Raw genomic sequence first — 57,671 nt, forward strand, 5'->3', positions numbered from 1 at the left:
CTCCCACCCAACGGAACCCGCATCTTCGACACCCGCCGCGTAGACCCGAACGACCCCGACTCGGCCCTCCTGAGTGACACCGACGGCAGCACAGCCGTACCGCGGACAGCGGATACGGCAACCGACCACGCGCCAACCCCCGACGCCAGAACCTCGAGTACGACTCCAACGACCACCACCAATCGGACCGCACTGAACCACAGCGCACCGACCACAGCGCACTCCACCATCGCGAATCGGCCCGCTCCAAATGACGGCGCGCCAACCACACCCGATTCCAGCACACCTGCCGAACCGGCTCCCGACCACTCGAGCGCCGCCGCTTCATCGCGATCGGCCTCGGCGACGAATCAGGCTCCGGGCAAACCCCTCTCGCAAGACAACATGGCGACCGACACTCCGCCGCACCCGATTACAGGTAGCGCATCTGGTCCCGGTACGGCTGCCGCCCCGCAGACCGGCGCCAATGCCGCGAATCGAACCGCACGCGCGTCAACCACCCGGGACACCGACACTGGCACATGGAGTAAGAATTCGACGACTACCGCCAATCTGACCGCATCCAACGAGAGCGCGCCGCCCACCGCTGATTCCGGTGCTGCGATTCCAACCGCCCCAAGTGATGATGTGCCGCCCACCGGGGATCACACCGCACCTGCCGGCCCGAAATCCGCCGACTCGAGGCCCGCCGCCCGACCGCGAAGTGCCTCGGTGCAAGCCGTGAACCAAACGCTCGGCGAACTCCACGCATGGGACAACGCAACAACTGATACTTCACCGCACCCGATATCGGGCAGGGCATCTGGTCCCGGTGCGGCAGACGACCCGCACACCGCACTCAACGATGCCGCACCGCCCATAGCCGATTCCAGTTCACATGCCGGGGCGGATCCCCACAACTCGATCGCCACCGCTCGACCGCGAATGGCCTTGGCGCCGAAGGTGAATCAGACGTCCGTTGATACGGCCGCCGACCCGGAGGCCAGCGCCGACACCGCGAATCGAACCGCACTCGACGACGGCGCGTCGACTTCGGCGGACTCCGGCGCGGCCGACGACTCGAGCCCCGCCGCCCGATCGCCGATGACCTTGGCGCAGGCGGTGAATCAAACGCTCGGTGAACTGCTCGCGCGGGATAGCGATGTGCTGGTCTTCGGGGAGGATGTCGGGCGTAAGGGTGGGGTGTACGGCGTGACCAAGGGGCTGCAGCGGCGGTTCGGGGCGCGGCGGGTGTTCGATACGCTGCTGGATGAGCAGAGTGTGCTGGGGACCGCGCTGGGAGCGGGACTGGCCGGATTCGTGCCGGTCCCGGAGATTCAGTACCTGGCCTATGTGCACAATGCGCTGGATCAGATCCGGGGTGAGGCGGCCAGCCTCCAGTTCTTCTCCGGCGGCCGATATCGCAATCCGATGGTCGTGCGCATCGCCTCGTATGCCTACCAGCGGGGGTTCGGTGGACACTTTCACAACGACAATTCCGTTGCGGCCCTGCGGGATATCCCCGGCCTGGTGATCGCCTCCCCCGCCAGGGCAGACGACGCCGCGGCCATGCTGCGCACTTGCGTATCCGCCGCCCGGGTCGACGGCCGCGTCTGCGTCTACCTCGAGCCGATCGCCCTCTACCACACCCGAGACCTCTACGAATCCGGCGACGATGCCTGGCTCGCGGAGCCCTCGACCGAGCCCGTCGACATCGGCCGGGCCCGAATCCACGGCTCGGGAACCGATCTGCTCATCGTCACCTTCGGCAACGGCGTCCCGATGAGCCTGCGCGCGGCACACCGACTGTCCGAGAAGGGAATCCACACACGCGTGCTCGACCTCCGCTGGCTCGCACCGCTTCCCGTCGAGGACCTGCTCACCCACGCCCGCACCACCGGCCGCGTCCTGATCGCCGACGAGACCCGCCGCACCGGAGGTGTCTCCGAATCACTCTGCGCCACCCTCGTAGACGCCGGTTTCACCGGCCCCCTCGCCCGCGTCACCAGCGAAGACACCTTCGTACCCCTGGGCCCCGCAACCGCTGCGGTCCTGTTGGACGAGACCAGCATCGAAACCGCCGCGACCAAACTCATCGCGGGGTGAGGTCGCCGGACCGGCCTATCGCTGCATTCTTCGGCCTCAAAAGTCCGGTTTCCGACGAATCGACCGCAAGAATGCAGCGGGAGGCCGGTTCTCGCACCCACACCTCATCCTGGCATGGGTGCGCCTCGGCGGGCCGACGGGAGCGGCTGCGTGACGGCGGGTAGTGGCCGTACCTGCGGCTGAAGTTGCCGGGATGGCGGCTGGGAGCGGAATGCCATGACGCCCAACAGGATCAGCAGGATCGCGGCGGCGGCACCGGCGAACATCCGAAGAAATCTCGGCCATGACAAGCGATGCCGATCCATCGGGAAGTCCGGATCGGTGGCCGGTTCGGTGTGCATGTCGGCGCGCCCGCTATCCGTGTTACGGATCGGTTGCAGCGTCAACAAACCGCTTGCCCCGCGAACGAATCCCGGGCAGCTCACCGCAGGGTCACTGTGGTCGGCAGAGTCGCGAAGCCGCGGTTGTTCGAGGCGTGGATGCGGCGCATGCCGGCAGAGTCCAGCTCGAAGTCCGCGACGCGGGAAACGATTTCCTGCAACGCGATGCGCAGTTCCAGCAGGCCGAGGTTGGCACCCAGGCAGTGATGGCGGCCGCTGCCGAAGACCAGGGAGTCGCCGGTGTCACGGTCCAGATCGAACACGTCCGGGCGCTCGAAGACCTCCGGGTCGCGGTTGGCCGAGCCCGTGACGAGCAGGATGCGTGCGGCGGCCGGGATCCGCACCCCGTGCAGTTCGACCGGTTCGGTGGTGGTGCGCAGCAGCGTCTGACCGACCGGATCCCAGCGCATCGCCTCGTCGAGCCAGTCCTCGATCCGCGCGCCGTCGGTGGTCAGTACCTCCCGGCGCTGGTCGGGATGCTGCCACGCGCTGTGCCAGGCGTTCCCCAGCGTCAGCATCGTGGTCTCGATACCCGCACCGATCAGCAGGATCAGCACCCCGACGATCTCCTCCGGTGTGAGCCTGTCGTCGCCGTCGGCGGCGTCCAGCAGCCCGGACAGCAGATCGTCGGTGCGCCGCTGCGCGCGCTCGATCGTCAGATCGGTGTAGTAGCCGACCAGCGCCCCGACCGCCTGCATGGCCTCCGGCCGCAGATCGGTCGACTCGTCCTCGGTGTACATGATCTCCATGCCCAGCTTGCGGACCATATCGCGGTCGGCCTCGGGCACCCCGACCAACTCCGAGATCACCTCGGTCGGGAAGGGGCCGGCGAATTCGGACATCAAGTCGAAGGAACCGCGTTCGAGCAGCGGTTCCAGCAATCCGCGCGCGATCTCACGCAGCCGCGATTCGAGCGATTGCACCCGATGCTGGGTGAACGCGCGCGCCACCAGCCCGCGCAGGCGGGTGTGCTTGGGCGGATCCATCGCGACGAAGGAGAAGAACTGCTCGGCCTGCGGCCCCCAGAACGCCGGTTCCATCCGCATCCCGTTCGCGCTGGAAAACCGGTCGGAATCGCGCAAAGCGGTCAGCACGTCGCCATGCCGCGACAGCGCCCAGAAGTCGTCGGCCTCGTTCCGGAACACCGGCGCCTGCGTACGCAGCCGCTCATAATGCGGGTACGGGTCGTCGTGAACATCGAAATCGTATGGGCTGTACTGCAACTGCATGGGTGACCCTTCCACGCCGGTGCGGCCGCCGCGCCGGGACTATCCCGCCGAAAAGGGTGTGAGCCGGCCGCTACCGATTCACATTCCGAGCTGACATGATCAGATTAGTCGACAGGAAGAAGGACGTCGTGGACTCCGAATTCGCACCGGCAGGTATCGATGTCAATACCCCTCACCCGGCCCGCCGCTACGACTACTGGCTGGGTGGAGAGAACAATTTCGAGGCAGACCGGGAATCGGCCGAGGCCGTCGCCGAGGCGTTTCCCACCGTCCGTTTCGCCGCCCTGGAAAACCGCCGGTTCCTGCGGCGAGCGGTGTCCTACCTCACCGAAGAGGCCGGAGTCCGGCAGTTCCTCGATATCGGCGCCGGCCTACCCACCGCGGGCAATGTGCACGAGGTCGCGCAGGGCATCGCCCCCGAGTCACGCATCGTCTACGTCGACAACGACCCGATCGTGCTGATCCACGCCCGCACGCTGCTGAACAGCGCCTCCGAGGGCGCCACCGCATATCTCGACGCCGACCTCCACGACGCCGACAGCATCCTGTCCCATCCCGACCTGCACGCCACGCTGGACCTCGACAAGCCGGTCGCGTTGATGCTGGTGGCGGTCATGCATTTCATCACCGACGAGCACAAACCCTATGAGTTGGTCCGGCGCCTGCTGGAGCCGCTCGCCCCGGGCAGCTACCTGGTCATGACCCACGCCACCGACGACCACCTCACTCAGGAGGACCTGGCCGAAACCCGAGAGGCCAACCAGCGCAGTGGAATTCCCTTTCAACTCCGCTCCACGACCGAATTCACCAACTTCTTCACCGATCTGGAACTCGTCCCGCCCGGCATCAGCTCGGTGATGACCTGGCGGCCGGAGACCTGGCGCGCCCACCCCCGCCCCGAGGCGGTGTCGATGCTCGCAGGAGTCGCGCGGATCGATTGAGCCCAGCCGGATCCCCTGGTTGCCCCACACCGACGCTGGTTGCCCCACACCGACGGACGTTGGGTAGCGCTCCCACCGCATCGACAGCCTCGTCGCCACACCCGACTTCCTCTGCACTGTCGGGTGTCTACCGCGTGCTCGATCATGCCCGCGAAAACTTCTACCTACACACCGGATCCGATTACATAGCGTCCACGCATCACCCGGTGATACTGACCGATCACCACATCGACGCCGAACACAATGTCGCGCGGGCACCCAGTCGTACGCCGGATATTCCAATGCCCGACAGTCCGCAGACGTATCAGGCGTGCGGCGAGCCTCTGGTACAGGTATCGATCCGGCGGTGGCGTCGAGCTGTCCAGCCGGGCAACCAAGATACTCGACCGATCGATGACATTGATGTCGGCCTTCTTGACCACTGCGATCGTGCCGCGGTAGTCGAGACCGAAGAGTTCGGCGGTATCGTGCGACTGCTTGCGAATAAGGCATTCGAGCAGGTGCTTTCGGCCACGCGCCGATCGCGGGCCCAATGGGTCGGCAGAACGGTGGACAGCCCGTGGACTCCGCCCGAATGGGTACCCGAAGCGATGAAGTGTTGTGGTAACACATCGGCCCGGCCGCGCACGCAGCGCGACCGGGCCGAAAAGTGTTGTACCGCAGCCAGTTACGGCAAAGGGCCGCCTGCTGCGATGGCCGACAACGTGGCGAATTCGTCACCCTTGAGCGACGCGCCACCCACCAGAGCGCCGTCGATGTCCGTCTGGGAGACCAGCTCGCCGACGTTCTTGGCGTTCACCGAGCCGCCGTACAGCACACGGACGCCCGCCGCGACCTGCGGGTTGGCCAGTGCGGCCAGCTCGCCGCGGATCGCGCCGCACACCTCCTGCGCGTCGGCGGGGGTGGCCACGCGGCCGGTGCCGATGGCCCACACCGGCTCGTAGGCGATGACGATCTTCGAGATCTCCTGCGCCGACAGGCCTTTCAGCGAACCACGCAGCTGCTCGAGGCAGTAGGGCACGTGCTCGCCGACCTCGCGAACGCCCAGGCCCTCGCCGATGCACACGATCGGGGTGATCCCGTGCTTCAACGCCTGCTTGGCCTTGGCGAGCACGATCGCGTCGTCCTCGTTGTGGTACTGCCGCCGCTCAGAGTGCCCGACCACCACGAACGAGCAATTCAGTTTCGCCAGCATCGGGGCACTGATCTCGCCGGTGTAGGCGCCCGACTCGTGCACCGAAACGTCCTGCGCCCCATAGGTGACCAGCAGCCTGTCGCCCTCGACCAGGGTCTGCACACTGCGCAGATCCACGAACGGCGGGATCACCGCGACGTCGACCTTGTCGAAGTACTTGTCCGGCAACGCGAATGCGATCTTCTGCACTAGAGCGATGGCCTCGAGGTGATTGAGGTTCATCTTCCAGTTGCCCGCGATGAGCGGTTTACGTGCCACGGATCAGTCCTCCAGTACCGCGATGCCGGGAAGTTCCTTGCCCTCCAGATACTCCAGCGACGCACCGCCGCCGGTGGAGATGTGCGAGAAACCGTCCTCGGGCAGGCCCAGGCTACGCACCGCCGCGGCCGAGTCACCGCCACCGACCACCGTGAACGCACCCTTCTCGGTGGCCTTCACGATCGCCTCGGCGACGCCGCGGGTCCCGTCGGCGAAGTTCTCGAACTCGAACACGCCCATCGGGCCGTTCCAGAACACCGTCCTGGCCTCGGTCAGCAGCGCCGAGAACCGCCGCACCGACTTCGGGCCGATGTCCAGCCCCATCCAGCCGTCGGGAATCTCGGTGGCGGGCACGGTCTTCGAATCCGCGTCGGCCGCGAACTTGTCGGCCGCGACGATATCCACCGGCAGATGGATGACATCGTAGAACCGGTCCAGCAGATCCTTGCAGGTATCGATCATCTCTTCCTGCAACAGCGAGGTGCCCACCGAAATCCCTTGCGCCGCAAGGAAGGTGAAGCACATGCCGCCGCCGATGACCAGCGTGTCGACCTTCGGGGCCAAGGCCTCGATGACCGCCAGCTTGTCCGAGACCTTCGAACCGCCGAGCACGACCGCGTACGGCCGCTCGGTCTCGGTGGTCAGCTTGCGGAGCACCTGCACCTCGGCCGCGACCAGGGTGCCCGCGTAGTGCGGCAGCAGCTGGGCCACGTCGTACACGGAGGCCTGCTTGCGGTGCACCACACCGAAGCCGTCGGAGACGAATGCGCCGTCATCGCCGACCAGTTCGACCAGCGCACGGGCCAGCTTGCCGCGTTCGGCATCGTCCTTGCTGGTCTCGCGGGGGTCGAAGCGGATGTTCTCCAGCAGCAGCACGTCACCGTCGGTGAGGCCCTCGGAGCGGGCCAGGGCGTCCTGCCCGACCACGTCGCCGGCGAGCTGGACGTTGCGCCCCAGCTCTTCGGCCAGCTTCGCCGCGACCGGGGCCAGCGACAGCTTCGGGTCCGGTTCGCCCTTCGGACGGCCCAGATGCGCGGTGAGCACCACCTTCGCGCCGGCCTCGACCAGCGCTTTGATGGTGGGCACCGACGCGATGATGCGGCCCTGGTCGGTGATGACCCCGTTGTCCAAGGGGACGTTCAGGTCGGAGCGCACCAGGACGCCCCGACCCTCGACACCCTCGTTCAGGAGGTCCTGAAGTGTCTTTACCGCCATGTTGTTCAGAGGGACTTGCCGACGAGGCCGATGAGATCGGCGAGACGGTTGGAGTAGCCCCACTCGTTGTCGTACCAGGAGTACACCTTGACCTGGTCGTCGATCACCTTGGTCAGCGGCGCGTCGAAGATCGACGAGTGCGGGTCGGTGACGATGTCGCTGGACACGATCGGGTCGACGTTGTACTTCAGGATGCCCTTGAGCGGGCCCTCGGCGGCGGCCTTGAACGCGGCGTTGATCTCCTCGATCGTGGCCTTCTTCGCCAGGTCCGCGGTCAGGTCGGTGATCGAGCCCGTGGGGACCGGAACGCGCAGCGAGTAGCCGTCGAGCTTGCCGTTCAGCTCGGGCAGCACCAGGCCGATGGCCTTGGCCGCACCGGTGCTGGTGGGCACGATGTTCAGCGCGGCGGCACGGGCGCGGCGCAGGTCCTTGTGCGGGCCGTCCTGCAGGTTCTGATCCTGGGTGTACGCGTGGATGGTGGTCATCAGGCCCTTGACGATGCCGAACTCGTCATTGAGGACCTTGGCCAGCGGGCCCAGGCAGTTCGTGGTGCACGAGGCGTTGGAGATGATGTTCTGGCTGCCGTCGTACTTCTCGTGGTTGACGCCCATCACGATGGTGATGTCGGGGTCGGTGGCGGGCGCGGAGATGATCACCTTCTTGGCCCCGGAGGACAGGTGCCCCTTGGCCTTGGCGGCGCTGGTGAAGATACCCGTCGACTCGACGACCACGTCGACGCCCAGGTCGCCCCACGGCAGGGCAGAGGGGCCCTCCTTGATCGCCAGCGCCTTGATCCGCTGATCGCCGACCACGATCGTGTCGTCGCCGTCGAGCGAGACATCCTGCGGCAGGCGGCCGAGGATCGAGTCGTACTTGAGCAGCGTCGCCAGCGAGGCGTTGTCGGTCAGGTCGTTGACGGCCACGACCTCGATGTCCGTGGTGCCGAGCGCCTTCTGCGCCTCGACCGCCCTGAAGAAGTTACGTCCGATACGACCGAAGCCGTTGATGCCTACCCGGACAGTCACGTTATCGCTCCTCAGTTTTCAAGCGGATTCGTTCCGTTGCGGTTCCACCCTAATGCCCAGCGTTTACCTCACAGACAGGCCCCTGCCGCTATGCGAATGCGGCGTGTCACCCATCCTTGCCCGGCGTGTCGGACGCATTCGGCCCCGAACTTCAGCGGCCTGCCCGGCCAGAAGTTCGGATCCGACAGCGGATGACTACCGAGCTGAGGACAAAGTACCCGAAGCGGCCCGATCCGACGAGACGGAAGCCGCCGCGACACAGGAGGTTTCATGTCGCGACGGCAACCGGTCGGTCGCTTATTGCTCGCGGCTGCTTCCTCCGCGAATATCGAGTGCCCGAATGAGGAGATCCTTCACCTCGGCGAAGTTCTCCTCCGTAGAACGCCGGAAGTCCTGCAGCTCCCGCAGACTCCCATCGATCCGATCGAACCGCACACGACTATCTTTCTGATGCTCAGCGAGCCGCAAGCCTAAAGAGTTGGTCAACTCCCTCTGGAGGTCCGCTGCCTTCTCGACCCCGTCGAACCGCTGATCCATCGCATCGAGCCGCCGGTCGATCCCGTCGAACCGCCGGTCGATCCCGTCGAACCGCGCACGATTCTCTGTCTGGTTCTCAGCGACCCTCAACCCGAGAGAATTGGTCAATTCGCGCTGGAGATCAGCCTTTCTCTCGAGCCGATCCAGCCGCTCATCGGTCTTCATCTCGAACTCCCCCAATCGTATGTTCATCATGTCGGGCCGATCGGTCGCTCAGTCCTCGTCACCGCCCGCGTCGCGGCTGCCTGGATCCAGCAGACCCCTGAGCTCCGCGAAGTTTCCTTCTGTGGAGTGCTCGAAGACCCGCAAATCACGCAGATTCTTATCGATCCAGGTGAACCTGTCCCGGCTGTCGTCCTGGTGCTCCGCGAATCGCTGACCGAGCGAGTTGGTCAGCTCCCGTTGAATGTTTGCCTTCGTCTGGAGCTGATCACAACTCGCCAAGACCTGACCGAACTTCTTCTCGGCCCTCAGATCCAACCGATCCACCTTGGAATCGAGCTTGTCGAACCGATCCTCGGTCCTCAGTTCGAGCCGATCGAACCGCTTGTCGATCTCATTGAACCGATCGTCGAACCGATCCAGCCGGGCTTCCATCCGAGCCGACCGTTCATCCATCTCGTTCAGCCGACCATCCACCTGGTCGAATCGCTGATCCACCAGATCGAACCGACGGTCCATCAGCTCGAACCGACCATTCACCAGCTCGGTCATCGTTTCGAACCGACTGTCCATCTGGTCGGTCATAATTTCGAACCGCCGGCCCATCAGCTCGAACCGGCCGTTCATCTGATCAACGATCTGGACCAGGGTGGCGTTGATCGTGGTCAGCGCCGACTTGATGTCGGTGCGGTCCTCTTCCAACGCCGTCACCCGGCCTTCCAGTACTGCCATTGTTGTCACAGTGCGTCCCTCCCTGCTTCGTTGTCACTTACAACGACGAAGCTAGCGCACCGCAACCATCGACACGCACGAAATTTCGCCCGATTCGAGAAATTTCCCGGCACTGTCCATCGGGGAAAATCTCTGCGCGACAGTCTAATTCAGGCATCTTCCAAAAGTTCGGCGGTAACAGCGGACTCCGTGTCGGGTACGCCGATCTCCTTGGCGCGACGATCGGCCATCGACAGCAAACGCCGGATGCGGCCCGCGACAGCGTCCTTGGTCATCGGCGGATCGGCCAGCTGGCCCAGTTCCTCCAGCGAGGCCTGCCGGTGTTCCACGCGCAGCTTGCCCGCGGCGGCCAAGTGATCCGGGACGTCCTCGCCCAGGATCTCCAGCGCCCGCTCCACCCGGGCGGCCGCGGCGACCGCGGCGCGCGCCGAACGCCGCAGATTCGCGTCGTCGAAATTGGCCAGCCGGTTGGCCGTCGCCCTGACCTCGCGGCGCATCCGTCGCTCTTCCCAGGTCAACCGGGTGTCCTGCGCGCCCATCCTGGTCAGCAGCGCGCCGATGGCCTCGCCGTCGCGCACCACCACACGGTCGGTGCCGCGCACTTCACGGGCCTTGGCCGAGATGCCCAGCCGCCGGGCCGCGCCCACCAGAGCCAGCGCCGCCTCCGGACCGGGGCAGCTCACCTCGAGCGCCGAGGAGCGACCGGGCTCGGTGAGCGAGCCGTGCGCCAGGAAGGCCCCGCGCCACGCCGCCTCGGCGTCGGCGATACTGCCGCCGACCACCTGGGCGGGCAGGCCGCGTACCGGACGCCCCCGCACGTCGAGCAGGCCGGTCTGGCGCGCCAGCGCCTCGCCCTCCTTCGACACCCGCACCACGTATCGGGAGGTCTTGCGCAACCCTCCGGCACCCAGCACGTGCACATCCGAGCCGTAGCCGTACAGCTCGAAGATCTCGCGACGCAGGCGGCGGGCGATCGAGCCCATATCCACCTCGGCCTCGACGATCACTCGGCCACCCACGATGTGCAGACCACCGGCGAACCGCAGTAACGCCGACAGTTCCGCCTTACGAGATGAGACCTGCGAGACGGACAGACGGCTCAGCTCGTCCTTCACCTCGGCTGTCATCGCCACGAGACCCGCTCCTTTCCACCCAACGCGGACCGCACATCCTGGCCCATATGCCGTCCTTCGACTCGAAGTCCTGCTGATTCCGACCGGGGCTGCCGGATCACCTGATCCAGTGCGGCGGCCAGCTTTCCAGGGTGATGCCGGTCCGTCCCCGCCTCCGCGACATCAGCGAAGGTTACTCGCGCACGCAGCTGTTCGGCGGCTCTTGCTACATGTTCGCGTTCTCTACCCTCGGGTACGGACCCGGAATCCACCACCACCTGGTCCACGGCGAAATCTGGTGCGTGCTGGGACAATACATGCAGGTGCCGCTCGGCGGAGAATCCGGCCGTCTCACCGGGCTCGGCGGCGAGGTTGAGCACCAGGACTTTTCGGGCACGGGTGTGCACCAGCGCCTCGTGCAGCCCGGGGACCAGCACGTGCGGGATCACGCTGGTGAACCAGGAACCCGGCCCGAGAACCACCACGTCGGCGTGTTCGATGGCCGAGGTCGCGTCCGGACTCGCCGGCGGATCCTGCGGAATCAGCCGCACCCGGCGCACCTTGCCGGGCGTCGTGGCGACAGCCACCTGCCCACGGATACAGCGGCTCACGCGCGGATCGGCCTCCAAGCCCGAGACGTCAGCCTCGATGATCAGCGGCGCCGGGGACATGGGCAGCACTCGTCCGGTACATCCCAGCACCTCGCCGAGCGCGTCCAGGGCGGCGACCGGATCACCCAACTCCTCGGTCAGCGCGGCGAGGATCAGGTTGCCCGCCGAATGCCCGGCCAGCGCGCCCGTGCCGCCGAAGCGGTGCTGGACCGTGCGCGCCCAGACTCCCTGGGGGTCCTCGGCCAGGGCCGCCAGCGCCATGCGTAGATCACCAGGTGGCAGCATGCCCAGTTCGGCGCGCAGGCGCCCGGACGAGCCGCCGTCGTCGGCGACCGTGACCACCGCGGTGATATTCGAGGTCAGCCGGCGCGCAGCGGTCAGGGTCGCATAGAGCCCGTGACCGCCGCCCAGTGCGACCAGCACCGGATACGGTGCGTCCGTACTCATTCGCGCCCCAGATCCCGGTGCACCACGCGCACATTGTTCTCACTCGCCTCGCCGAGCAGTTCGCCCAGCGCCTCGGCTATCGCCACACTGCGGTGCTTGCCGCCGGTGCAGCCCACTGCCACGGTCATGTAACGCTTCCCCTCTTGGCGGTACCCGTTGGTCGTCAGATCAATCAGGTGGCGACAGGTCCGCAGGTAGTCTTCCGCGCCCGGGCGGGACAACACGTAATCGCTGACCACCGCGTCCTGTCCTGTGTGCTCACGTAGTTCCGGTACCCAATGCGGGTTGGGCAGGAAACGCAAATCAAACACCATATCCGCGTCCAGTGGTACTCCGTACTTGAAACCGAAGGACTGGATCGTGATCTGCAGCGCGGCGGGCCCGCCGCCGCCGTACGCCTCCTCCAGCTTGCGGTGCAGTTGGTGCACCGACAGCGCGGTGGTGTCGATCACCAGGTCAGCGGCTGTTTTCACCGAGGCAAGGCGGGAGCGTTCGGCCGCGATGCCCGCGACCAGCGTGCCGTCGGCGCTCTCGCCCTGCAGCGGGTGGCGCCGGCGCGCGAAACCGAACCGGCGGATGAGCACGTCGTCGGACGCCTCGAGGAACAGCACCCGGGTGCGCACGCCCGCCGCGCGCAGTTGTTCGGCAACGGCCGACAGGTTGCCGGTGAAGAAGCGGCTGCGCACATCCATCACCAGCGCGAGCCTGCGGATCGGCGGATCGGCGGAGACGCCCAGTTCGATCATCCGGCGGATCAACTCGGGCGGCAGATTGTCCAGGACGTACCACCCCAGATCCTCGAGCACCCGGGCGGCGGTGCCGCGACCAGCGCCCGACAGACCTGTGACGATGACGACCTCGACCTTGCGTGCCGCGTCGTCGGCGAGGTCGGGGGCCACCGCGCCGCGCGCAGCAGCGTCCGCCGAGTCGCGGGCGGTGCCCTTCGAGTCCACGCTGTTCATGTCCTACCGAATCCGTCGCTGGCCGTCATGCTTGCGCCTCGTCTGATCATCCTGCCCTTCTCCCAGATCACGCGCTCGACACGCGCGGCAGCCGACACCGAGACGTAACCGTCTCACATTTGATTCGTGCCACAAACGCCGCGCGCGGACTCACTCGCCACGAAGAGCCGCGAGCACCGCCTTCGCGGTTGCCACCCCGATGCCCGGGACCTCCGTGATCTGTTCAACCGTAGCCTGTCCCAGTCGGGCGACCGACCCGAAGTGGGTAACCAGCGCGGTCCGGCGCGATTCGCCCAGTCCTGGAACAGCGTCCAGGGCCGAGGCTGTCATCCGGCGCGAACGTTTGCTGCGATGGAAGGTGATCGCGAAACGGTGGGCCTCGTCACGCACCCGCTGCAGCAGGTACAACGATTCGCTGTTGCGCGGCATGATCACCGGATCCGGCTCGCCCGGCACCCACACCTCTTCCAGGCGTTTGGCCAGGCCGATCACCGCGACATCGGTGATGCCGAGTTCGTCCAAGACCTCCGCGGCCGCGGCGACCTGGGGCGCGCCGCCGTCGACGATGTAGAGGTTGGGTGGATAGGAGAACTTGCGGGGCTTACCTGTTTTCGGATCGATACCCGGTGCCGGGGTGCGGATCTCGAAATCAGCCCCGGGATCGGCCGCGTCGAGATCGGCCGCGAGATCGGCACTGCTCTCGGCGATCTCCCGATCCCGCCGCAATCGCTGGAACCGGCGGCGGGTGACCTCGGCGATGCTGGCGACATCGTCGGAGCGGCCCTCGCCCGCGGCCTCCCTGATCGCATAGTGCCGATATTCGGATTTGCGCGCCAGACCGTCCTCGAACACCACGAGAGAGGCCACCACGTCGGTGCCCTGCACGTGGCTGATGTCGACGCATTCGATTCGCAGGGGCGCGGTGTCCAGGTCCAGCGCCTCCTGAATGCCTTGCAGCGCGGCCGATCTCGCGGTGAGATCGCCCGCGCGCTTGAGCTTGTGCTGGGCCAGGGACTCGGCCGCGTTGCGCTGCACCGTCTCCATCAGCGCTTTCTTGTCCCCGCGCTGCGGCACCCGCAACTGCACACCCGAACCGCGCAGCCCGGACAGCCAACTCTGGACCTCGGCACGATCACTGGGCAGGGCGGGCACCAGTACCTCGCGCGGGACAACGGTGGCGGATGTCTCGCCGGCGGTCTGTTCGGCGAAGGATGCCTGCTCGCCATAGAACTGCATGAGGAACTGCTCGACCAATGCGCCGAGCTCACTGACGAGCGCCGGGTCGGCGCCATCAGCCTCCGCCTCGGAGTCGTCGTCCGAGTCGGACACGCTCCGGTCGTCTTCATCGCGACCAGGTTCGGAACCTTCCGGGATCGCGCCCGCCGGCGCGTCGGAAACCGCGCGAACCGAACCCTCCGCACCCTGATTCGCGGGCTCCTGCGCCGCCTCCGCGGCATCCGAACGCACCAGGTCAACGGCATCCCCGGACTTGTCCACGACCCACCCGCGCTGCCCGCGCACCCGCCCGTCGCGCACGTGGAAGATCTGCACCGCGGCCTCGAGCTCATCGGTGGCGAACGCGATGACGTCGGCATCGGTGCCGGTGCCGAGCACCACGGCCTGCTTCTCCAGTGCCCGGCGCAGCGCCTGCACGTCGTCGCGCAGGCGGGCGGCTGTCTCGAAGTCCAATTCCTCTGACGCGGTGTGCATTCGGCGTTCGAGTTCGCGCACCATACGGTCGGTCTTGCCGGCCAGGAAGTCGCAGAAGTCCTCGGCGATGCGGCGGTGCTCGGCGGCGCTGACCCGGTCGATGCAGGGGGCCGAGCATTTATCGATGTAGCCGAGCAGGCAGGGACGGCCGATCTGGCCGTGCCGCTTGAAGACCCCCGCCGAACAGGTGCGCATGGGGAACACCCGCAGCAGCAGATCCACCGTCTCGCGGATGGCCCAGGCATGCGCGTACGGGCCGAAGTACCGCACGCCCTTCTTGCGCGCACCGCGATAGACGAAGACGCGCGGATACTCCTCGTTCATGCTCACCGCGAGCATGGGGTAGGTCTTGTCGTCGCGATAACGGACGTTGAAGCGCGGATCGAACTCCTTGATCCAGTTGTATTCCAGCTGAAGGGCTTCCACCTCGGTGGACACCACCGTCCACTCCACACTGGCCGCGGTGGTGACCATCTGGCGGGTGCGCGGATGCAGTGCGGCGATATCGGCGAAGTACGAATTCAGCCTGTTACGCAGGCTCTTGGCCTTGCCGACGTAGATGACCTGCCCAAAGGAATCCCGGAATTTGTACACGCCCGGTTCGAGGGGGATGGTGCCCGGCTTGGGCCGGTACGTCGCTGGATCTGCCACGTCTCCAGACTATCGAGCTGCACCGACACATTCACCGAGCGGAGTCGTCGGGAGCGGCGCACGCGCGATCCGGGCACACGACCCCGGGGCCGACCCCATGATCGCCCGGCCCGAGCCGGACGAATTCGCGGACCAGGTCCGTGCGCCCCCACACCGAACAACCTGGTCAGCCGACTGCGCGCCGCGCCGTCTACACAGCCTGTCGGCGCCGGGCCGGATGCTCACGCTGGGCGGCCGCGCTGATCGCGTCACACAGCGCCCGCTCGGGCTCGGACAGCTTGCTACGACGGCGAACCAGCACGAATTCCAGATCCCCGAGCTCCGGCAAGCTCTCGTCCGCGACCGCGAAAAGTCCGGCAGGCAACAGGCTTTCGGCGTGCACGATAACCCCCAACCCGGCCAGCACCGCCGCCCGCAGCCCCAGCTGACTGTCGCTGACGCACGCTATCCGCCAGCTGCGCCCCTGCACCCGCAATGCCTCCAGCGCGGCCTCGCGGGTCATACTCGGCGGCGGATACGTCACCAGCGGCACGGGGTCGGTGAACCCCGCCGCCCCCTGCCGTCCGGCCCACACCAGACGGTCGCGCCACAGCAGTTCGCCGTGCCGCTCCCCCGGACGCCGCTTGCCCACGACCAAGTCCAGCTCACCGGCCGCCATCCGGGTCTTGAGGTTCTCGCTGAGCCCGACGGTCAGCTCCAGATCCACGCCCGGATGGCTGCGCTGGAATTCCAGCAGTACATCGGGCAGCTCGCGGCCCATCACATCGTCGGAGGCGCCCAGGCGGATCAGACCGGTGAGCCGGGAATCGGAGAAGAACCGTTCGGCCTGGGTCTGCGCGTCGAGGATGGTGCGGGCGAAGCCGACCATCGCCGCGCCGTCGGCGGTCAGCGCCAGGTTGCGCGTATCGCGGCGCAGCAGCTCCCGCCCGGCGGCCTGCTCGAGCCGGGCGATATGCCCGCTGACCGTGGACTGCCGCAGCCCCAGGATGCGGCCCGCCGCGGTGAAGCCGCCGGTGCGCTCGACCGCAAGGAAGGTACGCAGCAGATCTGGATCGAACATATTCATCACGATATACGTTCAGAGATATCGTTTCCAACGTCTTTTACGATTAGTTCGTCCGCCGTATCGTTCATTTGTGCAGCTCTTAGCCAAACTTCGGATCGACCCGTTCATCCTCGGCATCCTCACGTGTGTCCTGGTCGCCGCGCTGCTGCCCGCGCGGGGCGATGCCGCCGGAATCGTGAATTGGGCCAGCAAGATCGCGATCGGGCTGTTGTTCCTGCTGTACGGCGCGCGCCTGAAGCCCCGGGAGGCGCTCGAGGGACTCAAGCAGTGGAAGCTGCACACCAGCGTCCTGGCCGTCACCTTCATCGCGTTTCCGCTGATCGGGCTGGCGCTGCGGATTCTGACGCCCTCGATCCTGCCGGACGACCTGTACACCGGCGTGCTGTATCTGTGCCTGCTGCCCTCGACGGTGCAGTCCTCCATCGCGTTCACCTCGATCGCGAAGGGCAACGTGGCGGGCGCGGTGGTCAGCGCCTCGCTGTCCAATCTGCTCGGCGTGTTCGTCACCCCGCTGCTGGTCATCCTCCTGATGAATACGACCGGCCAAGCCCGCGTGTCGGCGAGTTCCATCCTGTCGATCGTGGTCCAGTTGCTGCTGCCGTTCCTGCTCGGTCAGCTGCTGCGCACTCGGATGCAGGTGCTCATGAAGCACGCCACAGTCACCAAGGCGGTGGACCGCGGTTCGATCTTCCTGGTCGTCTATACCGCCTTCAGCGAGAGCATGGTCGAGCACATCTGGCACGGCATCTCGGTGCTGTCGCTGGTGACGGTGGCGGTCGTGTGCGCCGCGATGCTGGCGGCCGTGCTGGCGCTGACCATCTATGCGAGCAAACTGCTGGGCTTCGACCGCGGCGACCGCATCGTCATGATCTTCTGCGGTTCGAAGAAGAGCCTGGCCAGCGGCCTGCCCATGGCCTCGGTCCTGTTCGCCGGGCACGCCGTCGGCCTGATCGTGCTGCCGCTCATGCTCTTCCACCAGATCCAGCTGATGACCTGCGCGTGGTTGTCGGGGCGCTGGGGGCGTCAGGCCGACGCGGCCGCGGCGAAACAGGATTCGCCCGGCGAAGCGGTCGCCTCCGACGCCGCATAGATCCGCCGCAAACCCACCGCGCGATCCCCGACCGGCCGTTCGGGGGCCGCATATATTGGATGTGTGCCCTCCCCCTCCGCGAATTCGGACGCGACCGAGACCACCGCCTCGGCCGAGCCCTTCGACGGCACCGGGAATATCGGCCCGTACTCGTGGGAGGTACTGCACGACGGCACTGTCTTCGAGGGCGGCGAGGTAGGTCCGGGCGAAGAGCACCCGTGGACCGGCGACAGTTCCGCGCATCCCGCCTACGCCATCGCCAACACGCTGTTCGAATGGGCCTGTGAGACCGCGCTCGAACAGTGCCGCGACGCGATCGTCGAGGCCCGCGTCGAGGGCCGCCCCGAACCCGCCCCCGTCCGGGTGCTCACCGTGCGCCTGCGCGACGGGTCCGGCGTCGAGGTGGTCTCGATGACCACCCGTCTGGCGTACCGGGCCATCACCGAGGACGACCTGGATGAATTCCGCGACCTCATGGCGGCCTATGCGCAGGAGGCCCAGGAACTGGAGGCCCGGCGCCGGCGTGGTGAGCCGCCTCCCCGCTCTCCGTTCGAATGGCCTGTCCTGCATGATGATCCTGGCGGGTCCGGCGCGGGAAGCGTTCGCACTGATCGCCGCGACGAGATCGGCCACGCCCCGGCCGACCCCCGGCCCCTCAACACTCCCACGCCGCACCAGCAGATGGTCAACGAACTCCGCGAGGAGGCCCACGAGCTCCGCGACAGCGTGCAGGATCCGGAAGACGTCCGCCACAACCTCTTCCGCGCCGAACAACGCCTCGCCGAGGCTCAAACCGCCGAACGCGAAGCAGCCGCCACCGACGACGACAGCGCCCTCACCGCCGCCGCGGATCGAGTGGCCCGCTACGCCCGCCGCGTCACCTATTGGCACACCCGCCTGGCCGACAGCACCGAAACCTACCTCCAGGCCGCCGCCCTCACCACCGAAGCGGCCTACCGCGAACGCGAACTCCCCACCTCGTAGGCTGCCGGAGCGCGAAGATCCTTGTGCCGCCATCGGAACCGCGGCATATTCGATGCTCAGTCCAGCCGGAAGTCTGATCCGCAGGACACGAGCCGGACGCGGCCGCCGGGATGCGTGGCCGCTGCGAGGACCTCATTGATGTGCGAGATGATTTGTGGCGCAGATAATCCGGTGGAACCGGCTTGCGCGGTGTGGCCGTCCGAGAGCAGGTCGACGTCGAAACCCAGGCTTTGGGCCGCCCGGACGGTGGCGTCGATGCAATAGTCGCTGGCCGCGCCGCCGACGACTACCGTATCGACGTCCAGGTCGGTCAGGGTCGCGGCGAGGTCGGTTCCATAGAAGGAATCCGTGGCCGCTTTCGTCAGAAATCGATCGGTGGGCCTTGCGTCCAGCTCCGGGTGCAGCGCCCAGCCCGGGGTGTCGAGGGCCGGTTCGCCGGATGAGTCGGTGTGCTGGATGAACACGATCGGGATGTCCCCACGCCGTCCCGCTGCGATCACGGTGTTGAGGCCAGCGATCAACACCTCTGGCTGCCAGCAACTTTCGAGGACAGCTATCTGCGCGTCGATGATGAGGATCGCCCTGGACCGCGAATCGAGCATGTCGACTCCGATCGAGCGCTGCCGGTAATTACTACGAATTGTAGTACTGCGAGCGGGAGGTGACCAGGGCGCTCCTCTCAGGACCAGGAGCCAGGAACTTTCCTGATTCACTTACTCCGATGCGGTGGCCGATACGGCTTGGTTTCATTGCGGCAGCGACGATGCCGGTCTGCTAGTGCCAGGGCTCGGTGCCGACACCGCGCGGCATGAGCGCGGTTCTCGGGGTCGGCGTCGACCGGCCACTCCGCCAGAGTCCCGGCATCGAGATGCGCACACAGGCATCACCATTGTCCCCGGCCTTCGGAGGGCGTTAATGTGTTGCGTCCATGGGGAATTCGGTGGTCTCGGGACCGCCTGCCGGGATGACAGGCAGGGTTACCGAGGATGGGTGTGCTGGGTCGTGGAGGATGGTTTGGGTGGCGCCCTGGACATCGGGGGTGGTGCCGAAGGGTTGGCCGGTGTTGGGGTTGGGGGCGAATTGGGGGTAGTCGCTGCTGGAGATTTCGAGGCGGATGCGGGAGCCGGCCTTGACCAGGTAGCTGGTGGGCCAGATCTTGATCGTGTACTGGTAGGGCCGGCCGGGGACGGTGGGTGTGGGGTTCTCCAGGGAGTCGCGGAAGGGGGTGCGGATGATCCCGTCGTTGAGGTTCATGGTGGAGCCGTCGGGCGCTACCTCGACCAGTTTCGCGGTGAAGTCGGTGTCGGGCGCGGTGGAGGACGCCCAGAGTTTCACCTCGGTCGGGCCGGTGATCTCGGTGTCGGCGGACATCGCGGCCGTGGTGTAGGTGAGCACGTCGGAGCGCTGTTCGACGACATATTGATCGTAGGGGCCCTGCGGGCCACTGCTCGCGCCGCAACAGGAGTGGCCGCCGGCGCTGGGGACGGGATCGTTCGGATCGTAGTAGTAGGTGTCGGGGGCCTGCGAGTCCTTCGGCTGCGCCGCGGTGAGCTGGCCGAAGCGGCCCGTCTCGCCGTTGCCGCCGTTGCCGGACAGGTAGTAGGTGGTCCAGCGGGTGTTGGGCAGCGGCCAGGCGGTCGCCGTCTTCCACTTGTTCGCGCCCATCAGGAAGTAGTCGACCGTGGGCGCACCTGCGACCTTGTTGTCCTGACCTTTCAGGAAATGGTCGTACCACGCCAGCATCAGGTCGTTGACCGGGCTGCTGCCGTTCGGATCTGCCATATCGTCGAGCATGGGCGCGGAGACATCGGCGCCGGGCCTGCCCCAGCCGACGTGATCCCACGGACCGATCACGATGCGCTGATTGGCACGGGCCTGCGAGGTGCCGCCGCGCTGCACCATACCGGTGAAATTCTCTGTGCCACCGGCCAGGAAGGCGTCATACCAGCCCTCGAAGTCGAGCACCGGGATCTTCACGTTCGGGTATTTGTCGCGGATGCTCCACTGCTTCCAGTAGTCGTCCCGCGTGGGATGCCGCATCCAGTCGAAGAACCAGGGGGCGACGTTCGTATCGCCCGGATGCATCGGCGGGAATTGCTGGTACGGGCGATAGGCCATCCAGCGGGTGAACTGCGCCGAATCGTTCTGCAGCTGTTGGGCCGTCGCGGTGTCGCCGCGATTGACCGCGGCCGTCTCACCGATCGTACCCATCGCCCACGGCTCGATGAACGCCAAGCGGAACTCGCCGCCCTCGTAGGTCCAGCCGTCGTAATAGTCGGACGCGGTGTTCGAGGGCACGATGGTGACCAGGTGCGGCGGGGCGGTGACCGCCGAAAGCCATTGCGTGGCACCCACATACGAGGAGCCGTACATGCCCACCTTACCGTTGGAGCCGGGCAGCCGCGCGGCCCACTCCACCGAGTCGTACCCGTCGTTCTGATCGTTGGCGAATTCGGTGAAGGTGCCGCCTGACGCGCCCTGACCCCGAATATCCTGCACGACAACGAGATAGCAGTGCGAGGCGAACCAGTCGGGACTCTGGAACCGGTACGGCTGGATCTGCGCCTCCGTCTTGCCGTACTGGGTGCGCATGAGAATCACCGGCACCGGATCCTTGGTCCGGGGGCGATACACATCGGCCTTCAGCACGACGCCATCGCGCATGGTGGCGGGCACATTCGTCTGCTCGTCGACCGCACAGCTGCCACGCCCCTGCGCAGGCGGCCACTTCGCCGCTGCCTGGGGCCCGCCGCCGGACGAACCGCTCCCCGATCCCCCGCACCCGCTCAGGATCAGCACCCCGGCGGCCACCATCGCGGCCGCGCGGACAATTCGATTGCGCCACCGACGATTCCCCGACATGCCTCGACCGTAACACCGAGCACCGACACATACGATCGTGTTCGGCATCCCGCCCAAAACGGATAAGTTTCACCCTCGAGCACCCCGGCTCGCCCGAGAACTTCGCACCCTGCGGCCAGCATCATCGACTCGGAATGTTCCGTCGTCGTGCGTCTGCGTGTCCAACGTCCACGCAGGGGCTGATGCACTCGGACCCGCGAAATCCCCGCGCTCCCCGGCTTTTTACTCGGCCGATCACCAAAGCGCGGAATACTCCGCCGGCGGATTCCTCAGCTCAGGATGCTCGATCGCGTACTCGCGACCATGAATCCGCTCCATCGCATAATGCCACGCCAGGTCATGAAAGATCATCCCGCGATACGGTTCGTCCGCCGCCTCGTACGGATACAGCTCCAACGCGTCGGCTCGAGCCCGCGCAGCCGGCAGTCCCCCATACCGCTGCATCACCCACGCGAAACAGAGCCGCTCACCCTCCAGATACTCGACGTACTCGTCCTCACCCCATGCGGGTCCAGCCCCATCCACACACCGAGTGTAGGTGGCGCACACGGCGAGTGGACTTCTATCGAACGACGCACATCGCTGAACGACGCACATCGCTGGTCGCACCCGGCATCGCCCGTGATGGCCGATCCGGCAATACCCCATCGCTCCCAACCGCATACGTGCCGGGCGGAGGGCCGATCAACCCCGTGCCCGGCCGCGCACCGCATTGCGCAACGGACCCGCGAAATCCCCGCGCTTCCCGACCTCGACCACATCCAACTCCAGCCAGTCGGCCATCTCGCGCAGCGCACGAGCCAGCTCCGCGGCGACATAGGGGCTGTCCCAGCCCGATTCGGCGAACGCGCCCGGCACCAGCAGCCGCCCCGAGGCTCGCTCGGCGCGCAGATCCACCCGGGCCACCAGCTCACCGTCGAGGAGGAAGGCGAATACGTAGTACCCGTGCACCCGCTTGTGCTCGGGCGTGTAGATCTCGATGCGGAAGTGGAAGTCGAAGATCCGCTCGGCGCGCGGGCGGAAGAAGATCAGCGGGTCGAACGGGCACAGCAGCGCCGCGCCCGTGATGCGGCGCGGGGTGCGGGCGGCGGTGTGCAGGTAGGCGGGCTTGTCCCAGCCGTCGACCAGGACCGGTTCGAGTTCACCCGCGTCGACGAGGTCGGCGATGGCGGGCTCGGTCTGACGACGGTGCAGGCGGTAATAGTCGCGCAGATCGGCCTCGGTACCGACGCCCAGGGCCGTGGCGGAGCGGCGCACCAGTTCGCGCACCGCCTCGCCCTCCTCCACCCGGCGGGCCAGCACCTGCGGCGGCAGCACTCGCTCGGTCAGATCGTAGTGACGCTGGAAACCGACTCGCTTGTCCACCGACAGCTCACCGATGGCGAACAACTGCTCACACACCACCTTGGTATCGCTGTAGTTCCAGCCCCAGTGGTCCTTGCTGCGCGGCCGGTCGAGCTCCAGATGCTTCTCGACCTCACCCGCCGTGCACGCCCCGAACTCGCGAATCACCTCGAGCACATCCTTGGGCAGGTGCGGGCTGCGCTCGAGCACCTGCCGGGCGCCACCCCACCGCCCATTGCGGAATTGCCCCATCCGCCAGCGCATCAGCGGCCAATCCTCGACCGGGACCACCGCCGCCTCGTGCGCCCAGTACTCCACCAGCTTGCGCGGGCGACGCACACTGTGACTCCAGGCCGCCTCGTCCAGCAGGGCGCGGTCGTACGCGCCGATCCGGCTGAATACCGGCGCGTAGTGTGCCCGCACCACCGCGGACACCGAATCCAGTTGCAGCAGCTGGGTTTTCTCCCACACCCGCGCCACGGTCCGGCGAGTGGGCTCGGCCTGCGGGCGCGGCGTGGCGAATCCCTGGGCGGCGAGAGCGGTCCGGCGGGCCGCTGCGGCGGTCATGGTACGCACGAGAAGAACGATGCCATGTGGCACCGACAAGTTCGCCATTCCACCCGGTCCGCGGCGGTTCCTGGTCCGGCGCGAGCCCGGGCGTTCGGTCTCGAGCGCGACCACCGGCTCGAGCCGCCCGGCCGAGTTCGTCGTACCCCGGGTCCACAATTGCCGTATCTGATAGGTTGAGTTCCATCGGATACATTCGTGTATCGAAAACCGGACACCGCGCTCCACACCACCACACAGGCCCGCAATCGCCGAGGAGTTCGCATGACACAGCAGCCGGATGCCATCGTCGTCGGGGCCGGGCTCGCCGGGCTCGTCGCCACCTACGAGCTCACCCGCGCCGGTCGCCGGGTGCTGGTGCTGGACCAGGAGAATCGCAACAATCTCGGCGGGCAGGCGTTCTGGTCGCTCGGCGGCCTGTTCTTCGTGAACAGTCCCGAACAGCGCCGCATGGGCATCAAGGACTCGTTCGACCTGGCCTGGCAGGACTGGCAGGGTTCGGCCGGATTCGACCGGGACGATCAGGACCTGTGGGGCCGGCAGTGGGCCCGCGCCTACGTCGAGTTCGCCGCCACCGAGAAGCGGCAGTACCTGCACGATCTGGGCCTGCGGGTGACACCGCTGGTCGGCTGGGCCGAGCGCGGCGGCTCGAGCGCCGACGGGCACGGCAATTCGGTGCCGCGCTTCCATCTCACCTGGGGTACCGGGCCGGAAGTGGTGCGGGTGTTCCTCGAACCGGTCCTCGAGGCCGAGAAGCGTGGACTGGTCGAATTCGCCTTCCGGCACCGCGTGGACGAGCTGATCATCGAGGACGGCGCGGTCGTGGGCGCGCGCGGCGGCGTGCTCGAGCCCACCGACCTCGAGCGCGGCAAGGCATCCTCGCGAGAGGTGGTGGGCGAGTTCGAGTTTCGCGCGCCAGCGGTGCTCGTCTCGTCCGGCGGCATCGGCCACAACCATGAGCTGATCCGCAAGAACTGGCCGGTCGATCGGCTGGGCCCGTGCCCGGAGCACATGATCTCGGGTGTGCCCGCGCACGTCGACGGCCGGATGCTGGGGATCACCGAGCAGGCGGGTGGGCGGATCGTGAACCGCGACCGCATGTGGAACTACACCGAGGGCATCCACAACTGGAACTCCATCTGGCCCGACCACGCCATCCGGATCATCCCCGGCCCGTCCTCGATGTGGTTCGACGCCAACGGAAAGCGTTTGGCCGCACCGAATTTCCCCGGGTTCGACACCAACTCCTCGATGCGGGAGATCCTCGCCGCCGGTTACGACTACTCGTGGTTCGTGCTGAACCAGAGCATCGTGGAGAAGGAGTTCATGCTCTCGGGGTCCGAGCAGAACCCGGACATCACCGGTAAGGACCTCAAGGTCACCCTCAAGAGCCGCGCCGCCAAGGGCGCCCCCGGCCCGGTGGACGCGTTCCTGAAGCACGGTGTGGATTTCGTGACCGCGAACAACATCACGGATCTGGTCGCGGGTATGAACAAGCTGGCCCGGGGCCCGCAGCTGGACGTAGCCGATCTCGAGCGCCAGATCGTCGCCCGCGATCGCGACGTGGCGAACAAGTTCAGCAAGGACGCGCAGCTCATGGCCATCGGCAACGCCCGCCGCGCCCTCGGTGACAAGATCGCCCGCGTGGTCAGCCCGCATCGCATCCTCGATCCGGCCCACGGCCCGCTCATCGCGGTCCGGCTCAACGTCCTGACGCGCAAGACCCTCGGCGGCATCCAGACCAACCTGGATTCCCAGGTGATCGGCCCGGACGGCACCGGCCTGACCGGCCTGTACGCGGCCGGTGAGGTCGCCGGATTCGGTGGCGGCGGGGTGCACGGCTACAACGCCCTCGAAGGCACGTTCCTCGGTGGATGCATCTTCTCCGGACGCGCGGCCGGACGGGCAATGACGCGGCGGTCGCGCTGAGCCGCGCCGGGATGCGCGGCTACGCTCCGGCCATGACCGATCGGCCGCAGGCGTTGCTGTTCGACGTCCAGGGCACCGCCACGGACTTCCACACCACGCTCACCCGGGCCGGCGAACGCGCCCTGGGCGCGGGCTACCCCGGCCGCGACTGGGCAGGATTCGTCAACGATTGGCGGGCAGCATATTTCGAACGTCTCCGGGCGCACAACGACACCGATGGCTGGATCAGCGTCGATTCGGTGTACCGCACCGCCCTGGACGAACTCCTCGACGCCCGAGGCATGGACCTGGATCCGCCCGCACGGGACGAACTCACCGCGGCATGGCGACTCCTGGACGCCTGGCCCGACGCGGTACCCGGGCTGACCCGCCTGCGCACCCGATACACCCTGGCCACACTGTCCAACGCCGATGTGGCCGCGGTGGTGAGCATCACCCGGCACTGCGACTTCCCGTGGCACGCGGTCTTCGCCGCCGAAATGGCCGGTACGTTCAAGCCGGACCCTCGCGCATACCGCACGGCCGCAGGCTATCTCGGCCTGGAGCCGGGCCAGATCATGATGGTGGCCAGCCACAAGTACGACATCCGCGCTGCCGCCGAGCTCGGTTTCAGCACCGCGTTCGTCTCGCGCCCACTCGAATTCGGCGACCCCGCGCTGGCCGACTTCGAGTTCTCGGACGAATTCGACATCAACGCAACGGATTTCCTCGACCTGGCCGACCAACTCGGCTGCTGAGCGACGCAGGACCCGACCCGCGCGACGAGGAACCGGTGTGACACCGGGTCGTCGGCAGTGCGTCGACCCCGACGAATCGGCTCGAATTGCGTTGCCCGATGGACGAGCACACCCGGCCGGTGCACGACGTTCGAAACCCCATCTTGCTTTGACAGCAATATTTAAGGTCAACGCCAGATCGTTACCAGGCTCGCGCCGTTTTCTTAGCGAGAACCGCGGGAGTACACCGCGATTCGCAGTATCGCCGATCCACACGGCCGAAAGTCGCCGGTGGACTAGTGAACCGAGGTCGATCATGAACACCCTGCTCAGATTCAGCGCCACCGCCACCCTAGCCGTGACCATCGCCGGTCTGACCGTCGGTGCCGCGAACGCGGCTCCCGGACCGGCCGCCGCCGCAGTCCCGGCGGCGGTAATCCCCGCACCACAGGCACAACCGGTCGACGCTCAGTCCGACTACAACAACGCCGTGCAGGCCCAACAGGCCGGCGCGGCCAACGGAGCAACGACCGGCGCCATCGCCGGAGCCATCATCGGCGCGCCGATCGGCTGCGTCTTCGGCATCCCCTTCGGCGCCGTACCGGGCGCGGTTGTCGGAGCCGGAATCGGAGCCATACCCGGCGGGGTGATCGGCTGTGGCGTCGGCGGCGTCATCGGCGGCGGCTTCGGCGCGCTGATGGGCGGGACGCTCGGCAGTGCCATCGGCGGCTCCGTGGCCGCTCCGAACATCGTGCCGCTGTGCTATCGGGCCGAACCCGCTCTGTACTGCTACGGGCAGTACCAGGACCAGGACTGACGGCCGACTCGAGGACCGAAGACCGACAACCTGGTCAGGACACAGGCCGTGCGCGCCCTGGACGACAAGACGCGCGCACGGCCCACCGCTGTCGAGCGGCGGTTCCGACCTCCGCCCACACCTTTTGCTCCCAAAACACCACGCATTCCGGATGCGGCTACCCACGCCGCCTGCTCAGGCAGTCCGCCTCTACGGCAGCGGCACCACATGGCGTATCGCACTCCCCTACAAGCCGACACCGAACCTCTGGGACGAGCGCGACATCAGCACAGGGTTAGCCAATCAGCCAGCTTGCCGAGGCGTATTCACGGCAGCCCGTGCGTGCCCAGCGCGTCGAGCAAGCCGGTCCGGCGTTCGGTCGTCGGCAGTGGGTCGACCCAGGCGAACTGGCAGCCGAGTGCCGTTGCGGCGCCGTCGTTCTCGACGCTGTCGCCGACCATCAGCGTCGATTCGGGACGCACATTCAGCTGCTCCAGCGTCCACTCGAAGATCGCCGGATCGGGCTTGACCGCACCGACCTCGAACGACAGCGCGTAGAGCTGGACATACCGATCCCAGTCGCGCGCGACGAAGCACGGCCGCAGGTCGAACGGGATATTGCTGAGGACCGCGACCGCAATTCCATTGCCCGCCAGCGCCTCCAGCACCTTACCGGTGTCCGGGTAGGGCGTCCATGACACCGGATCGATCATGCGTGAGTACAGCCGCTGCGCGATCTCACCCTCGATCCCGCCCTGCCGCAACACCTCCCGGTAGACCTTGCGGTGTTGCGCGGGATCCAGATCCCGCTGCTCCCATGCCCACTGATGCTCCGAATCGAACCGCGCCGCCTGATGCACGGGCACTGTGAGCTGGTGCATGACCTCCGCGGCCTCGGCCTCGCTCAGGGGTCGCCCGTCCGTTGCGGTCAGGTCGGCGGCCCAGCTGTCATCCGCCTCGAGCCGGAACAGCGTGCCGGAGAAATCGAAGAGCACCGCGTCGATAGTCACGCGAGACAGCTTACCCAAGTCATCCCATGATCTAGATCACCTATCAGCTTGTCTGAGGAGTTTGTTACCGTGGGATCATGGTCGACTCCCCTATTGTCCAGGTCGGCGGCGTGGATTTCGTCCGCAACGGCAACGCGATCCTGTCCGATATCTCGTTCACGGTCCGTCCGGGCGAACACTGGGCGCTGCTGGGCCCCAACGGCGCGGGCAAGACCACGCTGCTGAAGATGGTCGGCGCCTTCGAGCACCCCACGCGGGGCACGGTCGAGGTCCTGGGCAAGCGGCTGGGCCGGGTCGATATGCGGGAGCTTCGCAAGGCCATCGGCCACGTCGACCCCCGTCACGCATTGCCCTATCCGCTGACCGTGCACGAGGTCGTGCTCACCGGCCTGACCAATACCGCCGATATACAGCAGCGCTGGACCCCGACCGGTGAGCAGATCACCGAGGCCGACCGGCTGATCGAACTGCTGGGAGTGTCCCACCGCCGCGATGCCCGCTGGCCCACCCTGTCGCAGGGCGAACGGGGCCGCGCGCTGATCGCCCGCGCCCTGATGGCCGATCCCAGCCTACTGCTCCTGGACGAGCCCGCCACGGGCCTGGACGTCGCCGGACGCGAACAGCTCATCGAGCGGATCGACGGCCTGCAGAACGCCCATCCGGGACTGGCCTCGGTTCTGGTGACCCATCACCTCGAGGAACTGCCGCCGGGCACCACGCACGCCATGCTGTTGCGCGAGGGTCGTTGTATCGCAACGGGTTCGGTCGACGACGTGCTCACCAGCGAGAACATCACCGCCTGCTTCGACCACCCGATCCGGCTGACTCGCACCGACGGCCGCTGGCAGGTGCGCAGCGACCGCGCGGTGCGCGTCTGAACTCCGGCACAACGCCATCGGCCCCGGCCCGTGACTTGCGGGCCGGGCCGACACCAGAGTCAGTCGACGGGCCGCACGACCGGGTATTCGCCCGTGTACCCCTCCCGCTCGGCCGCGATGGCCAGGACCCGCTTGCGCGAGGCGAACCAGCCGATGACCAGCGCCGGGACGATCACCACCAGCAGCGCCACCGTCCACGTGCCGACCGGATAGTCGAACGCGGTCAGTATCAGCACGACCACCAGGAATATCAGCGTCAGAATCCCGGTGTACGGCGAGCCGAACATCCGATACGCCGGACGCTCCAGCCGCCCGAGCTTGGACCAGCGCCACAACTGCAACTGGCACAGCACAATCGCCGCCCAGGAGGCGAGGATGCCCAGCGAGGCCACGTTCAGCACGATCTCGAACGCCTGCTTGGGGACGAAGTAGTTGAGCGCGATACCCAGCAGCGCGATGAAGGCCGTCAGCATGATGCCCCCGTAGGGCACACCGCGGCTGTTCATCCGGCTGGTGAATTTGGGCGCGCTGCCGTTCATCGACATGGAGCGCAGGATGCGCCCGGTCGAGTACAGACCGGCGTTGAGGCTGGAGAACGCGGCGGTGAGCACCACGAAGTTCATCACCGAACCAGCATGCGGCACACCGAGTTTGGAGAAGAAGGTGACGAACGGGCTCTCCCCCGCCGCATACGCGGTGTAGGGCAGCAGCACCGCCAGCAGCACCAGCGAACCGATGTAGAACAACGCGATACGCGCGATCACCGAATTGATCGCGCGCGGCATGATCTTCTCCGGATTCTCCGTCTCACCGGCCGCGGTGCCGACCAATTCGACTGCGGCATAGGCGAACACGACACCCGAGGTGACGGTGACCAGCGGCAGGATACCGGTCGGGAACCAGCCGTGCGCGGCGTTGATCACGCTCAGACCGGTGCTGTGCCCCTGGATGGTGAACCGCCCGCCCAGGAAGACCACACCGACGATCAGGAATGCGACCAGCGCGACGACCTTGATCAGCGCCGCCCAGAACTCCAGCTCGCCGAACCATTTCACCGAGATCAGGTTGACACTCAGCACCAGCACCAGCGCGATCAGCGCGAGCAACCACTGGGCGACGTGCTGGAACGCACCCCAGTAGTGCATGTAGGTGGCGATGGCCGTGGTATCCACGATTCCGGTCATCGACCAGTTCAGGAAGTACATCCAGCCCGTGACGTAGGCGGCCTTCTCGCCGTAGAACTCACGCGTGTAGGACACGAACGACCCGGAGGACGGCCGGTGCAATACCAGCTCACCGAGCGAACGCAGAATGAAGAAGACGAACAGGCCGCACACGCCGTAGACCAGGAACAGTCCCGGTCCGGCGCTGGCCAATCGTCCGCCCGCGCCCAGGAACAGGCCGGTTCCGATCGCGCCGCCGATGGCGATCATTTGTAGCTGACGCGGTTTCAGGCTCTTTTGGTAGCCGCTGTTCTCCGCGTCGAGGAATTCCTTGCCCCGTACTTCGGTCATGTGACGGTTCAATCCTTCGCAGTGGGTCGGTCGAGGGCACAGGGTACCTGGCGATACCCTCGAGGCATAACCGACAGTTGAGACAACGATCACCACAGCGCGGTACCGGCTGGCTACCACCCGGCGACTGTCCATGATCTGGACCGTGGTCTACCAGCCGCACGCTGCTACGGTTTTGCCGGATCGTCGCGTCAGCTCCCGGATACCCCGCGTTCACACTAACGCCCCAGTGCCGACCGCGTCGGCCAACACCCACTGCGGGGAAGTCGCGTTCATCTCGAAGTAACCGGCCATTGGATAAAGTCCGAGCATGACGCGGATCCGGCACGTGCACACGGGCGCTACCGCTGTACTGGTTCTGATCGGCAGTCTGCTCACGGCCTGTTCGTCGAGCCCCGGCACGTCCGCCGCCGGGGCCGGATCGTGTGCCGAGGCTCCGAACGGCACGCATATCGCCGCCGACGCACCTACTGCGACAGGCGATATCGCCACGAATCCGGAGATCGGCACCGGCTACCGCACCGGCATGAGTCCGGTGCGCACCCGCACGTATATGGTCTCGGCCGCGAATCCCATTGCCACACAGGCGGCCTGCCGGGTACTGGCCTCGGGCGGCACCGCAGCCGACGCGCTGGTCGCCGCCCAGATGGTGCTGGGCCTGGTGGAGCCGCAGGCCACAGGCATCGGCGGTGGCGCGTTCCTGATGTACTACAACGCCGCCACCAAATCCGTCGACGCCTACGACGGCCGGGAGATCGCCCCGGCCTCGGCGACGGAGAACTATCTGCGCTGGACCAGCGATGCCGATCACACTCCGCCGCAGCCCAGTACGACCGCCAGCGGTCGCTCGATCGGCGTGCCCGGCGTGCTGCGCATGCTGCGGATGGCGCACGACGACCACGGCAAGCAATCCTGGCGCGACCTGTTCACCCCGGCCATCGACCTGGCCGATCACGGTTTCCCGATCAGCCCCCGCATGGCCGCCGAGATCGCCGCCTCCGCAAAGGATCTGGCCCGCGACGACAACGCGAGGGCGTATTTCCTGAAACCTGACGGCTCGCCGAAGCCCGAGGGCTACACCATCACCGATCCGGCGATGGCAAAAACCTTGAGCGCCATCGCCTCCGACGGACCGGACGCCTTCTACACCGGCGCCATCGCCAAGGATATCGTCGACACCACCGGCGCCACCTCGGCCGGGCGCACCCCGGGGCAGATCACCCTCGCGGACCTCGCCGGGTACCGCGCCGAGAAACGCACCGCCATCTGCACCGATTACCGCACGCACATCCTGTGCGGTATGCCCGGCCCGTCCTCGGGCGGTATGACCGTCGCCGCGACGATGGGCATTCTGGAGAATTTCGATCTCGCCTCGCTCGCACCCGATCATCCAGATCGCGACGGCGGCGTGCCCAAGGCCCAGGCCGTCCATCTGATCTCGGAGGCCGAGCGCCTGGCCTACGCCGACCGCGACAAATACGTCGCCGACCCGGATTTCGTTCCACTGCCGGGTAATTCGCCCGACACCCTGCTGAACAAGCCCTACCTGAAACAGCGTGCGGCGCTGATCAATCCGGCACACACCATGGGCAGCGCCCAGCCCGGCGACTTCGGCCCGGTTCCGCTCGGCACCGGGCCACAGCAGCCCGAGCACGGCACCAGTCATATCTCGGTGGTCGATGAGTACGGCAATGCCGCCGCGATGACCACCACGGTCAACGCGGCGTTCGGCTCGTTCCACGTCGTCGACGGCTTCGTGCTCAACAATCAGCTCGAGGATTTCAGCTCGATCCCGACCGGCGCCGACGGCGCACCGCTGGCCAACCGGGTGCAGGGCGGCAAGCGTCCGCGCAGCTCGATGAGCCCCACCCTGGTCTTCGACCGCGATCCCGACGGCTCACGCGGCCGCCTCGCGTACGTGACCGGCTCCCCCGGCGGTTCGGTGATCATTCAGTTCGTCGTGAAAACCCTTGTCGGTCTGTTGGATTGGGGCTTGAATCCGCAGCAGGCGGTCTCCGCTCCCGACTTCGGCGCGGCCAACACGCCGGTCACCGGAATAGGCGGCGAACATCCCGATATCAAGGCCACCGACAACGGCGAGCACGACCCGCTCGTGCGGCAGCTACGCGCGATGGGACATCAGGTCTCGGTGGTGCAGCAGTCCAGCGGCCTGAGCGCATTGAAACGCGAACCGGGAGGCTGGATCGGCGGCGCGGACCCACGCCGCGAGGGCGCTGTCATGGGCGATACCCGCTAGCGGGACATCAGCCGGCACTCAGCTACCCTGCGCGGCGGTGTATCTCGCGCCCAGTTCGCGGAAACGATCCATCGCCTGCGCCGCGCGGTCACCGTCGTTGACTCGGATCGCCATCATCGGCATGTACTCGTCGCCGACCAGTTCCAGTCTGGCCCAAGCCTTTTTGTCCGGGATGGATACCCCGAGGATATCCTTCCACTGGAATTCGTTGTCGCCCAGAACATTCCGCACGACCACGCCACTTTCACCGACCCGCACCCGCGGCCGCGTCAGCGTCAGCACCGCCAAGGCCAGCAGCAGCCCGAATACGATCACGGCCACCTGATCGTCGACACGGAAGTTGACCCCGGTGGCACTGTGCCCCGACAACACCCCCGCCAGGATGAACAACACCGCGAGCACCCCGGCCACGATGCGCGAGACGAGCACCGCCCGGCGCGGTCGCACTTCCAGATCCCAGTCGGACACAGTCCTGGTGTCCTGCTTCACGTTTCGGCCTACCCTTTCAGACTGCCTGCCGCAGCGCACGCAGGGTCAGCGCGGCATCCAGCGCCGCCGCGCACGCCTGCTCGCCCTTGTCCTCGGACGAATCGGGCAGCCCTGCCCGATCCAGCGCCTGCGCTTCGGTATTCACCGTCAGCACGCCGTTGGTGACCGGGGTGCCCTCGTCCAGCGAGACCCGGGTCAGCCCGGCTGTCACCGCATCGCAGACATACTCGAAATGCGGTGTCTCCCCGCGGATCACGACACCGAGGGCGACCACCGCGTCGTGCGTGCGGGCCAGCGCCTGCGCGACCACCGGCAGTTCCATCGCGCCCGCGCAGCGCACCACGGTGATCTCTTCGACGCCCGCCGCGCGCGCCACCCGCTCGGCGTTGGCCAGCAGCGTGTCACAGATGACCGTATGCCACCGCGACGCGACGACGGCCACGCGCAGATCTCTCGCCTCGGCCAGGTCGAACTCCGGTACGCCGGTGCCGCTCATCGGGAGAAAGTCCTCTCTCTACTACTGCGCTGTCTCGCCCAGGTCCAGATCATCGAGCCCGACCAGATCGTGGCCCATGCGGTCGCGCTTGGTACGCAGGTACCGCAGATTCTCGGCGGTCGCGCGCACCGGCATCGGCACCCGCTCGGTGATGCTCAGCCCGTAGCCGTCCAGGCCCACGCGCTTGGCCGGGTTGTTGGTCAGCAGGCGCATCGAGGTGATGCCCAGATCGACCAGGATCTGCGCGCCGGTGCCGTAGTCGCGCGCATCGGCGGGCAGGCCCAGCTGGATATTGGCATCGACGGTGTCGTGACCGTCGTCCTGCAGTTGATACGCCTGGAGTTTGTGCAGCAGGCCGATGCCGCGGCCCTCGTGCCCGCGCATGTACAGCACGACGCCGCGCCCCTCGGCGGCCACCATCTCCATCGCCGCGTGCAACTGCGGGCCGCAGTCGCAGCGCAGCGAGCCGAACACGTCACCGGTCAGGCATTCCGAATGCACCCGGACCAGCACGTCCTCGCCGCCGTCGACGCCGATGTCGCCGAGCACGAGCGCGACATGCTCGACCTCGTCGTAGATGCTCTTGTAGCCCACGGCCTTGAAATCGCCGTACCGGGTGGGGATCCGGGCCTCGGCGATGCGGTCGACCTGCTTCTCGTGCTTGCGCCGCCAGGAGATCATGTCGGCGATCGAGATCAGCGCCAGCTCGTGCTCGTCGGCGAAGATCCGCAGCTCCTCGGTGCGGGCCATATCGCCCTCGTTCTTCTGGCTGACGATCTCGCAGATCGCACCGGCCGGGCTCAGGCCGGCCATCCGGGCCAGGTCCACCGCGGCCTCGGTGTGGCCGGGGCGGCGCAACACGCCGCCCTCCTTGGCTCGCAACGGAACCACGTGTCCGGGGCGGTTGAAATCACCGGCGCTGGCCTCCGGGTCGGCGAGCTGACGCATCGTGGTGGCGCGATCGGCGGCGGAGATGCCGGTGGTGACACCCTCGCGGGCGTCGACCGAGACCGTGTAGGCGGTGCCGTGCTTGTCCTGGTTGATCGCGTACATCGGCGGCAGGCCCATGCGATCGCAGTCGGGCCCGGTGAGCGGCACACAGATGTAGCCCGAGGTGTAGCGAATCATGAAGGCCACCAGTTCGGGGGTGGCCTTCTCCGCGGCGAAGATGAGGTCGCCCTCGTTCTCACGTCCCTCGTCGTCGACGACGACAACCGCCTTACCGGCGGCGATATCGGCGACTGCGCGCTCGATTGTGTCGAACCTGGTCACGTCTGCTGTGCTCCGTCTCGAAATAGGTGCCACTAACACTACGGCGTGGCCCCGTGGGGTCGTTCGCCGCCCGAACTATCGGTGCTGCATGAGTCGTTCCACGTATTTGGCGATGATGTCGACCTCGAGGTTCACCGTCGTGCCCACCGGCGCCGTCCCGAGCGTGGTCAGCTCGCGGGTGGTGGGGATCAGCGAGACCTCGAGCCAGTCGCGATCCTCCCCTGTCGCATCCGCGCCGATTCCCGAGACCGTCAGCGAGATGCCGTCGATGGTGATCGACCCCTTCTCCACGATGTACCGGGCCAGCGCCTCGGGCACCGAGACGCGCACGACCTCCCAGTTCTCCTGCGGATCGCGCGACACGATGACCCCGGTGCCGTCGACGTGGCCCTGCACGATATGCCCGCCCAGGCGGCTGTCCACCGCGGCCGCGCGCTCCAGGTTGACCCGGGAGCCGACGTCGAGCTTGCCGATGCTGGAGCGGCTGAGCGTCTCGCCCATCACATCGGTGGTGAAACTGTCACCGTCGACGATGTCGACCACGGTCAGGCATACGCCGTTCACCGCGATGGAATCACCGTGCCTGGCGTCGGAGGTCACCAGCTTGCCGCGGATCCGCAGGCGCGCGGCGTCCGCCAGCGGCTCGACCGCGACGATCTCACCCAGTTCCTCGACGATGCCAGTGAACATGCCCGCGTCTCCTTCTCCGGTGCTCGTCTGCGCCAACCGTCCGGACGGCGGGCGGTATTCCCTTCCGCGCCGCCACCGGTGCGTCACCAGCCTAACCAGGCCGAACCGGCGAGGGCACCGGGCGTCTTGCTGGGCGGAATCCAGACCGGAGGTCCAGGGAATCCGGACAGACGCGGATGCCTTCATACGAATCGCAGAGACTTCATCGAGTACACACTTGTAATTAACCGAGAATAATGGTCGATGATAGGGAATTTGACCGCGGAACAATTCTTGACGACGTTTTCTAGATCATCCCCTGGTCGATACGACACGTATCCCTGGATACCGTGCGCAAATGGGTTCTACCCATCCGGCGACGCGCTCACACATAACGCTTGCGTCGCGAACCAATCGGAAGCAATATTGTTGTGGCGTTGACCTCGAGGTTCAACTTCGTCCTCGGGCGTCTGCGGCACAGCATAGATGTCCGGTAGAGCTTTCCGATGATATTGCGAAGCAGTTCGGCACGGAAACCGTTCCACCCCGTCGCCCGCGGCGCGGGAATAGTCAGCGAAATCGAACCGACGGAAGGTTGAGGCCCGTCCGGGCCGGATCCAGGTTGGACGATAACCACACACATGGGGGTACGGAGTGACCACGCTTCTCGATTCGACACTCGAAGTCCGCTGTGTTCAGTACCGGCACGAATTTCATCTGCCCGCTTCGATCGATCCCGCGTCACGTCACATTCTTCTCGACATCGGCCGACGCTACGGGGCCGTCACCATGCCGGCCGACCTCGGCGAACGCGTACAGCTGCGGCTCGACCAAGCAGGTCTGGCCGGGCCGGTGGTGCACCACCCGCGCGCCCGGCGCTGGACCTTCATCACCGGCCCGGCCGGGCCGGGCTCGCTGTCCACATCCGTTGCCGCCGAACTGTTCCGGCTCTACGCGACGGTCGCCTGCACCGGCAGCCAGGTCGTGCTGCCCTCGGCCGACGACGAACGCACCGGATACCGCACCTGGGTCTGCGAGCCCGAGACAGCGGACACCGTGCCGCCCCTGGAGCTGGTCATCGAGGCCACTCGCGCCAGCGTCACGGCCCGCAACACCAACTAGAGAGACGGTCGGCCGAACCCTAGCTCGCCGCGGTCGCGGCCTTCTTACGGAGGATCTCCACGGTCGCGGCGCGGTCGTCGGTGCCGTACACCGCGGAACCCGCCACGAAACAGTCCACGCCGGCTTCGGCGGCCTGCTCGATGGTGTTCATGTTGATGCCGCCGTCGATCTCGACCAGCAGGCGCAGCTCACCGGCGTCCACGAGGCGGCGCACGGTGCGGGCCTTGTCCAGTACCTGCGCGATAAACGACTGCCCGCCGAATCCGGGTTCCACGCTCATCACCAGCAGCGTGTCGAAATTGCGAAGAATTTCCAGATATGGCTCGATCGGCGTATTCGGTTTCACCGACAGTCCGGCCTTGGCGCCGGCCGCGCGAATATCGCGCGCCACCGCGACCGGATCGTCGGTAGCCTCGGCGTGGAAGGTCACATTGTGCGCGCCCGCCTCCGCATAGGGCGGCGCCCAGCGCTCCGGGTCGGTGATCATCAGATGGCAGTCCAGCGGAATATCGGTGACCTTCAGCAGGCTTTCCACCACCGGCAGACCCAGTGTCAGATTCGGCACGAAATGGTTGTCCATCACATCGACGTGCACCCAGTCGGCGCCGTCGATCGCGCGCACCTCATCGGCGAGCCGAGCGAAATCGGCGGAGAGAATCGACGGCGCGATCATCGGCGCGGGGCGATGGAACTTCGGGGTCTCAGCGGAGGCGGACACAGCGCGAAGTGTAGCCGCCGGGCATCATGGCCCGGTACGCGCCTGATACCCGCCGAAACAAGTGGACGAACCGTTCGCGACCGGTTCATACCGACCGTTCCGTCACACCGGCCCGGACCCGCACGCGCGAACCATAGTGGACCACAACAGTTTGCGCCTCCCGACGGCCCGGCGCAGGTCGGACCGCCCGGCACATGCCGCAATTTGGGCACGGATTCGATTCCCGGGGCAATATTTGGGTAGCCTTCAGTGCGTGATCAACATTTCGGCGGAACAGGGACTGCGCGGCACCCCAGTGGAGATCGGAGTAGCGGCCACGGTGTCGCAGCTGCCGATCGTGCGCGGGCTCGCCGAAACTCTCGTGCTCCTCAGCGATTTCACCCTCGACGAGGTGGCCGACATCCGGCTCGCGGTGGACGAGGCGTGCTCGACGCTCATCGGGGTCGCCGCGCCCGGCAGCGTGCTGCGCTGCCGATTCACCGTCGGCGACAAGGATCTGCTGGTGCACGTGGCCGGTGTGGCGGCGGCGCAGGGCCTACCCGACCAACGCAGTTTCGGCTGGCATGTGCTGCGCACCCTCACCGACGAGGTGGATGCCGCCCAGGCTCCTTACGACGAGACCGTGCTCGGATATCCGACGACCGTGGAATTCCGGCGTGTCCGGGGGAAGGCATAGTGGTCGGCCGAGATCGTGGTGAAGCGGACACCGTGTTCGAATCCGATGATGCCCTGAAATCCGGCGGCGCGCAGGCTCCCGACGCGACGGCGGAGGCATCCGCGCACGCCGAAAAGGCCGCGAGCGAGTCCGACCCGGTCGAAAAAGAATCTGCCGCTGGTGAATCCGACGCCGCAGAGCCCGAAACCGAGGACGAGGACGTCGCCGAGGACGAGGTGGCCGAGGTCACCCAGTCCGTCTCCGGATACGACGATGTGGCACTGCTTTTCGAGCGGCTCGCCGCCACCGAACCCGGCAGCGCCCGCCACGGCGAGGTGCGCACCCAGCTGATCAGCCGGTGCATACCCCTGGCCGACCATATCGCCCGCAAATTCAGCGGCCGAGGCGAGCCTTTCGACGACCTGACCCAGGTCGCCCGGGTCGGCCTGGTGCACGCGGTCGACCGGTTCGACATCTCGCGGGGTTCGAACTTCCTGTCCTTCGCGGTGCCCACGATCATGGGCGAGGTACGCCGCTACTTCCGCGACAACACCTGGGCGATGCGAGTCCCCCGGCGCGTCAAGGAGACTCACCTGCGCATCGGTTCGGCGATCGACGCGCTGTCCCAGCAACTGGGCCGGTCTCCCACCGCCAAGGAGATCGCCGCCGAACTCGAGATCGATCCCGACGAGGTGACCCAGGCGGTCATCGCGGGCAACGCCTACCAGCCCAGCTCCATCGATGCGGTATCGGTCGGCCGCGACACCGAGGCATCCCTGCTGGACACCCTCGGCGAGGAGGAATCGCAGTTCGACCGCGTCGAGGAATACGTGGCGATCCGCCCGCTGCTGGCGGGCCTGCCCGAGCGCGAACGCCGGATCCTCACCATGCGCTTCTTCGAGTCGATGACCCAGACCCAGATCGCCCAGCGCATGGGGATCTCCCAGATGCACGTTTCGCGCATCCTCGCCAAAACCCTCGCGCGACTGCGAGAACAGACCGCACGAGAATAGAGAACCGGCCTCCCGCTCCATTCTGCGGGCCGATCTGTCCGGAAACGGACTTTCGAGCCTGAAAAATGTAGTAAGAGGCCAGGTTCGGACCGTCGCAAACTCCCCCGACCAACGGTCGACGGGTCGGCTCAGAAGAGCCCGTCCAAATCCGCCAGCAAGCGACGCTCGGAGCGGGCGCCGATCAAGTACGGACCGGCTGGCCCGTGAAGCACTATTCAACCCGTCCAGGAGCGGACACACGCAGGGTTGAACTGTGCGGAAGTGCCCCTCAACGAGGAAAGCGCGTTGACGCGTCGGCTCAGAACAGCCCGTCCAGATCTGCCAGCAGGCGACGTTTGGAGCGGGCGCCGACCAAGGTGTGGATCGGGGCGCCATTGCGGAACAGCATGAGCGTCGGCATGGACAGGACCTGGTAGGCGGCTGCGGTGGCCGGGTTGGCGTCCACGTCGAGTTGGGCGACCGTGAGGTGGCCGGTTTGTTCGGCGGCCAGCTCGTGCAGGACCGGCTCGATCATGCGGCAGGGCGGGCACCATCCGGCGGTGAACTCGACGAGCACCGGCAGGTCCGAGGTCAGGACCGTTTCGGCGAACGTGGCGTCGGTGACTGTCAGTAGGGCGGCGGTGGTAGTCACGAGATATCTCCCTTGTCCGATGCGGCCCCGCGGCCGCGGGGTTCCAGGTGGATGGGTGCGAGGGTGAATTCGCAGCGCGGTACGTCCGGGCTGGGCTCGTCGAGCTTGGCCGCGATCCAGCCGCGCACGCCCTGCAATTGGCCGATGAGTGCGTCGAGTTCGGCCAGTTTGCGCCGGTAGACCTCGGCCGAGGACGCGCAGTCGTCTCCGGACGTATGCCCGGCGCGTAGGCAGTCCACGAATGGACGGATCTCCTCCAGCTCGAATCCGCAGTCCTGAAGGGTGCGGATCTGGCGCAGGATCGTCAGGTCGGCCTCGTCGTAGCTGCGGTATCCGCTGCTGTCGCGGCGGGCCGACAGCAACCCTCGCGATTCGTAGTACCGCAGCGCGCGTGGGGTGGTCGACGCCCGCTCAGCCAGTTCACCGATGCGCATCCGACGTCCCCTCTCTCCGCCCCGCGGCCCCCTGCCGCACCCTGCCGCCCCAATAGGCGGTCGACAATCGATGGGATTCGCCGCACCGCAGACCGTCCGAGGCCACCGACACCCGCTCGGCTAGGTCACCGATGCGCATTCGTCCTTCGCTCCGCCCCTGGGCCCCAGCTCGCAGACCTTGCCGCACGCCACCGCACGGATGCGCGGTCGACAACCAGCCAGGCTCGCCGCAGCGCGGGCCGTACGGGGCCATCGGCACCCGTTCGACCAGATCACCGATGCGCATTCGGCGTCCTTCGCTCCGCCCCTGGGCCCCAGCTCTCAGACCCTGCCGCACGCCGCCGCACGGATGCGCGGCCGACAACCGACGAGATTCGCTGCATCGCACGCCGTACGGGTCCATCGACACCCGTTCGACCAGGTCACCGATACGCACCCGGACCACCTCAGCTCCATTACCCTGGGGCGGATTCTCGTCGGCCGAGTCCGAGGGCGCGCCAATTGTGCGCCCGGCCTTTCGCGTCACTGCTGTACCTCCTGCACTGGTGACCGACATCAGCCCGTCCACACTGCGGCGAGGCGGCCGTCGACCGATTCCGACGGTAAAGGTTCTCCTCGACGTCAAGGCAAGGCGTCCGCCGCGCATTCCCGCACGGCTTTGCCGTAGATTTCAGAGCGACCATGATCACCGGACCGTGAGTAAGGGGATGGTGTGACGCAGCTGCCGTTCGATTCGCTGTATCGGCACGGTTTCGTGCGGGTGGCCGTCGCAGTGCCGCCGGTGCGGGTGGCCGATCCGGCCTATAACGCCGAGCAGACGCTGACGCTGGCCCGGCGGGCCGCGGGCGACGGCGCGGTGCTCACCGTATTTCCCGAACTCGGGCTGTCCACGTACACAGCGGACGATCTGTTCCACCAGGATGCGCTGGATCATGCGGTCGGACAGGCGATCTCGCGGGTGGTCGACGAGAGCGCCGGTATCGATTCCGTGCTCGTGGTCGGCGCGCCGGTCCGGGCTCAGGGGCGACTGTTCAACTGCGGCATCGTGATCGATCGCGGCCGCATCCTGGGCGCCACGCCCAAGAGCTACCTGCCGAACTATCGCGAGTTCTACGAGAAACGGCAGTTCGCGGCCGCGCGCGAGGCCCTGGACGACCATATCGTGATCGCCGGGCAGCGTGTGCCGTTCGGAGCGGACCTGCTGTTCACCGCGACCAACATGGAGGACTTCGTCTTTCATCTCGAGATCTGCGAGGACGGCTGGGTTCCCTTGCCGCCCAGCGGATTCGCCGCCCTCGCCGGGGCGACAGTGCTGGTTAACCTGTCCGCGAGCAATATCGTGGTGGGCAAGGCCGACTATCGGCGGCAGCTGTGTGCCTCCCACTCGGCACGTTACGTCGCGGCCTATCTGTATTCCGCGGCCGGGTACGGCGAGTCGACCACCGATATGGCCTGGGACGGGCAGGCACTGATCGCCGAGAACGGCGAGATCCTCACCGAGGGTGATCGTTTCACCGATCAGCCGCAGCTGGTCACAGCCGACGTCGACCTGCGCAGACTGGCCGCGGACCGGCTGCGAATGACCAGTTTCGCCGATACCGTGCACGATCACCACGACCGGCTGACGCGGATGCGGCGCATCGAGGCCGGGCTACCCCTACCCACGAAGGCCGTCGAACTGCGCAGGCATATCCCCCGATTCCCCTATGTGCCCGCCAATCCCGCCGTCCGCAACGAACGCTGCGCCGAGGTGCACCACATCCAGGTGGCCGGGCTCACCACACGACTGGCGGCGACCGGATCACAACGCGTGGTGATCGGCGTGTCCGGCGGATTGGACTCGACCCTGGCACTGATCGTCGCGGTCAAGACGATGGACCGGCTGGGCCTGCCGCGCACGAACGTACTCGCCTACACCATGCCCGGATTCGCCACCGGCTCCAGAACCTTGACCGATGCGCACCGGCTGATGCGGGCGCTGGGCGTCTCGGCGCACGAGATCGACATCCGCCCGTCGTCCACCCAGATGCTGCGCGACCTCGATCACCCTGCCGCGCAGGGTATCCCACAGTACGACGTCACCTACGAGAACGTGCAGGCCGGTGAGCGCACCTCGCACCTGTTCCGGCTTGCCAACCAGCAGAGCGCGATCGTGCTCGGCACGGGCGATCTCAGCGAACTCGCCCTGGGCTGGTGCACCTTCGGCGTCGGCGACCACATGTCGCACTACAGCGTGAACGCCTCGGTGCCCAAGACCCTGATCAAATACCTGATCGCCTGGTCGGTGGACACCGGCGATCTCGGCTCGGACGCCGACGAGGTACTGCGCTCGATCCTGGAGACGGAAATTTCCCCCGAACTGGTCCCCACCGAACCCACTGCGGACCAAGGGGATTCACAACCGGGCCAGAGTTCGGAGGCAGTGGTCGGCCCCTACGAACTCCAGGACTTCCACCTGTACTACACACTCCGCTTCGGCTACCTCCCCAGCCGCGTGGCCTACCTGGCCCGCCACGCCTGGTCCGACCGCACCCGCGGCCTGTGGCCCGATCTGATCCCCGCCGACGACCGCCACGAATACGACCTGCCCACGATCAAACACTGGCTCGCCGAATTCCTGCGCCGCTTCATCCAGACCAGCCAGTTCAAACGCTCCACCCTCCCCAACGCGCCGAAGGTCGGTTCCGGCGGATCGCTCTCGCCGCGCGGAGACTGGCGCGCGCCCAGCGATGCGGTGGCGACCGCCTGGCTCGACGAGCTGGAACACAACGTCCCCAACACCTGATCCCACGCCCCATTGCCAAGCTCGCGTGCCTCGGCCGATCCAACCCGTCATCCCAGCCTCCCAACGCACCGAAGGCCGGCTCCAGCAGGTCGCCGTCCCCGCGCGGAAACTGGCCCACCCCCAGCGATCCGACGGCCTGGCCCGACCAACTCGAGCAGAACCACATCCCACGACCCCACCGTCAACCCGCCATGCTTTGGGCCGAGATCCATCGAAACCAATTGCACAACAGACAGTGCACGCCCCAGGAATGCCGGGCGCGAGCGCTGCGGATTACTCAGCCTGTCGCGCCGACGGCGGGTGGTAGCTCCGGTAGCGGTTGGTCGTACAGCCAGCGATCGAAGATCGGCCGTAGGGAGACCGGGGAGAAATGGCCTGCCAGGTCGATGAATTCCTCGGCCGATACGGTGGAGTGCCGGTACCGCGTGGTCCAATCCCACAGCAGCGCGAAGAATGCCGGGTCGCCCAGCGCGAGGCGCAGGCTGTGCAGGGTCAGGGCGCCGCGCTTGTAGACGCGGTCGTCGAACATCAGCTGCGGCCCCGGATCGCCGACGACGATGTCCTGCGGTGCGCGAGAAAGGTTTTGGCGTGCCGCCCGGGCCAGTTGGTCGGCCGTGGCGCCGCCGCCCGCCTGCGACCACAGCCATTCCGCGTAACAGGCGAAGCCCTCGTGCAGCCAGATGTCGCGCCACTGCCCCACGGTCAGGCTGTTGCCGAACCACTGGTGCGCGAGTTCGTGCGCCACAAGGCGTTCGGCGCCGCGACGACCGTCGCAGTGATTCGCGCCGAAGATCGATATGCCCTGCGCCTCGATCGGTATCTCCAGATCGTCATCGGTGATCACGACCGTGTACGACTCGAAAGGATACGGCCCGAACAGCTTCCGGAATTCCGCCATCATCTCCGGCTGCCGGCCGAAATCGTGGTCGAACCGCGCGCGCAGGCGCGAGGGCATGATCGTGTTCATCGGCACCTCGTCGTGCGCCGAGCCGACCCGGTACTTGTTGTACGGGCCGATCTGAATGGTCGCCAGATAGGTCGCCATCGGTTCGGGCTGGTCGTACACCCACGTGGTCTGGCTGGCCTTGGTCTGCTTGCGCAGCAACTTCCCGTTGGCCACCGCGTAATACGGCGACTCGGTGGTGATCGAGATCCGGTAGCTCGCCTTGCTGCTGGGATGGTCGTCGCAGGGGAACCAGGAGGCCGCGCCGTTGGGCTGGCTGGCCACCAGCGCGCCCTCGGTGAGCTCCTCCCAGCCGACCTCGCCCCACGGGCCACGCACCGGAGTGGGCGTGCCGGAGTACTGCACCACGACCGCCAGCACGCCACCCGCCGGAATCTTCTGTGCCGGTGTAACGGTCAGTTTGCCGCGCTGATGCGCGTACTTCGCGGCCTTCGCACCGTTCACCAAAACCTTGGTGACGCCCAGTGATTGGGACAGATCCAGCGAGAACCGCTGCTGCACCGCGGTGGTCACGGCAGTGATCTCCGCCCGGCCCGACAGCCGGTTGCTCGCCACCTTGTACACGAGCTCCAGCTCATAGCGTGACACCCGGTAGCCGCGATTACCGTTCTGCGGTAGATACTCATCGATGGGTAACTCGTAGAACTTCTCCGCCATCAGCGGCGTCCCTGCCACGGCGCGATCGGATTGCCCTGCCAGCGAGTGAAATCGGGTACCGTATCGCCGCGCATCACCAGCGAGGCCGGACCGACCGTCGCACTCACGCCGATCCGGGCGGCGGGCAGCGCGACACAGTGCGGCCCCAGCGTCGCCCCTGGTTCGAGGATCACGGTATCCATGGACATGATCCGATCATGGAACAGGTGAGTCTGTACGACGCACCCCCGTTCCACGGTCGCGCCGTCGCCCAGGGTCACCAGATCGGCCTCGGGCAGCCAATACGATTCGCACCACACCCCGCGTCCGATATGCGCACCCAGACCACGCAGCCACAGGTTCATCACCGCCGTGCCGGTGGCCGCGCGCGCGAACCACGGCGCGGCAACGGTTTCCACGAACGTGTCCGAGACCTCGTTGCGCCACACGAACGAACTCCACAGCGGATGTTCTACCTTCTCGATCCGCCCGACCAGCAGCCATTTCGCCGCCACCGCGGCCAGGCCCGCGAACGCGCCGGCGGCCATCAGCACCAGACCGGATATCAGTGCGGCGAACCAGTATCCGATCGTCGCCGCCGCGTAGGCCAGCACGAACAGCACGCCCAGCCCGATGCCGAAGGTCACCACGACCGGGATCAGCCGGCACGTCTCGACGCCGGCGCGCGCGAGCTGCAGTCGCCCCGACGGATCGAAGGTGCGCTCGGTGCCGGAGTCACCGGCGGTGCGGCGCAACCGAACCGGCGGACTGCCCAGCCACGAGGATCCCGCCTTCGCCTTTTCCGGTGCGGCCGACAGCACCGCCACCAGACCGTTCTTCGGCACCCGGCGGCCCGCCGCGGCCATCCCGGAGTTGCCCAGGAACGCGCGCTTGCCGACCTTCGCGGCGCCGATCCGCATCCAGCCGCCGCCCAATTCGTAACTGGCGATCATCGTGTCGTCCGCCAGGAACGCGCCGTCGGCGACGGTGGTGAACTTCGGCAGCAGCAGCACCGTGGACGCCTCGACGCCGCGGCCGATGTCCGCGCCCAGCATTCGCAGCCAGACGGGCGTCAGCAGGCTGGCGTACAGCGGGAACAGGAACGTGCGGGCGGAATCCATGAGCCGCTCGGTGGCCCACACCTGCCAGCCGACCCGGCCGCGGACCGGGTAGTACCCCTCACGCAGGCCGATACTCAGCAGCCGCACGGCCACCAGCGTGGCCACGGCGAACACCGCCAGGCTCAGCAGCGTCGCGACCGGCAGCATCGCGAAGGCGTGCCCGAGAGCGGCGGCCACGGTGCGGTCGTCGCGAATCCACCACGCCAGCAACACGCCTCCGGAGGCCAGGCCCAGGATCGGCATGGCCGCCAACGCCATCGAGGTCAGTGCGAACACGAACACCCAGTGCACGGCCTTGGCCGGGGTCTGGCGCGGCCACGGATACTCCGCCTTGCCGACCTTCACCGCGGGCGAACCCGCCCATTCCTGCCCCGACTTGACCTTGCCCACGACCGCGGAACCCGGCGCGACGACGGCGTTCTTACCGATCACCGCGCCCGGCAGCAGCGTGGAGCGCGAGCCGATCACCGCGCCCGCGCCGATCCTGATGGGTCCGATATGCACCAGATCGCCGTCGATCCAGTGCCCGGACAGGTCCACCTCTGGCTCGATGCTGCATCCGTCGCCGAGATCGAGCATGCCGGTCACCGGGGGCAGGGTGTGCAGGTCGACGCCCCGGCCGATCCGAGCGCCCAGCGCCCGCGCGTACGGCACCATCCACGGTGCGCCGGACAGGTTTTCCGCGCCGCTGGCCTCGGACAGGCGCACGGCGGTCCACAGGCGCAGATGTACCGAGCCGCCGCGCGGATAGGTTCCGGGCCGCACACCGAACAGCAGTACGCGGGCTCCGACCACGCAGATTCCCATGCGCCCCAAAGGAGTGATGAACAGGATGAAGCCGATCAGCAGCCACCACCACGACAGCACGGGCAGCCACGGCAGCGATCCGGACCAGCCGGCGATACTGCTGACGATGCCGAGCCAGGTCACCCACTGCAGACCGGTCAGGGTGGTCAGCGGCACCGAGGTCAGGATCTGCGCCCATTGCGCCTGGCGCGGTGTGGGTTTCACCTCGCGGGGCACCACGACGGCGGCGGGCGCCGCGGCGTCCAGGTGCTCGGCGAGCGCGCCCAGGCGCGGATGGTCGTACAGGTCCGCGACGGTCACCTCCGAGAACCGCTCGCGCAGGGCGGTGACCAGCTGTGCGGCCGACAGGGATCCGCCGCCCAGATCGAAGAAGTCGGCGTTCGGGCCGGTGATCTCGGCGCCGAGGATCGAATTCCACAGTCCGGCGAGCCAGTACGCGGTGCCGTCGAGATCCGAGGACACCTGCTCCTGCTGGGAGCTTCCGGGCAGCGGCCAGGGCAGCGCGTTGCGGTCGACCTTGCCGGAGGTGCGCGTCGGCAGCTCGTCCAGCACGGCCAGCCGGGGCACCAGCGCGGCGGGCAGCTGATCGGCCAGTACGGCACGGGCTTTCACCGGGTCGAAGTCCGGATCGGTGCTGGCGAGGTAGCCGACCAGAATCTTGTTGCCCGCCTGCGTGGTTCGCACCGCGACGGCCGCGCCGCTGACGCCGGGCAGGTTCTGCAGCGCGGTATCGATCTCACCGAGTTCGATGCGCCGACCGCCGATCTTCACCTGATCGTCGGCGCGGCCCAGGAAGATCAACCCGGCGGCCTCGTTGCGGACCAGGTCACCGCTGCGATAGGCGCGCTCCCAGCCCAGACTCGGCATGGGGGCGTACTTTTCGGCGTCCTTGGCCGGGTCGAGGTAGCGGGCCAGTCCGACGCCGCCGATGACGAGTTCGCCGGATTCACCCTCCGCCACCGGTTTACCGGCCGCGTCGACCACCGCCAGATCCCAGCCGTCCAGCGGCAGGCCGATCCGCACCGGCCCTTCTCCGGTCAGCTGCGCGGCACAGGCCACGACGGTGGCCTCGGTGGGGCCGTAGGTGTTCCACAGCTCGCGCCCGCCCGCATTCGCCAGACGTTCGGCCAGTTCGGGCGGGACCGCCTCACCGCCGAATATCAACAGCCGCACGGCATCCAACGCCTCGGCGGGCCACATCGCGGCCAGGGTCGGCACCGTCGAGACGATGCTGATCGTCCGGCGCACCAGCCACGGACCCAGATCCATCCCGCTGCGCACCAGGGCGCGCGGCGCGGGCACCAGGCACGCACCGTGCCGCCAGGCCAGCCACATCTCCTCACACGAGGCGTCGAATGCGACCGACAGCCCGGCCAGCACCCGGTCGCCCGGTCCGATCGGATTGTCCCGCAGGAATATCCGCGCCTCGGCGTCGACGAAGGCGGCCGCGTTGCGATGCGTCACCGCCACACCCTTGGGTGTGCCGGTGGAGCCGGAGGTGAAGATGATCCAGGCGTCGTTATCGGGGGTCGGCAACGCCGCGTGAGCGCTGTCGGAGGCCGCGCGGACGGCCGCGGCGAGGCGGGCGGCGTCGGCCGCCAAGCGGGCGGCGTCGGCCGCCAGCCGGGCGGACTCGGACAAGCCGGGAGTGTCGGAGACCGGGACGCTGTCGGACAGGCGAACCAGACTCGTCCCCCGCACGGGATCCGAGGACCGAACGATGCCCTTCGACCGGGACGCACCCCCGAACTCGGTCGCGGCGATTCCGTCGGCTGTCACGATCGCGCTCACCCGCGCCTCGCCGAAGACCAACTGCGCGCGTTCATCCGGATCGTCGGCGTCCACGGGCACGTACGCGCCCCCGGCGTACAGCACCCCCAGGATGGTGACGTACAGCTCGGCGGTCCCCGACGGGATCCGCACCCCTACCCGGTCGCCCGCGCGCACACCTGCCGCGCGCAGCCGATCCGCGGTGTCGTCCACCTCGGCGAGTAATTCGGCATAGCTGAGCACGTCGGTGCCGTCGTCGATGGCCGGCGCGTCCGGAAACTCCCGCGCGGTCGCGGTCAGGATGTCGACCAGCGTGCGGGCCGGTGGGGCCTGCGTGGATCGCAGCAGCGGCGAGGTCACCGATACCTGTGGCTCGGCCCGGGACGCCTCCTGTCCCGATACCTCCGACTGCAACGTCACGTACCGCCCGCCTTCCCGCCGCACTCGGCCTCTACCGACCGTTGTCTCATATCAGGGTTACCGATGCGCAAACACGACCCTTCGGTTCGCAACACCTTCGATACGACCACACCACCGAGGCGAATCGCCCGATTCACCGCACCCATTGTCCCAGACCCGGCACCCGCCTCCGACCAGGGCCGACCTGCGGCCACCGCCACGCGCCGATCCGCGGCGCGCGGCCATGACGTCCGTCGCGCCCTACCGTGACGTGCGGTTGGCGTTGATCTCCTCGTGGTGCGCCATGGCCCACTCGGCGAGAGAGATCACCATCGGCAGCAGGGTCCGGCCGAGTTCGGTCAGCTCGTATTCGACTCGGGGTGGCACCTCGGCGTAGGCCGTGCGGTCGACCAGGCCGTCTTCGACCAGGCGTTTGAGCGTCAGGGTGAGCATCCGCTGCGAGATGCCCTCCACGGTCTGCTCCAGTTCGCCGAATCGCATCGGACCGTCACGCAGTGTGCCGATGAGCAGCAGGCTCCACTTGTCGCCGATGCGATCGAGCACCTCGCGGACCGCGCCGCCCTCCGGTATCCGCGTAATCTTTCTTGTGATGTGCGTCATACCAAGGTCTCCTTCCTGGATACACACATCGATGTGCCTTTTGCCGCCGGCCCAGTACTGACACACGATGTGGCTACCGCACAAATAGTAAGGATTGGGGATTACCGTGAACGTCGCACTCTGGATCGTGCAGGTTCTGCTCGCACTCGTCTATCTGGCCGCGGGTGGGCTCAAGCTCATCCGGACGCGCGAGCAACTCGTGGCGACGGGTCGGCTCGACTGGATGAAAGACAACTCGGACGCGACCGTGAAGGCCGTCGGCGCGATCGAGATCCTCGGCGCGCTCGGCCTGATCCTGCCCGAGGCGACCGGTATCGCCCGCATCCTGACCCCGATCGCCGCGGTCGGCCTGGTCATCGTGCAGATCCTGGCACTGCGTATACATCTGAGCCGCAACGAACGGCAACCCCTGCCCGCCAACGTGATTCTCCTGCTGCTCGCGGCCTTCGTCGCGATCGGCCGATTCGTGAGCTGAGCCGCTCGCTCATACACCTGTGCCGCAAGGTAATCGCGGCACAGGTGGTTACATGGGCTTACGCAGCGCCGCCAGGAACATGGCATCCGTACCATGGCGATGCGGCCACAGCTGCGCGCTGGGGCCCTCGCCCAGATCTGTTACGCCAGGAAGTAGTTCGCGGGAATCGAGTTGTTCCGCGCCGGTGCGACGGACCGCATCGGCGACGACGGCCACCGTTTCCGGCAGATGCGGCGAGCACGTGGAGTAGACGACCACACCGCCAGGTCGCAGCAGATCCCATGCGGCGGTGAGCAGTTCGCGCTGCAGGACGGTGAGGTCGCGGACGTCGGCCGGGGTGCGCCGCCAGCGGGCCTCCGGACGGCGACGCAGGGCGCCCAGGCCGGTGCAGGGAGCGTCGACCAGGATGCGGTCATAGCCGGGGGTCAGGCCACTGTCACGGCCGTCGGCGACGTGAATCGTCACCGGGAGATCGCGAGTAGTCTTGCGGACCAGCTCGGCGCGGTGTTCGGCGGGTTCGACCGCGTCTATGTGGAAGCCGTCGATATCGGCCAGTGAGCCCAGCAGGGCCGCCTTACCGCCGGGGCCTGCGCACAGATCCAGCCAGCGCCCGGTGTCGGGGCCGAGCAGTTCGGCACGGGTGAGCGCCAGCGCCACCAACTGACTGCCCTCGTCCTGCACTCCGGCCAGCCCCTCGCGCACCGGTTCCAGATCACCCGGGTCGCCACCGTCGAGATAGACCGAGTACGGTGACCAGCGACCCTGCTCGCCCCCGGTGACCAGGGCCAGTTCCTCGGCCGTGATCGCACCGGGACGAGCGACGAGATGGACGGACGGACGTTCGTCGTCCGCGGCCAGCAGCTCGCGCAGCTCACCGGCCTCCGCGCCAAGCGCATCGGCGAATGCTTGAGCGATCCAGATCGGATGCGCGTATTCGAAGGCCATGTGCCCCACCGGATCCCGCGGCGCGAGCTCCTCCACCCACTCCTCGGGGCTCCGCTCGCCGGCCCGCCGCAGCACCGCGTTCACGAAACCGGCCCGCCCCGAACCGAATGCGGCCCGCGCCAACTCCACCGAAGTATCCACCGCCGCATGCGCCCCGACCCGGGTCCGCAACAGCTGATACACCCCCAGCCGCAACACATCCAGCAGCCCGCCGTCGATCTCCTCGACCGTCCGCCCCGCACACGCCCCGATCACCGCGTCCAGCAACCCGAGCGACCGGCATGCTCCATAGGTCAACTCGGTAGCGAACGCCGCATCCCGCCCCGAAACCCGCCGCTCCCGAAGCAACTTGGGCAACACGAGATTCGCATACGCATCCCGCTCCCGAACCGCCCGCAGCACATCCCGCGCCACCTCCCGAGGCGCATCGATCGAGGCGGGGCGACCCCTCGAGCCACTGTTCGACCGTCGTTGCCCGTCTCCAGCCGCAGCGCCATCGCGAGTCGCGCCTTGCCGTCGTCCGCCGGACTTACCGGCGGCACCCGACTTATCCCTGTGTCGTCCCCGTTCTGGGCTGGTCACCAGGATTTCACCTCGGAAACCGCCACGGTCAGGTGGTGGAAGAGTTGTCGAGCGGGCATGTCGGTGCCTTTCGCTAGGTTTTGAAGAACCGTTAACCGAGCACCGTGCCCGGCTCCAGACGCGCACCACGGGCCCAATCCAATGCCGCCATCATGCGTTTGCCCGGGGGCTGGACCTGGTCCAGGCGCACGGCGGTGGTGGCGGTGCCCACGTAGACGCCGGATTTGCGGATTTCGATGGTGCGCGGGGGCAATGCCTCCTCGACCAGGGATACCGGACCGAGTTTGAGGCGTTTACCGTCGAGTTCGGTCCAGGCCCCGGGGGCGGGGGTGACCGCGCGGATGCGGCGGCCGATCGCCAGCGCCGGTTGGTCCCAGCGCACGTGTCCGGCCTCCACATCCACCTTCGGCGCGTACGAGGCGCCCTCGGCGGCCTGCGGGACGGCCTGCAGCACCCCGTCCCCGATGCCGTCCATCGTCGAGTCCAGCAGGCGCGCACCGGATTCCGCAAGCCGACCGAGCAGTTCACCGGAGGTGTCGGTGACCCCGATCCGCTCGGTGACCACGCCGTACACCGGCCCGGTGTCCAGGCCCTTCTCGATGCGGAAGGTGCACGCGCCGGTGATCTCGTCCCCGGACAGGATCGCCGCCTGCACGGGTGCGGCGCCACGCCACGCCGGCAGCAGCGAGAAGTGCAGATTCACCCAGCCGTGCTTCGGAATGTCCAGCACCGACTGCGGCAGCAGCGCGCCGTACGCCACCACCGGGCAGCAGTCGGGGGCCAGTTCGGTGAGCTGGGCGACGAATTCGGGCTCGGACGGCTTGTGCGGGGTGAGCACCGGGATGCCGTGCTCATCGGCCAGCTGACCGACCGGCGAGCGGGACAGTTTGCGTCCCCGTCCCGCGACCGCGTCCGGACGGGTCACCACCGCGACCACCTCGTGTCGCGACGAGTCGAGCAACCGGCGCAGCGACGGCACCGCGGGCTCGGGCGTCCCGGCGAAGACCAGGCGCATCAACGCTCCTGACCCGCGGCGGCCGGACGGGAGTCCAGCACCTCGGCCGCCGACATCACCGTCTTGCCCGTGGTGAACCACTCCGATTCCCGCACCGCCCGCATGGCCTGCTTGCGGGTCGCCTGATCCAGCCGCTCCAGATACAACACACCCTCCAGATGGTCGGTCTCGTGCTGCACGCAGCGCGCGAGCAACCCCTCGGCCTCGAATTCCACCGGTTCGCCGCGCATGTCCACGCCCCTGGCGATCACCCGCAGGGCGCGGGTGACGTCGTATCGCAGGCCCGGAATCGACAGGCAACCCTCGATCCCGGTCTGCGTCTCGTCGCCGATCACCTCGTATGTCGGGTTGATCAGGTGTCCGGCCCGGGGCGTACCCGCGCGCGCGGCCTGGACGGTGTCATAGACGAACACCCGCGATCCGACGCCGATCTGCGGCCCCGCCATCCCGACGCCGCCGCTGGCGCGCATGGTGTCGGTCAGGTCGGCGACCAGCTGACTCACGTCCTTGTCGAAGGCCGCGACCTCGTCGGCTCGGGCTCGCAGAACGGGGTCGCCGAAAAGGCGAACGGGCTGGACGGTCACGACAACTCCCCTACACACACGGATACGGTCGTCTCATTTTACGGATCCGTCACAGCTCCGCGTCGCTGGCGCTCGGCTCCGCCGCGACGGACCGTGCTGTGTTCAATGGTTCCCTCGCCGCGCTCAGGAGTGCGCGCCCAGAATCGCCTCCGGAATCCCCGTTCCCAGCGGCACGAATCGGCAGTCCGGGCGGCGCGGATGGCCCGGGTCCAGCACGTTGTGCAGCAGTTGCTGGACGTAGGGGTCGTACACCATGTGGAAGTGCCCGGTCAGATCGATCGGGCACAGATCCTGTAGGACGAGGTTGTGCGCACCCCGGCCACGCAGCGCCATGGTGGTGAACGGCTGGATCATCTCGTCGACGCGACTGCCGATGGTGGTGTAGTCCACGCCGGGGACGGTGTCGCCGCCGGCGTCGAGTTCACGCATGAACCGCGAGCCCTGCGCCTGCTGCACCACGGCCAGCGAGGTCAGATCCTGGTACACCGGCCACAGCGCGGGCAGTGCGTCCGCCAGCGGCACCAGTCCGTACATGCTTCCCCCATGACTCGGCGAGGCCAGCCCCACCCACTTCCCCACCTTCGACGCGCCGCCGAGCTTGTTGACGTAGTACCTGGTCACGACCGCTCCCTGCGAGAATCCGACCAGATCGACCCGGCGGGCCCCGGTCACGGTCAGCACGCGATCGACGAATTCACCGATCTGGCGCGAGGAGAGCCACAGATCCTGGGTGCCGAAGGTGACCGCCCCCGGCTTACCGCCGTAATCCAGCGTGAAGACGCAGAATCCGGCCTCGGCCAGCTGCGGGCCGATCATCGACCAGTCGGAATAGGACGAGGCGTCGGTGCCGTGCGCCAGGATCACCGGACGGGGTTTGTCGGTGGTGGGGCGGCACGTGAAATCGTTGGTGCCCAGCGGCGTCACGTAGGGATGAGTCTTCTGATACCGGCTCGCGCCGAAATGGTCCGACTGACGCGGCCCCTGTTCGGTCGGGACCAGCGGTAGGCGGTACTCGGGTGGCTGCGCCGAAGCGGACGCGCCGAATGTCAGCGCGCCCGCCAGCGCCGCGGCCGCGACCGCCCGGCTCCCCCTTGGTGAACGATTCCCCTGCATTTCATGATCATCTCGTAACCGGACGGGAAAGCGGTGCTACCACACCGCCTTTCAGCACCCGATTTAGAGGGTTTCACTTATCGCCGGTCTCGTCGTCGTCGGCGAGGATCCGGTACAACGACCGCCGTGCCTCGGTGAGCACCTCGGCGGCCTTCTCCGCCTGCTCGGGCGAACCCGCGCGGGCGACCTGTGCGACAGCGCCCATCAGCTGACCGACCAGTTCGCGCAGATCCAGGGCCTGATCCCCGACACCGTCGCGGACCTCCTGCCACGGATCGCCGAGTTCCTCACGATGGGTCTGCACGTACTCCAACCCCGAATCGGTGAGCTGGGCGTTCTTGCGCCCGGACACCTTCTCGATGATCACCAGACCCTCGTCCTCGAGCTGCGACAGGGCCGGGTAGATCGAACCCGGGCTGGGCCGCCAGACGTCACTGGAACGCTTGCGGATCTGCTGGATGAGCTCGTATCCGTGCATCGGACCCTCCTGCAACAGCAGCAGGATCGCCGCACGGACGTCGCCGCGGCGACCGCGACCACCCCGGCCGCGACCACGGGCGAAACCGCGACCGAACCCCGGACCGAAGTCCCCGCCGAACGGCCCGAAATCGGGACCGAGTCCACGACCGTGCGGGTGACGGCGCAGGTTTTCGCGACCGCCGGGACCGAATCCGCCGAATCGCGGATCCCCACTGGGGCGCGGGCCGCGACGGCGACCGCGCATTTCGAAATTCTCCATGTTTTCCATGGCTAGCCTCCTCAGGCTTGTTCTTACGATGACACCATCGACGATATATCGACAATGCATCTTCTGCAAGAGTGAGGCAGCACACGAACCGACCGGACGCCTTTGTCCGGTCGGCTGGTATCAGCCTGGCTCGGCCAGGCTCAGTTCGCGGAAACCCAGTTGCCGTGGAATCCGGTCGGCACCCGATGCGGCAGCGCGATGCTCGCCACTGTCTCGAGGGTCTGCGCATCGAGGATCGCCAGCTCGCTGCGGTCGGTGGGCGCGTCGTAGACGAAACCCATCAGCACGCCGTCGTCCTCGGCGGCGTCGGGCGAACTGGGCTCGAAGACGAACTCCCCCAGCTGTTTTCCGGCGCCGAAGGCACGAGTCGCGGTGGAGCCCGCGTGGAAGTCGTGCTTGAACAACGTCGCGCCACCCTCCAGATTGCCGCCGACCGCGGGCGCGTACCCGTAGCGGTGCCGCCTGCCGACCAAGCGCTCGTCCACGCGCGGGAACTCCTGGGGGCGATCGTCGATCCTGTTCTGGCGCACCTTGTTCGAGGACAGATCGACCTCCCAGCGATCCAGCGTCGCCGGCCCCGACGGGCCGCGATGCCCGGGCTCGAACATCGTCGGATAACGGACCACGTCGAGCACGATCACGCCGTCGTCCTCGTAGGCGTTCATCGGATGGAAGACGTAGCAGGGGTCGATGTCGAACCACCGCACGTCGGCGTCGCCACCCGTACGCGGCATAACTCCCACGCGCGCTTGGTATTTAGGATTCCAGGTGTAGGGCATCCGGCGATCCAGCTTGGGCGCGGTGTCATTTCCCACCGGCGGGCTGGGGATCTTGACCCGGCCGACGAGCGCCGAGAGCATCAGCCGGGCGGGCAGCCGCAGCGCGCGCGGCACGGTGAGCTCGGTGGCGATCTCGGCGTCGAAGGTGACGGGCAGATCGTAGAAGATCACGTAGTTCTCGGTGAGCGAGAAGTCGTGCATCATCGGGGACCCGCCGACGTGGACGTCCACGGTTCGCCGCGCGCGCCCGTCGACGCCGATCACCGAGTACTGCACGGTATTTCCGCGCCGGAACGAGTACGACACCGCGTGCAGTTCGCCGGTCTCGGGGTCGCGTTTGGGGTGCGCGGTGTAGCCGCCGGTGAGGGTGCCGTCGAAATCGCACAGCGCGACCGTGTCGAGTTCGTCGGTGAGTTCGATCGCGGGCCCGCCGCCCTCGATGATCGCCAGGGTGCGCCCGGCATGGCCGATGACGTTGGTGTTGGCGCCGATCGCGGTGCCCGGCACGTCGCCGAGGCCGACGATCGGCTGCTCACCCAGCGCACGGGAGGTCTGCGGCCCGCGCACCCAGCGGTTGCGGTACCACTCGGCCTTACCGTCGCGGATGCGGATGCCGTGCACCATGCCGTCGCCGATGAACCAGTGGTAGAGGGCCGGATCCAGTTCGCCGACCGGGTTCGGGCCGTTGCGCAGGTACCTGCCGTCGAGATGTTCGGGGATCGTGCCGGCGACCGGCAGATCCGTGAGCGTGAATTCTTGCTGGAGGGGGGCGAAGCCACCCTCGAGATAGCGATTGCCCATGAGAGGCTCCCAAGTAGGATAACAACGTTATGTTGGCTAGAATAACCGTGTTATGGAGGTGGCGCAAGCGTGAGTTCCCGAACCCGCCGCACGGCTGCGGAGATGCGAAACGATTTGATCGAGGCGGGGATTCGGCTTCTGGAGGAGGTCGGACCCGAGGCTTTGCAGGCCCGTCGGGTGGCCGCCGAGGTGGGTGCGTCGACGATGACCGTCTACACGCATTTCGACGGCATGCCCGGGCTGCTGTGGGCGATCGCGGGCGAGTCGTTCGTCCGATTCGGCGCCGCGCTGGGCAGCGTCCCGCCGACCGAGGATCCGGTAGCCGACTTCCTGGCGATGGGCGTCGCCTATCGCCGGTACGCACTGGACAACCCGCAGCGGTATCGGCTGATGTTCGGGCTCACCGCGCTGCGCGCCGAATCAGTGCTGGACGTCACCGCCGAGCCCGAGGACTCGGATCCCGCGACCGCGGCGTACGACCAGCTGGTCACCGCCGTGCAGCGGATGATCGACGCCGGTCGCATCCGCGCGGATCCGGCACGTCAGGTGGCGGCACGCATCTGGGGGCTGATCCACGGGGTCGTACTGCTGGAACTCACCGGAAACCTGGGCGAGCAGGGGCAGGCCGTCACTGCCGTACTAGGACCGGCCACGCACGACCTACTCGTGGGCATGGGGACGAAGCGGGAGGAACTCGAGCTGTCGGCCGAGCGAGCGTGGCAGGCGGTCGCGAACGAATTCGGCAGCGGGCCCGCCGAATCGAGTTACCGGCCGACCGAGGAAACCAGTGCCGCCACCGAACAGTAAACCGCTGTCTGCCCGGCCTATCGCTGCATTTTTCCGCCTCGAGACTCTGGTTTCCGGCTATTGGGCCCGAAGAATGCAGCGGGAGGCCGGTTCTCCCATGCCCACGACCGTCCGCGCGCAGCCGCCACACCGAAACCGCACTCTGCGAGCCGACTCCGCACCACCACCCGAATGGCGAACCGGCCGTTCGGCGCATTCTCGGTCCGGTTCGTCCGCGAACCGACGTTCGGGGCGACAAGATGGAGCGATAGGCCGGGGCTCACATCAAGTTGTTCGGCGTTCCGGCCGGTTCCGCCGCCAGCGAGTCGATCCATCGCTCCAGGCGCCGCCCCTCGACGGCCATCAGCTCCGGATCGCGGAAGGTGTTGGTGAGCAACGAGATTCCCTGGTAGGCGGCGATCAATGCGACGGCGAGCTCGGCGGCGTCGTTGCGGCCCATGGCGGCGAACTGCGTCTGGGTCCAGTCGATCAGGCGGCGCATCACCTGTGCGAGTTCGCGATCCAGCCCGTCGGCGCGCTTGTCCAGTTCGGCCGCCAATGTGCCGGAGGGGCAACCGAATCGCGCCGCGATCTCACTGTGCCCGACCCAGCCGCGCACCAACTCCTTCAGCCGCTCGGCCGGGGTCTCGATGCGTTCGAGTGCCTCGATGATCTGGTTCAGGGTCTGCTCGTGCGCGCCGATCGCCGCATGTACCAGCTGATCCTTGGTTTTGAAGTAGTAGTAGACGTTGCCGACCGGCACGTCGGCGACCCGCGCGATATCGGCGATGGTCGTTTTCTCGACGCCCTGCTCGTGGAACACACGCGCCGCGGCGTCGGCCAGTCGCTCCCGCTTGCCAGTACGCCGCCCGTCGACTGAGTTAGTCATACAACTAACTATAGACACGCTCGGCGAACCTGCCGTATGGTCGATTTAGTCAGCCAACTAACTCAGGAGTGAAACGATGATTGTGGT

At 67.2% G+C, this 57,671-nt stretch carries 49 protein-coding genes and 2 pseudogenes (1 of these 51 running past the window's edge); 16 read left to right on the forward strand and 35 right to left on the reverse strand.

Annotated elements, in window-relative coordinates; all coding sequences use genetic code 11:
* Nucleotides 1-1,065 precede the first annotated feature (1,065 nt).
* Nucleotides 1,066-2,085: pseudogene (locus tag JZ791_RS18725) on the forward strand (alpha-ketoacid dehydrogenase subunit beta); the annotation flags it as partial.
* Nucleotides 2,086-2,506: 421 nt separating this feature from the next.
* Here the strand turns inward: JZ791_RS18725 and JZ791_RS18730 are convergent.
* Nucleotides 2,507-3,694, reverse strand: coding sequence for a cytochrome P450 (locus JZ791_RS18730; RefSeq protein WP_216896439.1), 1,188 nt, complete (start codon nt 3,692-3,694; stop codon nt 2,507-2,509).
* A gap of 95 nt (nt 3,695-3,789) precedes the next feature.
* Here JZ791_RS18730 and JZ791_RS18735 point away from each other — a divergent pair, with 95 nt between their 5' ends.
* Nucleotides 3,790-4,635, forward strand: a complete 846-nt coding sequence (locus JZ791_RS18735) for an SAM-dependent methyltransferase (RefSeq protein ID WP_254205930.1) — start codon at nt 3,790-3,792, stop codon at nt 4,633-4,635.
* Nucleotides 4,636-5,012: 377 nt separating this feature from the next.
* Here JZ791_RS18735 and JZ791_RS47205 read toward each other — a convergent pair.
* The 11 genes and pseudogenes from JZ791_RS47205 to JZ791_RS18780 all read right to left on the reverse strand — a co-directional run.
* Nucleotides 5,013-5,218 (reverse strand): annotated as a pseudogene (locus JZ791_RS47205) (D-aminoacylase); the annotation flags it as partial.
* Between the two features lie 84 nt (nt 5,219-5,302).
* Nucleotides 5,303-6,088 (reverse strand): triose-phosphate isomerase, encoded by a 786-nt coding sequence (tpiA, locus tag JZ791_RS45135; protein WP_308162979.1) that lies wholly within the window; start codon nt 6,086-6,088, stop codon nt 5,303-5,305.
* Nucleotides 6,089-6,091: 3 nt separating this feature from the next.
* Complete coding sequence (locus tag JZ791_RS45140; protein ID WP_254205931.1) at nt 6,092-7,303, reverse strand: phosphoglycerate kinase; 1,212 nt, start codon at nt 7,301-7,303, stop codon at nt 6,092-6,094.
* Nucleotides 7,304-7,308: 5 nt separating this feature from the next.
* Nucleotides 7,309-8,328, reverse strand: a complete 1,020-nt coding sequence (gene gap, locus JZ791_RS18745) for a type I glyceraldehyde-3-phosphate dehydrogenase (protein ID WP_216896440.1) — start codon at nt 8,326-8,328, stop codon at nt 7,309-7,311.
* 297 nt (nt 8,329-8,625) lie between these two features.
* Nucleotides 8,626-9,030, reverse strand: a complete 405-nt coding sequence (locus JZ791_RS18750; protein ID WP_216896441.1) for a hypothetical protein — start codon at nt 9,028-9,030, stop codon at nt 8,626-8,628.
* A gap of 48 nt (nt 9,031-9,078) precedes the next feature.
* The gene (locus JZ791_RS18755; RefSeq protein WP_216896442.1) at nt 9,079-9,759 is read right to left on the reverse strand and encodes a YggN family protein; all 681 of its coding nucleotides are present in this window, start codon (nt 9,757-9,759) and stop codon (nt 9,079-9,081) included.
* Between the two features lie 149 nt (nt 9,760-9,908).
* Entirely contained in the window at nt 9,909-10,886 is a 978-nt protein-coding gene (gene whiA, locus JZ791_RS18760) for a DNA-binding protein WhiA (RefSeq protein ID WP_216896479.1), read from the reverse strand.
* Nucleotides 10,883-11,929: a gluconeogenesis factor YvcK family protein gene (locus JZ791_RS18765; RefSeq protein ID WP_216896443.1), complete on the reverse strand. Its 1,047-nt coding sequence runs from the start codon at nt 11,927-11,929 to the stop codon at nt 10,883-10,885. Before JZ791_RS18765 ends, whiA begins: the two co-directional genes overlap by 4 nt.
* A complete protein-coding gene (gene rapZ, locus JZ791_RS18770; RefSeq protein ID WP_216896480.1) occupies nt 11,926-12,828 on the reverse strand; it encodes an RNase adapter RapZ in 903 nt (300 codons plus the stop codon). Before rapZ ends, JZ791_RS18765 begins: the two co-directional genes overlap by 4 nt.
* 213 nt (nt 12,829-13,041) lie before the next feature.
* Nucleotides 13,042-15,252, reverse strand: a complete 2,211-nt coding sequence (uvrC, locus tag JZ791_RS18775; RefSeq protein WP_216896444.1) for an excinuclease ABC subunit UvrC — start codon at nt 15,250-15,252, stop codon at nt 13,042-13,044.
* 190 nt (nt 15,253-15,442) lie between these two features.
* Complete coding sequence (locus JZ791_RS18780; RefSeq protein ID WP_216896445.1) at nt 15,443-16,318, reverse strand: LysR substrate-binding domain-containing protein; 876 nt, start codon at nt 16,316-16,318, stop codon at nt 15,443-15,445.
* A 70-nt stretch (nt 16,319-16,388) separates the two neighbouring features.
* Between JZ791_RS18780 and JZ791_RS18785 the strand changes: the two genes are divergently transcribed.
* Nucleotides 16,389-17,408 (forward strand): bile acid:sodium symporter family protein, encoded by a 1,020-nt coding sequence (locus JZ791_RS18785; protein WP_216896446.1) that lies wholly within the window; start codon nt 16,389-16,391, stop codon nt 17,406-17,408.
* Between the two features lie 63 nt (nt 17,409-17,471).
* Nucleotides 17,472-18,392, forward strand: a complete 921-nt coding sequence (locus tag JZ791_RS18790; RefSeq protein WP_216896447.1) for a hypothetical protein — start codon at nt 17,472-17,474, stop codon at nt 18,390-18,392.
* 56 nt (nt 18,393-18,448) lie between these two features.
* On the opposite strand, the gene JZ791_RS18795 is transcribed toward JZ791_RS18790, so the two are convergent.
* The 4 genes from JZ791_RS18795 to JZ791_RS18810 form a co-directional block, all read right to left on the reverse strand.
* Nucleotides 18,449-18,994, reverse strand: coding sequence for an isochorismatase family protein (locus JZ791_RS18795; protein ID WP_216896448.1), 546 nt, complete (start codon nt 18,992-18,994; stop codon nt 18,449-18,451).
* Nucleotides 18,995-19,304: 310 nt separating this feature from the next.
* The gene (locus JZ791_RS18800; RefSeq protein WP_216896481.1) at nt 19,305-21,206 is read right to left on the reverse strand and encodes a CocE/NonD family hydrolase; all 1,902 of its coding nucleotides are present in this window, start codon (nt 21,204-21,206) and stop codon (nt 19,305-19,307) included.
* 282 nt (nt 21,207-21,488) lie between these two features.
* Complete coding sequence (locus JZ791_RS18805; RefSeq protein ID WP_216896449.1) at nt 21,489-21,779, reverse strand: hypothetical protein; 291 nt, start codon at nt 21,777-21,779, stop codon at nt 21,489-21,491.
* Nucleotides 21,780-21,938: 159 nt separating this feature from the next.
* Complete coding sequence (locus JZ791_RS18810; protein WP_216896450.1) at nt 21,939-23,174, reverse strand: winged helix-turn-helix domain-containing protein; 1,236 nt, start codon at nt 23,172-23,174, stop codon at nt 21,939-21,941.
* A gap of 255 nt (nt 23,175-23,429) precedes the next feature.
* Here JZ791_RS18810 and JZ791_RS18815 point away from each other — a divergent pair, with 255 nt between their 5' ends.
* The 3 genes from JZ791_RS18815 (at nt 23,430) to JZ791_RS18825 (ending at nt 26,627) form a co-directional block, all read left to right on the forward strand.
* Nucleotides 23,430-25,094: an FAD-binding dehydrogenase gene (locus tag JZ791_RS18815; protein ID WP_216896451.1), complete on the forward strand. Its 1,665-nt coding sequence runs from the start codon at nt 23,430-23,432 to the stop codon at nt 25,092-25,094.
* Nucleotides 25,095-25,126: 32 nt separating this feature from the next.
* Nucleotides 25,127-25,831, forward strand: coding sequence for a haloacid dehalogenase type II (locus tag JZ791_RS18820; protein ID WP_216896452.1), 705 nt, complete (start codon nt 25,127-25,129; stop codon nt 25,829-25,831).
* A gap of 295 nt (nt 25,832-26,126) precedes the next feature.
* Nucleotides 26,127-26,627, forward strand: coding sequence for a hypothetical protein (locus JZ791_RS18825; RefSeq protein WP_216896453.1), 501 nt, complete (start codon nt 26,127-26,129; stop codon nt 26,625-26,627).
* A gap of 305 nt (nt 26,628-26,932) precedes the next feature.
* Here the strand turns inward: JZ791_RS18825 and JZ791_RS18830 are convergent, their stop codons facing one another.
* Complete coding sequence (locus tag JZ791_RS18830) at nt 26,933-27,616, reverse strand: HAD family hydrolase (protein ID WP_216896454.1); 684 nt, start codon at nt 27,614-27,616, stop codon at nt 26,933-26,935.
* A 77-nt stretch (nt 27,617-27,693) separates the two neighbouring features.
* Between JZ791_RS18830 and JZ791_RS18835 the strand changes: the two genes are divergently transcribed.
* The gene (locus JZ791_RS18835; RefSeq protein WP_216896455.1) at nt 27,694-28,494 is read left to right on the forward strand and encodes an ABC transporter ATP-binding protein; all 801 of its coding nucleotides are present in this window, start codon (nt 27,694-27,696) and stop codon (nt 28,492-28,494) included.
* A gap of 59 nt (nt 28,495-28,553) precedes the next feature.
* Here the strand turns inward: JZ791_RS18835 and JZ791_RS18840 are convergent, their stop codons facing one another.
* Entirely contained in the window at nt 28,554-30,008 is a 1,455-nt protein-coding gene (locus tag JZ791_RS18840; RefSeq protein ID WP_216896456.1) for an amino acid permease, read from the reverse strand.
* Nucleotides 30,009-30,318: 310 nt separating this feature from the next.
* Between JZ791_RS18840 and ggt the strand changes: the two genes are divergently transcribed.
* The gene (ggt, locus tag JZ791_RS18845; protein ID WP_216896457.1) at nt 30,319-32,265 is read left to right on the forward strand and encodes a gamma-glutamyltransferase; all 1,947 of its coding nucleotides are present in this window, start codon (nt 30,319-30,321) and stop codon (nt 32,263-32,265) included.
* 18 nt (nt 32,266-32,283) lie between these two features.
* On the opposite strand, the gene JZ791_RS18850 is transcribed toward ggt, so the two are convergent.
* The 4 genes from JZ791_RS18850 to JZ791_RS18865 all read right to left on the reverse strand — a co-directional run bounded on the left by JZ791_RS18850 (nt 32,284) and on the right by JZ791_RS18865 (nt 35,212).
* Entirely contained in the window at nt 32,284-32,754 is a 471-nt protein-coding gene (locus JZ791_RS18850; protein ID WP_216896458.1) for a PH domain-containing protein, read from the reverse strand.
* 16 nt (nt 32,755-32,770) lie between these two features.
* Nucleotides 32,771-33,250, reverse strand: a complete 480-nt coding sequence (gene ribH, locus JZ791_RS18855) for a 6,7-dimethyl-8-ribityllumazine synthase (protein WP_216896459.1) — start codon at nt 33,248-33,250, stop codon at nt 32,771-32,773.
* A 21-nt stretch (nt 33,251-33,271) separates the two neighbouring features.
* Nucleotides 33,272-34,522, reverse strand: coding sequence for a bifunctional 3,4-dihydroxy-2-butanone-4-phosphate synthase/GTP cyclohydrolase II (locus tag JZ791_RS18860; RefSeq protein WP_216896460.1), 1,251 nt, complete (start codon nt 34,520-34,522; stop codon nt 33,272-33,274).
* 75 nt (nt 34,523-34,597) lie between these two features.
* Complete coding sequence (locus JZ791_RS18865; protein WP_216896461.1) at nt 34,598-35,212, reverse strand: riboflavin synthase; 615 nt, start codon at nt 35,210-35,212, stop codon at nt 34,598-34,600.
* 633 nt (nt 35,213-35,845) lie between these two features.
* On the opposite strand from JZ791_RS18865, the gene JZ791_RS18870 reads away from it, so the two are divergent.
* Nucleotides 35,846-36,313 (forward strand): hypothetical protein, encoded by a 468-nt coding sequence (locus JZ791_RS18870; protein WP_216896462.1) that lies wholly within the window; start codon nt 35,846-35,848, stop codon nt 36,311-36,313.
* Between the two features lie 19 nt (nt 36,314-36,332).
* On the opposite strand, the gene rpe is transcribed toward JZ791_RS18870, so the two are convergent.
* Nucleotides 36,333-36,986, reverse strand: coding sequence for a ribulose-phosphate 3-epimerase (rpe, locus tag JZ791_RS18875; protein ID WP_216896482.1), 654 nt, complete (start codon nt 36,984-36,986; stop codon nt 36,333-36,335).
* Between the two features lie 298 nt (nt 36,987-37,284).
* On the opposite strand from rpe, the gene JZ791_RS18880 reads away from it, so the two are divergent.
* Together JZ791_RS18880 and JZ791_RS18885 are read left to right on the forward strand one after the other, a co-directional pair.
* Nucleotides 37,285-37,707: an ATP-binding protein gene (locus JZ791_RS18880; RefSeq protein ID WP_216896463.1), complete on the forward strand. Its 423-nt coding sequence runs from the start codon at nt 37,285-37,287 to the stop codon at nt 37,705-37,707.
* A 215-nt stretch (nt 37,708-37,922) separates the two neighbouring features.
* Complete coding sequence (locus JZ791_RS18885) at nt 37,923-38,699, forward strand: SigB/SigF/SigG family RNA polymerase sigma factor (RefSeq protein WP_216896483.1); 777 nt, start codon at nt 37,923-37,925, stop codon at nt 38,697-38,699.
* 298 nt (nt 38,700-38,997) lie between these two features.
* Here the strand turns inward: JZ791_RS18885 and trxA are convergent, their stop codons facing one another.
* Together trxA and JZ791_RS18895 are read right to left on the reverse strand one after the other, a co-directional pair.
* Nucleotides 38,998-39,330, reverse strand: a complete 333-nt coding sequence (gene trxA, locus JZ791_RS18890; protein ID WP_216896464.1) for a thioredoxin — start codon at nt 39,328-39,330, stop codon at nt 38,998-39,000.
* On the reverse strand, nt 39,327-39,764 hold the full coding sequence (locus JZ791_RS18895) for a MerR family transcriptional regulator (RefSeq protein WP_216896465.1): 438 nt from the start codon (nt 39,762-39,764) through the stop codon (nt 39,327-39,329). Before JZ791_RS18895 ends, trxA begins: the two co-directional genes overlap by 4 nt.
* A 712-nt stretch (nt 39,765-40,476) precedes the next feature.
* Between JZ791_RS18895 and JZ791_RS18900 the strand changes: the two genes are divergently transcribed.
* The gene (locus JZ791_RS18900; RefSeq protein WP_216896466.1) at nt 40,477-42,549 is read left to right on the forward strand and encodes an NAD(+) synthase; all 2,073 of its coding nucleotides are present in this window, start codon (nt 40,477-40,479) and stop codon (nt 42,547-42,549) included.
* 277 nt (nt 42,550-42,826) lie between these two features.
* Here JZ791_RS18900 and JZ791_RS18905 read toward each other — a convergent pair whose 3' ends face one another.
* The 3 genes from JZ791_RS18905 to JZ791_RS18915 all read right to left on the reverse strand — a co-directional run bounded on the left by JZ791_RS18905 (nt 42,827) and on the right by JZ791_RS18915 (nt 48,867).
* The gene (locus JZ791_RS18905; RefSeq protein ID WP_216896485.1) at nt 42,827-44,170 is read right to left on the reverse strand and encodes a M1 family metallopeptidase; all 1,344 of its coding nucleotides are present in this window, start codon (nt 44,168-44,170) and stop codon (nt 42,827-42,829) included.
* Nucleotides 44,170-48,147: a Pls/PosA family non-ribosomal peptide synthetase gene (locus JZ791_RS18910; protein WP_254205943.1), complete on the reverse strand. Its 3,978-nt coding sequence runs from the start codon at nt 48,145-48,147 to the stop codon at nt 44,170-44,172. Before JZ791_RS18910 ends, JZ791_RS18905 begins: the two co-directional genes overlap by 1 nt.
* Before the next feature lie 360 nt (nt 48,148-48,507).
* Entirely contained in the window at nt 48,508-48,867 is a 360-nt protein-coding gene (locus JZ791_RS18915; RefSeq protein ID WP_216896467.1) for a winged helix-turn-helix transcriptional regulator, read from the reverse strand.
* Between the two features lie 106 nt (nt 48,868-48,973).
* Here JZ791_RS18915 and JZ791_RS18920 point away from each other — a divergent pair, with 106 nt between their 5' ends.
* On the forward strand, nt 48,974-49,342 hold the full coding sequence (locus JZ791_RS18920) for a DoxX family protein (RefSeq protein WP_308162980.1): 369 nt from the start codon (nt 48,974-48,976) through the stop codon (nt 49,340-49,342).
* 48 nt (nt 49,343-49,390) lie between these two features.
* On the opposite strand, the gene JZ791_RS18925 is transcribed toward JZ791_RS18920, so the two are convergent.
* From JZ791_RS18925 to JZ791_RS18950, 6 genes are all read right to left on the reverse strand, one after another.
* Nucleotides 49,391-50,869, reverse strand: coding sequence for an RsmB/NOP family class I SAM-dependent RNA methyltransferase (locus JZ791_RS18925; protein WP_308162981.1), 1,479 nt, complete (start codon nt 50,867-50,869; stop codon nt 49,391-49,393).
* 91 nt (nt 50,870-50,960) lie between these two features.
* Nucleotides 50,961-51,884, reverse strand: coding sequence for a methionyl-tRNA formyltransferase (fmt, locus tag JZ791_RS18930; RefSeq protein ID WP_216896470.1), 924 nt, complete (start codon nt 51,882-51,884; stop codon nt 50,961-50,963).
* Entirely contained in the window at nt 51,884-52,468 is a 585-nt protein-coding gene (gene def / locus JZ791_RS18935) for a peptide deformylase (RefSeq protein WP_216896471.1), read from the reverse strand. The genes fmt and def overlap by 1 nt, the downstream gene beginning before the upstream one ends.
* A 123-nt stretch (nt 52,469-52,591) precedes the next feature.
* On the reverse strand, nt 52,592-53,581 hold the full coding sequence (locus JZ791_RS18940; RefSeq protein WP_216896472.1) for an esterase/lipase family protein: 990 nt from the start codon (nt 53,579-53,581) through the stop codon (nt 52,592-52,594).
* A 73-nt stretch (nt 53,582-53,654) separates the two neighbouring features.
* Complete coding sequence (locus JZ791_RS18945) at nt 53,655-54,320, reverse strand: PadR family transcriptional regulator (protein ID WP_216896486.1); 666 nt, start codon at nt 54,318-54,320, stop codon at nt 53,655-53,657.
* Nucleotides 54,321-54,469: 149 nt separating this feature from the next.
* Entirely contained in the window at nt 54,470-55,909 is a 1,440-nt protein-coding gene (locus JZ791_RS18950; RefSeq protein ID WP_216896473.1) for a carotenoid oxygenase family protein, read from the reverse strand.
* A gap of 69 nt (nt 55,910-55,978) precedes the next feature.
* Between JZ791_RS18950 and JZ791_RS18955 the strand changes: the two genes are divergently transcribed.
* A complete protein-coding gene (locus JZ791_RS18955) occupies nt 55,979-56,716 on the forward strand; it encodes a TetR/AcrR family transcriptional regulator (RefSeq protein ID WP_308162982.1) in 738 nt (245 codons plus the stop codon).
* 259 nt (nt 56,717-56,975) lie between these two features.
* Here JZ791_RS18955 and JZ791_RS18960 read toward each other — a convergent pair whose 3' ends face one another.
* Complete coding sequence (locus JZ791_RS18960; protein WP_216896474.1) at nt 56,976-57,584, reverse strand: TetR/AcrR family transcriptional regulator; 609 nt, start codon at nt 57,582-57,584, stop codon at nt 56,976-56,978.
* 76 nt (nt 57,585-57,660) lie between these two features.
* On the opposite strand from JZ791_RS18960, the gene JZ791_RS18965 reads away from it, so the two are divergent.
* Nucleotides 57,661-57,671, forward strand: the beginning of a protein-coding gene (locus JZ791_RS18965; RefSeq protein WP_216896475.1) for an SDR family oxidoreductase. 835 nt of this gene lie beyond the right edge of the window; only the first 11 of its 846 coding nucleotides appear in the window; the start codon lies at nt 57,661-57,663; its stop codon lies beyond the right edge, outside the window.

The sequence above is a fragment of the Nocardia alni genome (assembly GCF_019038435.1).
GTDB classification, from domain to species: domain Bacteria; phylum Actinomycetota; class Actinomycetes; order Mycobacteriales; family Mycobacteriaceae; genus Nocardia; species Nocardia alni.

Coding starts and splice junctions, on each gene's coding strand:
- JZ791_RS18865 (WP_216896461.1), bottom strand. CDS start 35,212: ATGTTCACTGGCATCGTCGAGGAACTGGGTGAGATCGTCGCGGTCGAG.
- JZ791_RS18905 (WP_216896485.1), bottom strand. CDS start 44,170: ATGGCGGAGAAGTTCTACGAGTTACCCATCGATGAGTATCTACCGCAG.
- JZ791_RS18820 (WP_216896452.1), top strand. CDS start 25,127: ATGACCGATCGGCCGCAGGCGTTGCTGTTCGACGTCCAGGGCACCGCC.
- ribH (WP_216896459.1), bottom strand. CDS start 33,250: ATGAGCGGCACCGGCGTACCGGAGTTCGACCTGGCCGAGGCGAGAGAT.
- JZ791_RS18950 (WP_216896473.1), bottom strand. CDS start 55,909: ATGGGCAATCGCTATCTCGAGGGTGGCTTCGCCCCCCTCCAGCAAGAA.
- JZ791_RS18940 (WP_216896472.1), bottom strand. CDS start 53,581: ATGCAGGGGAATCGTTCACCAAGGGGGAGCCGGGCGGTCGCGGCCGCG.
- JZ791_RS18750 (WP_216896441.1), bottom strand. CDS start 9,030: ATGAAGACCGATGAGCGGCTGGATCGGCTCGAGAGAAAGGCTGATCTC.
- JZ791_RS18815 (WP_216896451.1), top strand. CDS start 23,430: ATGACACAGCAGCCGGATGCCATCGTCGTCGGGGCCGGGCTCGCCGGG.
- JZ791_RS18795 (WP_216896448.1), bottom strand. CDS start 18,994: ATGCTCGATTCGCGGTCCAGGGCGATCCTCATCATCGACGCGCAGATA.
- JZ791_RS18765 (WP_216896443.1), bottom strand. CDS start 11,929: ATGAGTACGGACGCACCGTATCCGGTGCTGGTCGCACTGGGCGGCGGT.
- JZ791_RS18755 (WP_216896442.1), bottom strand. CDS start 9,759: ATGGCAGTACTGGAAGGCCGGGTGACGGCGTTGGAAGAGGACCGCACC.
- rpe (WP_216896482.1), bottom strand. CDS start 36,986: ATGATCGCGCCGTCGATTCTCTCCGCCGATTTCGCTCGGCTCGCCGAT.
- fmt (WP_216896470.1), bottom strand. CDS start 51,884: ATGCGCCTGGTCTTCGCCGGGACGCCCGAGCCCGCGGTGCCGTCGCTG.
- JZ791_RS18735 (WP_254205930.1), top strand. CDS start 3,790: ATGATCAGATTAGTCGACAGGAAGAAGGACGTCGTGGACTCCGAATTC.
- JZ791_RS18960 (WP_216896474.1), bottom strand. CDS start 57,584: ATGACTAACTCAGTCGACGGGCGGCGTACTGGCAAGCGGGAGCGACTG.
- JZ791_RS45140 (WP_254205931.1), bottom strand. CDS start 7,303: ATGGCGGTAAAGACACTTCAGGACCTCCTGAACGAGGGTGTCGAGGGT.
- JZ791_RS18825 (WP_216896453.1), top strand. CDS start 26,127: ATGAACACCCTGCTCAGATTCAGCGCCACCGCCACCCTAGCCGTGACC.
- JZ791_RS18780 (WP_216896445.1), bottom strand. CDS start 16,318: ATGAATATGTTCGATCCAGATCTGCTGCGTACCTTCCTTGCGGTCGAG.
- JZ791_RS18730 (WP_216896439.1), bottom strand. CDS start 3,694: ATGCAGTTGCAGTACAGCCCATACGATTTCGATGTTCACGACGACCCG.
- JZ791_RS18915 (WP_216896467.1), bottom strand. CDS start 48,867: ATGACGCACATCACAAGAAAGATTACGCGGATACCGGAGGGCGGCGCG.
- JZ791_RS18895 (WP_216896465.1), bottom strand. CDS start 39,764: ATGCGCATCGGTGAACTGGCTGAGCGGGCGTCGACCACCCCACGCGCG.
- ggt (WP_216896457.1), top strand. CDS start 30,319: ATGACGCGGATCCGGCACGTGCACACGGGCGCTACCGCTGTACTGGTT.
- JZ791_RS18945 (WP_216896486.1), bottom strand. CDS start 54,320: ATGGAGAATTTCGAAATGCGCGGTCGCCGTCGCGGCCCGCGCCCCAGT.
- JZ791_RS18835 (WP_216896455.1), top strand. CDS start 27,694: ATGGTCGACTCCCCTATTGTCCAGGTCGGCGGCGTGGATTTCGTCCGC.
- JZ791_RS18840 (WP_216896456.1), bottom strand. CDS start 30,008: ATGACCGAAGTACGGGGCAAGGAATTCCTCGACGCGGAGAACAGCGGC.
- JZ791_RS18800 (WP_216896481.1), bottom strand. CDS start 21,206: ATGGTGGCCGCCGGGGTGCTGATCCTGAGCGGGTGCGGGGGATCGGGG.
- whiA (WP_216896479.1), bottom strand. CDS start 10,886: ATGACAGCCGAGGTGAAGGACGAGCTGAGCCGTCTGTCCGTCTCGCAG.